38 protein-coding genes (1 of these 38 only partly in view) are annotated in these 43,662 nt (G+C 58.6%); 11 read left to right on the top strand and 27 right to left on the bottom strand.

What is annotated here, in order from left to right; translation table 11 throughout:
- From HWY05_RS21770 to HWY05_RS21755, 4 genes are all read left to right on the top strand, one after another.
- On the top strand, nucleotides 1–382 hold a 382-nt coding region (locus HWY05_RS21770; protein ID WP_279614181.1), incomplete at its 5' end, for a citrate/2-methylcitrate synthase.
- A 272-nt stretch (nucleotides 383–654) separates the two neighbouring features.
- Nucleotides 655–3,252 carry a Fe/S-dependent 2-methylisocitrate dehydratase AcnD gene (gene acnD, locus HWY05_RS21765; RefSeq protein WP_176059561.1) on the top strand — a complete coding sequence of 866 codons (2,598 nt, stop codon included), beginning with the start codon at nucleotides 655–657 and terminating at the stop codon, nucleotides 3,250–3,252.
- Nucleotides 3,253–3,413: 161 nt separating this feature from the next.
- A complete protein-coding gene (gene prpF, locus HWY05_RS21760) occupies nucleotides 3,414–4,604 on the top strand; it encodes a 2-methylaconitate cis-trans isomerase PrpF (protein WP_035555382.1) in 1,191 nt (396 codons plus the stop codon).
- A 15-nt stretch (nucleotides 4,605–4,619) separates the two neighbouring features.
- Nucleotides 4,620–5,639, top strand: a complete 1,020-nt coding sequence (locus HWY05_RS21755) for a questin oxidase family protein (RefSeq protein WP_176059560.1) — start codon at nucleotides 4,620–4,622, stop codon at nucleotides 5,637–5,639.
- 72 nt (nucleotides 5,640–5,711) lie between these two features.
- Here the strand turns inward: HWY05_RS21755 and HWY05_RS21750 are convergent, their stop codons facing one another.
- From HWY05_RS21750 to HWY05_RS21740, 3 genes are all read right to left on the bottom strand, one after another.
- Nucleotides 5,712–7,376, bottom strand: coding sequence for an ATP-binding cassette domain-containing protein (locus HWY05_RS21750; RefSeq protein WP_176059559.1), 1,665 nt, complete (start codon nucleotides 7,374–7,376; stop codon nucleotides 5,712–5,714).
- Nucleotides 7,377–7,668: 292 nt separating this feature from the next.
- The gene (locus HWY05_RS21745) at nucleotides 7,669–8,109 is read right to left on the bottom strand and encodes a tautomerase family protein (RefSeq protein WP_035555388.1); all 441 of its coding nucleotides are present in this window, start codon (nucleotides 8,107–8,109) and stop codon (nucleotides 7,669–7,671) included.
- Between the two features lie 324 nt (nucleotides 8,110–8,433).
- Nucleotides 8,434–9,243: an SDR family oxidoreductase gene (locus HWY05_RS21740; RefSeq protein ID WP_176059558.1), complete on the bottom strand. Its 810-nt coding sequence runs from the start codon at nucleotides 9,241–9,243 to the stop codon at nucleotides 8,434–8,436.
- Between the two features lie 178 nt (nucleotides 9,244–9,421).
- On the opposite strand from HWY05_RS21740, the gene HWY05_RS21735 reads away from it, so the two are divergent.
- Nucleotides 9,422–10,369 carry a GlxA family transcriptional regulator gene (locus HWY05_RS21735; RefSeq protein WP_176059596.1) on the top strand — a complete coding sequence of 316 codons (948 nt, stop codon included), beginning with the start codon at nucleotides 9,422–9,424 and terminating at the stop codon, nucleotides 10,367–10,369.
- A 93-nt stretch (nucleotides 10,370–10,462) separates the two neighbouring features.
- Here the strand turns inward: HWY05_RS21735 and HWY05_RS21730 are convergent, their stop codons facing one another.
- The 4 genes from HWY05_RS21730 to HWY05_RS21715 all read right to left on the bottom strand — a co-directional run bounded on the left by HWY05_RS21730 (nucleotide 10,463) and on the right by HWY05_RS21715 (nucleotide 13,304).
- Nucleotides 10,463–11,083, bottom strand: coding sequence for a trimeric intracellular cation channel family protein (locus HWY05_RS21730; RefSeq protein WP_035555400.1), 621 nt, complete (start codon nucleotides 11,081–11,083; stop codon nucleotides 10,463–10,465).
- A gap of 452 nt (nucleotides 11,084–11,535) precedes the next feature.
- Nucleotides 11,536–11,916, bottom strand: coding sequence for a metalloregulator ArsR/SmtB family transcription factor (locus tag HWY05_RS21725; protein ID WP_176059595.1), 381 nt, complete (start codon nucleotides 11,914–11,916; stop codon nucleotides 11,536–11,538).
- A 216-nt stretch (nucleotides 11,917–12,132) separates the two neighbouring features.
- Nucleotides 12,133–12,420, bottom strand: a complete 288-nt coding sequence (locus HWY05_RS21720) for a DUF1330 domain-containing protein (RefSeq protein WP_176059557.1) — start codon at nucleotides 12,418–12,420, stop codon at nucleotides 12,133–12,135.
- Nucleotides 12,421–12,500: 80 nt separating this feature from the next.
- Nucleotides 12,501–13,304 carry a 3-oxoacyl-ACP reductase family protein gene (locus tag HWY05_RS21715; RefSeq protein WP_244146665.1) on the bottom strand — a complete coding sequence of 268 codons (804 nt, stop codon included), beginning with the start codon at nucleotides 13,302–13,304 and terminating at the stop codon, nucleotides 12,501–12,503.
- 391 nt (nucleotides 13,305–13,695) lie between these two features.
- Here HWY05_RS21715 and HWY05_RS21710 point away from each other — a divergent pair, with 391 nt between their 5' ends.
- Entirely contained in the window at nucleotides 13,696–14,367 is a 672-nt protein-coding gene (locus tag HWY05_RS21710) for a peroxiredoxin-like family protein (RefSeq protein ID WP_176059556.1), read from the top strand.
- Between the two features lie 47 nt (nucleotides 14,368–14,414).
- On the opposite strand, the gene HWY05_RS21705 is transcribed toward HWY05_RS21710, so the two are convergent.
- Complete coding sequence (locus HWY05_RS21705) at nucleotides 14,415–15,347, bottom strand: LysR family transcriptional regulator (RefSeq protein ID WP_176059555.1); 933 nt, start codon at nucleotides 15,345–15,347, stop codon at nucleotides 14,415–14,417.
- A gap of 491 nt (nucleotides 15,348–15,838) precedes the next feature.
- Between HWY05_RS21705 and HWY05_RS21700 the strand changes: the two genes are divergently transcribed.
- Nucleotides 15,839–16,306, top strand: a complete 468-nt coding sequence (locus tag HWY05_RS21700) for a PH domain-containing protein (protein WP_176059554.1) — start codon at nucleotides 15,839–15,841, stop codon at nucleotides 16,304–16,306.
- Between the two features lie 503 nt (nucleotides 16,307–16,809).
- Here the strand turns inward: HWY05_RS21700 and HWY05_RS21695 are convergent.
- The 6 genes from HWY05_RS21695 to HWY05_RS21670 form a co-directional block, all read right to left on the bottom strand.
- A complete protein-coding gene (locus HWY05_RS21695) occupies nucleotides 16,810–17,151 on the bottom strand; it encodes a hypothetical protein (RefSeq protein WP_176059553.1) in 342 nt (113 codons plus the stop codon).
- Between the two features lie 974 nt (nucleotides 17,152–18,125).
- Nucleotides 18,126–22,136, bottom strand: a complete 4,011-nt coding sequence (locus HWY05_RS21690; RefSeq protein WP_176059552.1) for a hypothetical protein — start codon at nucleotides 22,134–22,136, stop codon at nucleotides 18,126–18,128.
- A gap of 880 nt (nucleotides 22,137–23,016) precedes the next feature.
- Nucleotides 23,017–24,228 (bottom strand): HEPN-associated N-terminal domain-containing protein, encoded by a 1,212-nt coding sequence (locus HWY05_RS21685; RefSeq protein WP_176059551.1) that lies wholly within the window; start codon nucleotides 24,226–24,228, stop codon nucleotides 23,017–23,019.
- A 936-nt stretch (nucleotides 24,229–25,164) separates the two neighbouring features.
- Nucleotides 25,165–25,683 carry a hypothetical protein gene (locus tag HWY05_RS21680; RefSeq protein WP_176059550.1) on the bottom strand — a complete coding sequence of 173 codons (519 nt, stop codon included), beginning with the start codon at nucleotides 25,681–25,683 and terminating at the stop codon, nucleotides 25,165–25,167.
- Between the two features lie 60 nt (nucleotides 25,684–25,743).
- Nucleotides 25,744–26,700 (bottom strand): hypothetical protein, encoded by a 957-nt coding sequence (locus tag HWY05_RS21675; protein WP_176059549.1) that lies wholly within the window; start codon nucleotides 26,698–26,700, stop codon nucleotides 25,744–25,746.
- A 259-nt stretch (nucleotides 26,701–26,959) separates the two neighbouring features.
- Entirely contained in the window at nucleotides 26,960–27,874 is a 915-nt protein-coding gene (locus HWY05_RS21670) for a LysR family transcriptional regulator (protein WP_176059548.1), read from the bottom strand.
- Between the two features lie 97 nt (nucleotides 27,875–27,971).
- On the opposite strand from HWY05_RS21670, the gene HWY05_RS21665 reads away from it, so the two are divergent.
- On the top strand, nucleotides 27,972–28,418 hold the full coding sequence (locus HWY05_RS21665; RefSeq protein ID WP_176059547.1) for a cupin domain-containing protein: 447 nt from the start codon (nucleotides 27,972–27,974) through the stop codon (nucleotides 28,416–28,418).
- 675 nt (nucleotides 28,419–29,093) lie between these two features.
- On the opposite strand, the gene HWY05_RS21660 is transcribed toward HWY05_RS21665, so the two are convergent.
- The 4 genes from HWY05_RS21660 to HWY05_RS21640 all read right to left on the bottom strand — a co-directional run bounded on the left by HWY05_RS21660 (nucleotide 29,094) and on the right by HWY05_RS21640 (nucleotide 33,200).
- Nucleotides 29,094–29,675 (bottom strand): hypothetical protein, encoded by a 582-nt coding sequence (locus HWY05_RS21660; RefSeq protein ID WP_176059546.1) that lies wholly within the window; start codon nucleotides 29,673–29,675, stop codon nucleotides 29,094–29,096.
- 166 nt (nucleotides 29,676–29,841) lie between these two features.
- On the bottom strand, nucleotides 29,842–31,266 hold the full coding sequence (locus tag HWY05_RS21655; RefSeq protein WP_231585006.1) for a phosphatidylserine/phosphatidylglycerophosphate/cardiolipin synthase family protein: 1,425 nt from the start codon (nucleotides 31,264–31,266) through the stop codon (nucleotides 29,842–29,844).
- Nucleotides 31,267–31,625: 359 nt separating this feature from the next.
- A complete protein-coding gene (locus tag HWY05_RS38165) occupies nucleotides 31,626–32,600 on the bottom strand; it encodes a bifunctional GNAT family N-acetyltransferase/NUDIX hydrolase (RefSeq protein ID WP_208459100.1) in 975 nt (324 codons plus the stop codon).
- An 87-nt stretch (nucleotides 32,601–32,687) separates the two neighbouring features.
- Nucleotides 32,688–33,200, bottom strand: a complete 513-nt coding sequence (locus HWY05_RS21640; RefSeq protein ID WP_208459099.1) for a GNAT family N-acetyltransferase — start codon at nucleotides 33,198–33,200, stop codon at nucleotides 32,688–32,690.
- A 538-nt stretch (nucleotides 33,201–33,738) separates the two neighbouring features.
- Between HWY05_RS21640 and HWY05_RS21635 the strand changes: the two genes are divergently transcribed.
- Nucleotides 33,739–34,380, top strand: coding sequence for a dihydrofolate reductase family protein (locus tag HWY05_RS21635; protein WP_176059545.1), 642 nt, complete (start codon nucleotides 33,739–33,741; stop codon nucleotides 34,378–34,380).
- A 95-nt stretch (nucleotides 34,381–34,475) separates the two neighbouring features.
- Here HWY05_RS21635 and HWY05_RS21630 read toward each other — a convergent pair whose 3' ends face one another.
- From HWY05_RS21630 to HWY05_RS21595, 7 genes are all read right to left on the bottom strand, one after another.
- Nucleotides 34,476–35,603, bottom strand: coding sequence for an aminotransferase class V-fold PLP-dependent enzyme (locus tag HWY05_RS21630; protein ID WP_176059544.1), 1,128 nt, complete (start codon nucleotides 35,601–35,603; stop codon nucleotides 34,476–34,478).
- A gap of 126 nt (nucleotides 35,604–35,729) precedes the next feature.
- Entirely contained in the window at nucleotides 35,730–36,239 is a 510-nt protein-coding gene (locus tag HWY05_RS21625; RefSeq protein ID WP_176059543.1) for a DUF523 domain-containing protein, read from the bottom strand.
- A 9-nt stretch (nucleotides 36,240–36,248) separates the two neighbouring features.
- Nucleotides 36,249–37,322, bottom strand: coding sequence for a MerR family transcriptional regulator (locus HWY05_RS21620; protein ID WP_176059542.1), 1,074 nt, complete (start codon nucleotides 37,320–37,322; stop codon nucleotides 36,249–36,251).
- A gap of 115 nt (nucleotides 37,323–37,437) precedes the next feature.
- Nucleotides 37,438–38,178, bottom strand: a complete 741-nt coding sequence (locus HWY05_RS21615; protein ID WP_176059541.1) for a CPBP family intramembrane glutamic endopeptidase — start codon at nucleotides 38,176–38,178, stop codon at nucleotides 37,438–37,440.
- A gap of 35 nt (nucleotides 38,179–38,213) precedes the next feature.
- On the bottom strand, nucleotides 38,214–38,870 hold the full coding sequence (locus HWY05_RS21610; protein WP_176059540.1) for a TetR/AcrR family transcriptional regulator: 657 nt from the start codon (nucleotides 38,868–38,870) through the stop codon (nucleotides 38,214–38,216).
- Nucleotides 38,871–38,948: 78 nt separating this feature from the next.
- On the bottom strand, nucleotides 38,949–39,368 hold the full coding sequence (locus HWY05_RS21605) for a hypothetical protein (RefSeq protein WP_176059539.1): 420 nt from the start codon (nucleotides 39,366–39,368) through the stop codon (nucleotides 38,949–38,951).
- A gap of 319 nt (nucleotides 39,369–39,687) precedes the next feature.
- Nucleotides 39,688–40,572 carry a LysR family transcriptional regulator gene (locus HWY05_RS21595; RefSeq protein ID WP_035555422.1) on the bottom strand — a complete coding sequence of 295 codons (885 nt, stop codon included), beginning with the start codon at nucleotides 40,570–40,572 and terminating at the stop codon, nucleotides 39,688–39,690.
- Nucleotides 40,573–40,651: 79 nt separating this feature from the next.
- Here HWY05_RS21595 and HWY05_RS21590 point away from each other — a divergent pair, with 79 nt between their 5' ends.
- Nucleotides 40,652–41,953 (top strand): aspartate aminotransferase family protein, encoded by a 1,302-nt coding sequence (locus tag HWY05_RS21590; protein ID WP_035555424.1) that lies wholly within the window; start codon nucleotides 40,652–40,654, stop codon nucleotides 41,951–41,953.
- A 23-nt stretch (nucleotides 41,954–41,976) separates the two neighbouring features.
- On the opposite strand, the gene HWY05_RS21585 is transcribed toward HWY05_RS21590, so the two are convergent.
- Both HWY05_RS21585 and HWY05_RS21580 read right to left on the bottom strand, forming a co-directional pair.
- Nucleotides 41,977–42,504 (bottom strand): hypothetical protein, encoded by a 528-nt coding sequence (locus HWY05_RS21585; RefSeq protein WP_231585007.1) that lies wholly within the window; start codon nucleotides 42,502–42,504, stop codon nucleotides 41,977–41,979.
- Between the two features lie 165 nt (nucleotides 42,505–42,669).
- Nucleotides 42,670–43,284, bottom strand: coding sequence for a TetR/AcrR family transcriptional regulator (locus HWY05_RS21580; protein ID WP_176059538.1), 615 nt, complete (start codon nucleotides 43,282–43,284; stop codon nucleotides 42,670–42,672).
- A gap of 125 nt (nucleotides 43,285–43,409) precedes the next feature.
- On the opposite strand from HWY05_RS21580, the gene HWY05_RS21575 reads away from it, so the two are divergent.
- Nucleotides 43,410–43,662 carry the 5' portion of a DinB family protein gene (locus HWY05_RS21575; RefSeq protein WP_176059537.1) on the top strand. 233 nt of this gene lie beyond the right edge of the window, so only the first 253 of its 486 coding nucleotides appear in the window; its start codon is at nucleotides 43,410–43,412; its stop codon lies off the right edge, out of view.

Here is a 43,662-nt window from a genome sequence, read left to right as displayed (position 1 = left end):
GGAAAACAAGGAAGTGGTGATCGGTTTCGGCCACCCGGTGTACACGATTTCGGACCCGCGCAACAAGGTCATCAAGGAAATCGCGAAAAAGCTCTCGAAAGAAGCGGGCAACAACAAGCTGTTCAACATCGCCGAGCGTCTGGAATCGGTCATGTGGGAAGCGAAGAAGATGTTCCCGAATCTCGACTGGTTCAGCGCGGTGTCGTATCACATGATGGGCGTGCCGACGGCGATGTTCACGCCGCTGTTCGTGATTGCCCGTACGGCCGGCTGGAGCGCGCACATCATCGAGCAACGGATCGATAACAAGATCATCCGCCCGAGCGCGAATTACACCGGTCCGGACGATCTACCGTTCGTGCCGCTCGCGAAGCGCGTGTAACACCGTTTGTGTTTTCTCCTCCATTGCGTCTCTAGAGCGCGATGCAATGAAGTTAGGCCTTGGCTCGCTGAAACCCCGAGCCAAGGTCGTTTTTTGCAGCGGCATGCCACGGCGCGTTTACCCGGCCAGCAGCAAACCAGCGCGCGACAGCGAGCTAAACTACTCACACTGTCCGACTGATCCGCCGGCCGAGCGCCGCTAACAAAAGGATCAGCGGATCGCGACCGGCACCAGCCGTCGTCCCCGGATCATTACTGTTCGTCCCCTACGCCATGAATACTGCCAACCGCAAACGCCTTCCCGGCACCCAACTGGACTTCTTCGACACGCGCGCCGCGGTCGACGCGATCCAGCCCGGCGCTTACGACACCTTGCCGTACACCTCGCGCGTGCTGGCCGAAAACCTCGTGCGGCGCTGCGATCCGGTGACGCTGGTCGCGTCGCTGAAACAGATTATCGAACGCAAACGCGAGCTGGATTTCCCGTGGTTTCCGGCGCGCGTGGTGTGTCACGACATTCTCGGCCAGACCGCGCTGGTCGACCTCGCCGGCCTGCGCGATGCGATTGCCGCGCAAGGCGGCGATCCCGCGATGGTCAACCCGGTGGTGCCGACGCAACTCGTGGTGGACCATTCGCTGGCCGTCGAATGCGGCGGCTTCGATCCGGACGCGTTCGCCAAGAACCGCGCGATCGAAGATCGTCGTAATGAAGATCGCTTCGATTTCATCAACTGGACCAAGCGCGCGTTCAAGAACGTCGACGTGATTCCGCCGGGCAACGGCATCCTGCACCAGATCAATCTCGAACGGATGAGCCCGGTGGTGCAGGTGAAAGACGGCGTGGCGTTTCCCGATACGCTGGTCGGCACGGATTCCCATACACCGATGGTGGACGCGCTCGGCGTGATCGCGATCGGCGTGGGCGGACTCGAAGCGGAAAGCGTGATGCTGGGCCGCGCTTCGTATATGCGCTTGCCGGATATGGTCGGTGTGGAACTGACGGGCAAGCCGGCTGAAGGCATCACGGCAACCGACGTGGTGCTCTCGTTGACCGAATTCCTGCGCAAGGAAAAAGTGGTCGGCGCGTACCTCGAATTTTATGGCGCGGGTACGGCGAGTTTGACGCTCGGCGACCGCGCGACGATCGCCAACATGGCGCCGGAATTCGGCGCGACCGCGGCGATGTTTTATATCGATGAGCAGACCATCAAGTATCTGAAGCTCACCGGCCGCGATGACGAACTCGTCAAGCTGGTGGAGACGTATGCGAAGGAAACCGGCTTGTGGGCCGATAGCCTGAAGCACGCCGAGTACGAGCGCGTGCTCACGTTCGATCTGTCGACGGTGGTGCGCACGTTGGCGGGGCCGTCGAATCCGCATCGCCGTTTGCCGGTGTCGGAACTGGCGGCGCGCGGCATTAGCGGCAAGGTGGAGAACGAGCCGGGTTTGATGCCGGACGGCGCGGTGATCATCGCCGCGATCACCAGCTGCACGAACACCAATAATCCGCGCAACATGATCGCCGCCGGTCTGCTCGCGCGTAATGCGAACCGGCGTGGCCTGACCCGCAAGCCGTGGGCGAAGACGTCGCTCGCGCCGGGCTCGAAGGCCGTCACGTTGTATCTGGAAGAGGCCGGCTTGCTGCCGGAACTGGAGCAACTCGGCTTCGGCGTGGTCGCGTATGCGTGTACGTCGTGCAACGGGATGTCCGGTGCACTGGATCCGGTGATTCAGAAGGAAGTGGTCGAGCGCGATCTGTATGCGACCGCTGTGCTGTCGGGTAACCGGAATTTCGATGGCCGGATTCATCCGTACGCGAAGCAGGCGTTTCTCGCTTCGCCGCCGTTGGTGGTGGCGTATGCGATTGCGGGCACGATCCGTTTCGATATCGAGAAAGATGTACTCGGTGTCGATGCCGACGGTCACGCGGTCACGCTGAAGGACATCTGGCCGACCGATGCGGAGATCGATGCGATCGTGGCTTCTAGCGTGAAGCCGGAGCAATTCCGCAAGGTGTACGAGCCGATGTTCGCGGTTTCAGTCGACACGGGCGCGCCGGCGAATCCGTTGTACGACTGGCGTGAGATGAGTACTTACATTCGACGTCCGCCGTATTGGGAAGGCGCGCTTGCAGGTGAGCGCACGCTCGCAGGCATGCGTCCGCTGGCCGTGCTGGGCGACAACATCACGACGGATCACCTGTCGCCTTCCAACGCGATTCTGCTGGATAGTGCGTCGGGCGAATACCTCGCGAAAATGGGCCTGCCGGAAGAGGATTTCAATTCGTATGCGACGCATCGCGGCGATCACCTGACCGCGCAGCGCGCCACCTTTGCGAATCCGACGCTGAAGAACGAGATGGTGGTCGAGGACGGCAAGGTGAAGGCCGGTTCGCTGGCACGTATCGAGCCTGATGGCAAGGTTACCCGCATGTGGGAAGCCATCGAAACGTATATGGAGCGCAAGCAGCCGTTGATCGTGATTGCCGGGGCCGATTATGGCCAGGGCTCGTCGCGCGATTGGGCGGCTAAGGGCGTGCGGCTTGCCGGTGCGGAAGCGATCGTGGCGGAAGGCTTCGAACGGATTCACCGGACGAACCTCGTCGGCATGGGCGTGCTGCCGCTGGAGTTCAAACCTGGGGTGAACCGGCTTACGCTGGCTATCGACGGTACTGAAACGTTCGACGTGATCGGTGAACGCAAACCGCGTGCAGATTTGACGCTGGTGATTCATCGCAAGAACGGGGAGCGTGTCGACGTGCCGGTGACATGCCGGCTCGATACCGCGGAAGAGGTTTCCATTTACGAAGCCGGCGGCGTGTTGCAACGCTTCGCGCAGGATTTTCTGGAATCGTCGAAGGCGGCGGCTTAAGGCTGCTTGATCAGCCTTTCTGTTGGATTGGTTGGATTGGTTACGCCGCTGGAACTGCATTGAAGGGGCTTTATCACTTCATGCGGCTCCCGGCGGCGAACGTAACGCAGGGTGCGAGCGGCAGAGTTTATTAGAGCCGCTCGCCATATCAGGACACTTTCATGGCCCACTCACCCCAGATCAAGATTCCGGCTACCTATATGCGTGGCGGCACCAGCAAAGGTGTGTTCTTTCGCCTGCAGGATTTGCCCGAGTCGGCGCAAGTACCCGGCGCCGCGCGCGACGCGTTGCTGATGCGCGTGATCGGCAGCCCCGATCCTTATGGCAAGCAGACCGACGGTATGGGCGGCGCGACGTCGAGCACCAGCAAGACGGTGATCATCGCCAAAAGCAGCAAGCCCGATCACGATGTGGATTACCTGTTCGGGCAGGTATCGATCGATCAGGCTTTTGTCGATTGGAGCGGGAATTGCGGCAACCTTTCCGCTGCGGTCGGGCCGTTCGCGATTAGCGCGGGACTCGTCGATCCGAGCCGGATTCCGCGTGACGGTGTCGCTATCGTGCGGATCTGGCAGGCCAATATCGGCAAGACGATCATCGGCCATGTGCCGATGACGGATGGCGCTGTGCAGGAGACCGGCGATTTCGAACTGGACGGCGTGACCTTTCCGGCGGCCGAGGTTCAGCTTGAATTCATGGACCCGGCGGCGGAAGAAGAGGGCGGCGGCGGGTCGATGTTCCCGACCGGCAATCTGGTGGATGAACTTGACGTGCCGGGCGTTGGTACGTTGAAGGCGACCATGATCAACGCGGGTATTCCAACTATTTTTATCGAGGCGGAAGCGATCGGGTACAAGGGCACGGAGTTGCAGGACGCGATCAATAGCGACGAGAAAGCACTCGCGATGTTCGAGACGATCCGTGCGCATGGCGCGTTGCGGATGGGGCTGATCAAGCAGCTCGACGAGATCGCGACGCGGCAGCATACGCCGAAGGTCGCGTTTGTCGCGAAGCCGGCTGAGTATGTGGCTTCTAGTGGCAAGCGCGTTGCGGCGGCGGAGGTTGATGTACTGGTGCGGGCGATGTCGATGGGCAAGCTGCATCACGCAATGATGGGAACGGCTGCGGTGGCGATCGGCACGGCGGCGGCGATCTCGGGGACGTTGGTGAATCTTGCGGCTGGTGGTGGCGAGCGCGAAGCGGTGCGATTCGGGCACCCGTCGGGGACGTTACGCGTGGGGGCGGAGGCGCGCGAGAGCGGCGGGGAGTGGACCGTGACCAAGGCCATCATGAGTCGTAGTGCGCGGGTGTTGATGGAAGGGTGGGTGCGGGTGCCGCGTGAGGGAGATTGATTAAAGGAGGTCGAGATGCGGAAGGATCCTGTCAGGCTCAAGCTGGAAGAACTTCTGGATGCAAACGCCCGCTTCGATCTGGCGGCCAGAGGCACAACCAACCATTGTCCGATGGCGCTTGTCGCATTGGCCGAAATGGGGGCGTCCGCAGAGAGACTGCAGGCGTTCTTCGATAGGTGGGAGCGAGAGTACGCGTTGAGCGCGTCTCCGGTCGAAACGCTCATTGCGCGCGGAGAATGGTCCCGGCACCTCGGCAATGCCGCTGCGTTCGGTGCTTTGCGTCTATTGTTTCTGGACTGGATCACGGAAGTCGGATCGGCTCCGGTCATCGTGGCTGTGCTGAACGAAGTGCCGTTTGCACCGGCAAGCGAAGCCTTTCACGCGCTCATCAGGCTGACGTATGGCATTGAGGCGGCGCATTCCGGCGAGATCGCTTCGGGCCTGGCGGCGTTGGTTTCTTCGCATCTGCCTGTCGACGTGCAGTTTGATGAAAGGCGTGCCGCGGAAAGTGTCGAGGCCGCGTTTGAACATGTCGTCGACGCAATGGGCGGTAGCGCTGTCGAAGGGAGTTCGATTACGTCACGCCTGCGCGTTGTTGCAAGCGACGTGCGATTCAGGCAAGCCGTCCTTGCACCTCCAGTCTCGGCATGTTTACTCGATGACGTGGCGCAGGCGACGATTGCCGCTTACTGGCGCTCGCGAAATTTCACGATCCTCCACACGGTGACCGCCTCACACGCGGCGCGAATTCTTTTCGCGCAATTGCCGGAGGCGATGGCGGCGCGATTGTTGCCCGGCTTGTGGGTTGCGTTGTGCGCGGCTTATGTGACGGTGGGCAGGCGGGCGAGCGGGGAAGGGGATGTTCCTGATCTCGCCGTGAGCTGGAGCGACGTGCAGCGATTAGCCGTGGCTTCGAACGACGATCACGTGATCAAGCTGGCGTACACGTGTCTTTGTGAGTACCGTCGGCAGCCATCGGCGGTTTATCTTGCGGCGGCGGCGCGGGTGGTGGGGTTGGATTTGGGGCGGCGGTAGAGGCGTCCCCGCTTCGCCTCCCACGCAACGCCCGTCGCTCTCGCCTGTGAGGGTATCTCCGGCGACGACCCTCTACCCTGCGACAGCCTCTTCGCGCAAACGACGAGCTTCGTCGCGCAGGAACTGCTGGTAATCGTCAAGATCGCCGTCAAAGGGCTCGACGCCGCCCTTCGTGACCAGCCAGAACTCATCGCAGACGGCGCGCAGCAGGGCGCGGTCGTGACTGACCAGCATCACAGTGCCTTCGAATTCGTTGAGCGCCATGGCCAGCGCTTCGCGTGTGGCCAGGTCGAGGTGGTTGGTCGGCTCATCGAGCAGCAGCAGATTCGGGCGCTGCCACACGATCATGCACAACACGAGCCGCGCCTTTTCGCCGCCGCTCATCGTGTGAACCGCCTGATGAACCATGTCGCCACTGAAGTTGAAGGTGCCGAGGAACGTGCGAAGCGATTGTTCGGTGCTGCTCTGGCCAGGGGCGCGCATTTGCGGCGGCGTGTCCTTGGCGAGACGGATCATGTGTTCCATCGGCGTATCGAACGGGCGCAACACGTCGAGTTCCTGCTGGGCGAAGTAGCCGATGTTCAGGCCCTTACCTTCGCTGATTTCGCCGGCGATCGGCGCCAGCGAATGCGCCACCGTCTTCACTAGTGTGGACTTGCCCTGGCCGTTGGCACCGAGAATGCCGATGCGCTGCCCGGCCAGCACGGAACGGTTGATGCCCCGCACGATGACCGTGGGCGGCGTGTCCGGCGGCGCGTCGGCCGGCGCGGGGTAGCCGAAGCTCGCGTCCAGCATCGACAACAGCGGGTTCGGGACGTTGAGGGGCTCCTTGAACTCGAAGGTGAACTCCGCATCGGCAAGCACCGGTGCGATCTTCTCCATGCGTTCGAGCGCCTTGACCCGGCTCTGCGCCTGTTTCGCCTTCGAGGCCGTGGCCTTGAAACGGTCGATGAATTTCTGCAGGTGGGCGATCTTGTCCGCCTGCTTGGCCACCGAGGCCTGCTGCAACACGAGTTGCTCAGCGCGCATCTCTTCGAACTTGCTGTAGTTGCCGCCATAACGCACGAGTTTGGCGTTGTCGACGTGCACCGTCACCTGCGTCACCCCGTCGAGGAATTCGCGGTCGTGGCTGATCACGACGAGGGTTCCTTGATAGCGTTTGAGCCAGGCTTCCAGCCAGACCAGTGCGTCGAGATCCAGGTGATTGGTCGGTTCGTCGAGCAGCAGCAGGTCGGACGGGCACATGAGCGCGCGCGCCAGTTGCAGTCGCATGCGCCAGCCGCCGGAGAAACTGTTGACCGGCTGGCTAAGCTGCTCAGCGGTGAAGCCAAGACCCTGGATCAGCGCCTGGGCACGCGCGGGGGCGTCGTGGGCACCGGCGTCGTGCAGCTCCATGTAGGCGTGCGCCATACGCATGCCGTCGTCGCTGGCCTCGGCGGCGGCGACTTCGGCTTGCGCGGCCAGCAGCACGGTGTCACCCTCGACGACGAAGTCGGTCGCGTTCTGGTCGGTTTCCGGCATGTCCTGCGCGACCTGGCCCATCCGGTATGCGGCGGGAATCGAGAATTCACCGCTATCTTCGTGCAACGTGCCGTTAAGCAGGCCGAAGAAGGACGACTTGCCGGCGCCATTGCGGCCGACAAGACCGATCTTTTCGCCGGGGGTGAAGGTGGCGGACGCGTTGTCGAGTACGACGTTAACGCCGCGGCGCAGGGTGAGATTACGGACGGAAATCATAAGGAGCTACTTCGGAGAGGAGTCGCATGATAGCCGACTGGACGGGTGGGGCTGGTTATTGTCTGAGTGGGCTGGCGGTTTGGGGCGGTTGTTGGAGGCAAAGCGAGGCGGGGACTGGCGCAGCGGGGGACGGTTGTGGGTCAGTGAATAGGGCGATGAATGATGGCGCCTGGCCGCACTTTTTGCGCGATGACGATCGGCTGGGCGCTCTTCGCCGAACCCCTTCGGAATCTCCGCCTCCTGGGCCCGCTTGCAGCAACCTGCGAGACGGATAGTCCTGAAGTAAAGACAACTATTTCCCAATACCGAGAAGGAATTCGCGATCGGACTCGGGCATTGAATTGAGCCATTCCGATTCGGCTCCAGGTGCGGGCAACACCTTACCGTACTCAACCATCTGGGACGGCGATAACTCCGAGAGATACACCCAAACGGAGCGCTTTTCGGCCCCCGTCGCGTTTGCGACAAGCGTGACGAGAGCTTCGAGCAAACCTTTCTTCTGATCCGCGCTTCTGCCCGCACGGATCTGTCCCTGGACGAATAACAGATCCGACACGAGCGGTGCTCCGCCGAGGAAGTGATCGCCAGCCGGAATGGCCTGAAAAATCACCTGCGCGAAAAAACCTTGCGCGCCGGTCGCCTCACTGTGTACGCGTGTAATGTCTCGCGCGATCTCCCGCTTCTGCGGATCGGTAAGCCGCCCAGCGGCCGCAATGACGGTATAAGTTGGCATGCTGCTCTCCTGTTGCGATTGCACGTTACGATTAATACGCCTTGCTATCGACAGATTGTGACCCATTCAGCGTTACCGATCCATCGATCGAGACGCGTTGATCCCGCTCTCCGTAGAGCGCCGCTTGCATCATCGACCGATCGAGTTCCCCCTCCCACGCCGATACTACGCCAACCGCTACTGCATTACCCATGACGTTCACCAACGGCGTGACTGTGCCGACACGGCCACCGGCAACGCAAAGGCAGTGGCCATCGCGAGCGCAGCGGCGCGGAACTTAAGGAGGTTCATGATTAATCTCTTTCGCAAGATGGGTTGGCGGACTTACTGGGCGGTCGTGGCGCTCGGCGTGTAGCGCGGCGCGGCCTTGGCGTTCGCGAACCGGGGAGCCAGCGCGCGACGGTCGGCTTCCCACTTCGTCCAGTCGTCACCATCGTGCAGCGTTGGGATGCTCACGAGTTCGCCCTGATCGAGGCCCACGAGCGCGGCATCCACCAGATCGTCGGCTGTCATCGTGCTCGCGGCTTCCTTTTGCTTCGAATAGCCGGCGACGTCCCAGAACTCGGTTGCCGTCGCTGCCGGCAGCACGGTCTGCACACGCACGCCCTTGCCTGCGAGGTCACGCTGAAGCGCATGACCGAAGCTCAGCACGTACGATTTCGAGGCGCTGTACACACCGTTCAACAGCTCGACTGCAATGCCGACCACCGAACTGATGTTGATGATCGTGCCCGAGCCCCTGGCGACGAACGCAGGCGCAACCGCGTAGGTGAGACGCGTCAGCGCCGTGATGTTCAGGTTGATCATCGATTCCATGGCGTCGACGTGGCCGTCGAGAACCGATGCAACCGAGCCGATGCCCGCGTTGTTCACCAGCATCGTGATACGCGGGTCTTCGCGAAGCAGGGTCTCGATTTTCGCGAGCGCAGCCTTGTCGTTGAGATCCGCGGCAATCGTTTCGATCGAGCGACCCGTCTCTTTCGTGAGGCGCTCTGCGAGAGCGTTCAGGCGCTTCTGGTTGCGTGCCACCAGAATAAGGTCGAAGCCGCGCTTGGCGAGTCGGTCGGCGTAGATGGCGCCAATGCCAGCCGACGCACCGGTGATCAGCGCGAAACCGTTTGTAGAGGAAGTCATTTTTAGTCCTTGAGTGAATTGTTGAACCAACAAGGCGTTGGTTCATGGAGCGAATTCTGAACTCGGCCGTCCACGACCTCAATGCCATATATGCAATGATTCCGGACACTCCCACCTCCACATTGATGTCCGTTATGTGCTACCTTCAACGAATCAAGCCATGACTCGCGAGGCATCAATGCATTCCGTCGGACTTGTCGTCTATCCCAACTTCCAGTCGCTCGCGCTTGCAGTGGCGAGCGTCTTCGAATATGCCAATCTGCTGCGCGGCGAAGCAGCTTACGAATTCAGCATCGTGTCCGAGCACGGTGGACCTATCGCTTCGTCCCAGGGTTTTTCGGTTCATAGCGAACCACTTGCCGAAGGGGGCTACGACACCCTCATCGTGGCAGGCGACAACGAATGCCGCCTTCCTTCGGCTGCGCTCGTGGATTACCTTCGAAAAGCGCCGCGCCAATCGCGACGAATTGCGTCGATCTGTACCGGTGCATTTGTTCTGGCTGCTGCAGGTCTGCTGGAAGGAAAGCGCGCAACGACACACTGGTTCCATGCGCGCGACTTCGAGAAGCAGTATCCGAACGTACAACTCGAAGAAGACCGCATCTTCGTCGTGGATGGACAGGTCTGGACGTCGGCCGGCATGAGCGCCGGCGTGGATCTCGCGCTTGCGATCGTCGAAAACGACTTCGGGCTGGACACCTCGCGCATGGTTGCGCGCAAGCTGGTGCTTTATCAGCGTCGCGGTGGCGGTCAGTCGCAGTTTTCGGCGCTGCTGGAGATGGGCGCGCGCTCAGACCGCGTTCAGATGGCACTCGCTTACGCGAGCGAAAACCTGGCGAGCGATTTGTCGGTCGAGCGGCTGGCCGAAGCGGCACGGCTCAGTCCGCGTCAGTTCAGCCGCGTGTTTCGTGAGGAAACGGGTCAATCGCCCGCGAAGGCAGTCGAGCGGCTTCGCGTTGAAGCCGCTCGACTGATGATGGAGACGACTCGTCACCCGATCGAGATCGTTGCGAGAGAGACAGGCTTTGGTGACCGGGAGCGGATGCGTCAAGCGTTCCTGCGTGCATTCGGTCAGCCACCGCAAACCATACAGCGGGCGTCGGGTGTCACACCCCTTGCGCTTTAAGCGTAGTTCGCCTTACTGCCCGCCCGGCGCCCACTCCGGGCTATAACGCGGTTGACGGCGCGCGCGAAATTGGCCGTGCGACGGTTGGTCTGTCTACATCGCAGCCTTCGGCAGTTGCCAGCCGTGTGTGACGGCAAGCATCCGCAGCACGAAGCAGACCGCGCCGCTGAGCAGCGCAGTTGCGACCGGTGGCACCTCGAAGCGTCGCGCGGCGACGAGCGCAACACCGCCGACGAATGCCGCACTCGCATAGATATCGGTGACCAGAACGCTCGGCACGCGCGCGAGCAGCAGGTCGCGGATCACCCCACCGCCCACGCCAGTCACAGTGCCCATGAGCGTCGCGATGAACGGTCCGATTCCGAAGTTGAGCGCCTTCTGGGCGCCCGCCACCGCGAACAGCGCGAGCCCTGCCGCATCGAGCGTTGTGACGAGCAGCGGAGGAAGTTCGCGCGCGGCGCCATGAAAGACGAAGGTCAGCAGTCCCGTCGCGAACGCGAGCACGGGATAACGCCAGTCGCGTACCGCATTCGGCGGCGTCGCGCCAATCAGCAGATCGCGTATCACGCCGCCACCCAGCGCGACTACGAACGACAGCACCATCACGCCGAGCAGATCGAGGCCGCCGTGCATCGCGGCTAACGCACCTTCGAACGCGAATACAGCGGTGCCTGCAAGGTCGGCAGCAAGCACGACCGATTCGATTCTTTTCATAGAAGTCGGGAGCGGATTAAAGAGGAGGACTGGCGGAATGCCGCCCGGTAACTGACCGCGATGATAACCGCGACTGGGCCTTTCATTACCTGCACCCGTTAGCGAACCCGGGCCAAACGAGCAAGCAATGCCATGATGTTCGCATTCGGGGAGCGCACCCACAAAGGCACATGCTCAGAAGAAGTGGCGCCCCAAAGCGCCTCGTCGCGGTCATGCCGTCGATTTGGCAGGCCGACGGCTGTGGGTCGAACTCGGTCCGTCGGCGAGCTCAACGTTCCCACCGACGAGAGACGACATTTCATCTTATTAAATTCGATCCTCCTTCGCGCGCAATAGTTCACCCGACCGATACACCGAAACGTTAGCGTCACGCATCGACGCACTGTCGAACGTCCGAAAGTGGCCGAACCAAGACCGCTGGTGAGTGCCTCAATTCGACCCGTTGCCGCCGTCTAACGGGACGCCGCTTTTGTGACCGCTCCCGCAGGAGAAACGGTTGTCCGCATCGCGGATCTCGTCTCTTCGCAATCTGGGGGAGGAATTCTGGTCGGGCACGTAAGGCAATTCTCAGTTAAAAAGTCGATGACTCCGTGGATGGTATCCAGGGCCGCGGCATAGTAAATGAAGGTCCCCTCTCGGCGGCCCGATACAAGATTCGCTCGCGACATGTCCTTGAGATGGAAAGACAGGCTGGACCGAACGATTCCCAGTCGCACGGAAATTTCGCCTGCGGGCAAACCGCGCGGCCCCACGCCAACGAGGATCCGGAAGATGGCCAATCGCGACCGGTGTGCTATTGCGCTTAAAGCGAGCAATTTGGCGTCTTCGTTCATTTCCATTGGTCGTCATTTGTCGAAGGTCGTTTGCTCGGTCTCAACGTTCGCGGCGAATAAGTAATCAAGGCTATAAACCGGCTCTGGTAACCCAAAGTCAGACCACCTTGCCAGTCGTCAAATTGAAGCTGGAACCGGTAGGGGATGACGCGCGAAATACACCGACGATAAACACAAGTGGGTCTGGATCGCCCGGAAATTCGCGCGTCCGCGGTTCTATACGCCGCCGACGAGGACGGCTCGATAGGTCGCACCCTTGAACCGGTGGTGGGCTGCGGCCTGATACTCCGGGCTGTCATACCAGGCACGCGCAGAATCGGTGTCCGGGAACTCGACAATGACCGTGCCCTCGGGCGCCGGTCCTTCGAGCACCTGCTGCGCTCCATAGGCTGCAAGTACCTTGACCGGATGCCCGGCAAAGGATCCCGCTGCCTTGGCCTGGTAAGCATCGAGTTCTATCTGGTCCTGTGTGCTTTCCCGCAAGAAAACAATATAAGAAGCCATGATCGCTGATCCTGAAAAAAGGGGTGAAGTATCAAACTCGCTGATTGGCTTGCTGGAAGCGAAACTGCTGTTCGGCTTACTCAGGCGATCCACCCACCGTCGACCGTCAGACTTTCACCCGTCGTGTAGCCTGCTTCGGGGCTTGCCAGGTAGGCTACTGCTGCCGCAATTTCTTCGGGCTTACCGAAGCGGCCGACGCTGGCGAGCCTGGTCATCGTTGCGTGGTCCTCCGTTCCAGGCTGGGGAGCCAGTTCGGTGTCGATGGGGCCAGGCTGGACCGCGTTGACGGTCACGCCGTGCTTCCCGAGCTCGCGCGAAAGACCTCGGGTGAAGCCGCGAAGGGCGAACTTCGACGCGATGTAAAGCGTTACGCCGGGCAGCGGCGCTGCTTCACCGAAAGCGGAGCCGACATTAATGATGCGCCCCCAGCCCGTCTTGATCATGCGCTTTGCCGCATCCTTCGCCAGTTCGATCGGCGCACGCACATTCAGATTGAAGTGCGTGTCATACGACGTGTCCGACGACTCGATAAACAGTCCGTATTCGACGGTGCCCGCGTTGTTGACGAGGATGTCGAGTCGACCCTCGAACTTGCCGCCGAAAACGCCATTCAACGAATCGATCAAGGCGGCCACACCCTCGGGGTTCGACAGATTCGCGCCGACTGCCTCGGCTTCGCCACCAGCATCGCGAATCGCCTGGACCACGTCCTTTGCGCGGTCCGGACTCGATGCATAGTGGACGATGACCGATGCGCCGTCCCCTGCCAGACGGGCTGCGATGGCGGCCCCGATGCCACGAGAAGCGCCCGTCACGAGTGCAAGTTTGCCTTTCAGAGCTTGAGTCATGATTACCTTGATAGTGAGTTTGATGAGTCTGCTCACATGCCCAGTCGCAGGGACTCGCGGACCTCTGCATGTGCGCCAATGCACTCATGCATTGGTTGATGCGTATCGTCCGCTCGCGTCGCAATACTCGGTAGTAACCGCTGAGGAATAGCTCCTATTCCTGGCGCGATACGCTTTCCCGAATCGGAACCCCGATTGCGATGTCAGTTATCGCCACGATTTGCAAAAGGGCGCAGGTGCGCCACGCGAAACATGCCTGCCTGGAATAACTGTTATCGACGAGGGATGTCTTCCGTCGCTGATCCTGGCGTTTCATCCTGTGGGTATCGTGAGCAGTCAGGCGTAACGGCAACGCATATGTCCGCTTTGCTGACAAGCGATCCTGACCCAGGTCCCCAAAAGACCTCACCACTCAAGGAGATTCGCGATGGCACTGCAGGACAGACTCGATGCTTTCAAACTTGAATTCAAGGTCGGCAAGCCACCCTGTCACGCGTCGCCGGACATCCACCCGATCATGGCGCGCGCGACCGCCGAACTGATCGCAAGTGGGCAGGCAGCCCGCGCGATAAAGGCAGGCGAGCGCGCTCCGCAGTTCACGCTGAAGGACCAGAGTGAAAGCGAGGTCTCCTCGGTCGACCTGCTGGCGCAAGGCCCCCTTGTCGTGACGTTCTATCGGGGCATATGGTGCCCGTACTGCAACATGGAACTTCAGGCGATCAACGAAGTGCTGCCGCAGATCCGCGCCAATGGGGCGAACGTGGTCGCGATCTCGCCGCAGACGTGGGCTAACAGCCGCAAGACGGTGCGCGAGAACAAGTTGGCGTTCCCGGTGTTGAGCGACGTCAACGGCGAGACCAGCGCAGCATTTGGCCTGCGCTTCCCGCTGCCTGACTACCTCGTCGATCTGTACAGGCGCCTAAGAAACGACCTGCCGGCGTTTAACAACGATCCTGGCTGGACTCTGCCTATGCCTGCGCGCTACGTCATCGGGCACGACGGTATCGTGCTGTACTCGGAAGTCCATCCGGACTATGCGTTTAGATCCGATCCGGGTGACATGTTTGCGGTGCTCGAGAAGGCGATCGCGAAGGTGTAGAGGATAGCTAGCCCATCCGGATTGTGTTGTCTTAGGGGGCAAGCGGCTCAATCGACAAACGTGGATGCTGGGTCGACCTGCGTACTGCCACTGTGCCTGCCAAACAGCTGATCGACGAAAGCGACGAACGCGCGCGCCTTCGACGTCGCCATGCGTCCGGACGGGAAGACCGCCCAGACGTCGATCGGTGGCAGCGTCCATTGGGTGAGGACGGCTTGCACAGTACCGTCGGCGAGCTCGGGGGAGAACATCCACTCCGACGCGACGGCGAGGCCCATGTGTCCAAGTACCGCTGTGCGCACTCCCTCGGCGGCACTCACGGCGACTCGGCCCGAAACGGTCACGGCGACCTCGCTGCCATCACTGCTGCTAAACGACCAGGACTCTCCACCGCCTCGTAGCGAATAGACGACTGCCTGGTGGCGGCTCAGCTCGGCCGGCGTCATCGGAATGCCAGCTTCCGCAAAATAGCGCGGTGTCCCGACCACCAGCCGACGTCCGCGCAGGACGCGCCTGGCGGTCATCGTCGAGTCGTCGAGCGTGCCCATGCGGAGCGCCACGTCGACGCCCTGTTCGAGCAAATCGATAGAGCGGTCGTCGAGAATGATATCGACACTGAGTTTCGGATGCTGGTCGAGGAAGATTTTCAGCGCGGGCAGAACATGCAGCCGCGCGAACGTGACGGCAGCACTGATCCTCAAGCGCCCTGAGAGCCCATCTGACGATTCCCTTACCACCTGTTCAGCCTGATCCGCCTCATCGATCGCGCGTCGCGCATGCTCGTAGAATCGCTGACCCGCATCGGTCGGCGTGAGGCCCCTCGTTGAACGCAGCAGGAGCCGCGCGCCTAGATGTTCTTCCAACTGAGCAATTGACTTGGAGACCGCCGGCTGTCCCAACTTCAAGCGCCGAGCGGCGCCAGAAAACGAACCTGCGTTTACCACGGTTACGAAAGTTTCCATCGCCGTCATGCGGTCCATGCTGCCTTCTCCCGCAACTTTTGTGATCAAAAAGCACAGTCTACCGAGCATCGGCACCTGCCGTCTTACGGGATCATTCTCTGCGACAGACATTGGGGGATACACAGGCTGTGAGGATAGCGACCGCGCGTCGCGCGTATTCATGGCCTGATCCTGGACGACTGCTGAGCGGGGGTAAAGCGCTCATAGAAAGTTACGTTGTCATCGTGCTTCGGGTGTCCGCACCTGGCCGAACTCTAACGGATGACGACCAGCTCAGTTCGCGCCTCAGCGGCCTTTCGCAGCGGCCCGCCAATGGAGAGTTCTCGCTCCGAAAGAGGCCGTGGGGCAGTCTGCAACGACCACTGCGCTACAATTGTGAAAGTGTGCTTGGCGTAACGGCCATGGCATTTCGCTGCTCAGCAGTCAGTTCGCCGAGGCGAAGCCCAGTCAGGCAGCACTGCCTTTTCCGACCGACGACTGGAGCCTTCGGTCAGAAAGGAATATACGCGATGGCTAATCAGGTGATTTTCCGCGGAGCGCCGTCGCAGGTCTGCAACCTTCCCGCGCTCCTGAAGGGGGGCGCTGTCATGGTTATGATTGGCGGTGTGCATCTCTCGACGACGAACTCTTTCCCGTTTCAGTGGAATGTGTTGCTCGCACAAGCCGGCGCGGTTTTGATCGGAGTCGGTTTGCCCTTCGTTAAGACCGCGTTCACCCGAATCGTCATCGATACCACACGAATTACTTGGACGCAGGGCATTTTGCATCGCCGTGCGTCGACTCTCGATCTTTCCCGGATTCAGTGCATCACCTCGATCCATCCATGGTGGCAACGCCTATTCGGCACCGGCACAATCATCCTGACGACCAACGACGCAGTTCATCCCGTGAGGCGTTTGCCGGCCATCAGCAACGCGGAGCAGCTCTGCCAGAGGCTCGACGAGGCGATGCATCAGGAACGCCGTATTCCCGTATAGACGAATGATCCGCACGCACCTGATTACTCTCGGGTGCACAGTATTTGAACGGGCGACATTAGTTCGCAAATGCCAGATCTTTGCTGACAGTTCAGTTCAGTTCAGTTCAGGCCAAGCTCAGCCCGCCGGCCGGCTGAATCCAAGCCCTGATAAAGACACTCAGCCTCCTTCACAAGAGGCATTTGCAGGCCGTTTCGTCTCTTACATACAGCGGAATTGCAACGAAGCGCTGGCGGGTTTGGCGAACCCGGAATCGCTCATTTGCAATGACACGGTTTGGACCTTTTTACCTTGTTTACCGCAGAAGTCGTTTGCCTCGCGGTATATGTCAGCTTTCGGCCCGTCAGCGGGACCGAATCCGACTTGCGCACTTCGCTTGGATACTGTGTATGTATCACCGTCCATCGGCACGACACCCTTGCTCGAACACGCTGTGGTTAAACAAGCGAGAACGAGCCTCGCAGTGCAGGTCTTTTTCATTGTTCTGTTTTCGGGGAGATCAGCTACTTCTGTTGGATTTCGATACGCTGATTCGCTTCGGCCCTGAACTTCGGGCGTTGAAGCTGCGGGTCGTCGGGCCTTAGGCAATAGAAAGTGATTTCAGCTTCGCCGCAACCGCCGTGCAACGCGCATTCGCTTGACTGTTCGTGATCGAGCAGGATTTCCCGGGTCTTCGACTCACAAAAGGCATTCGCCTCCGTCAGGGCTTGACCCTTGGCCGAAGCAGGACCGCCGAACGGAACACGCGTGGAAATCGTGTAAGTGTCAGGACCGACTTTTATCGGTCCCGTGTCAGTGCAACCGGCAAGTGCGAGCACTGCACCGCATAGGACTAGCAGTTTCATTGCGTTCCCTCGCTATTATTATCGGCACCTCGGCTTAGCGGCATTTCGCCGCCCGAAGTTTAGCTCGTACCGGCTGATCGTTCCTTGCACCAGGTTGTGACTGGAAAACGGCGTTGATTGTCGACCGTCTGAGAGCCGATGTCGAATGACCGTTCCTGGCCCGAACCCGGTCCTCTGGTCAGAGTAGGCGATCGTGCGCTCGCACGGTGTGGTCAAACTTCCATAGTCGACCCAAAGGAGCCCGTCGGCGCCCTCGTTAACGGACAACCACGGCGGGGCCATACGAGTTCAGTTGGTCTCGAAATTAGAGGCCGGCTCATGAAATGGATAGACGGACTTCTTATTTTCACCTCTGCTCAGAAGATCTCGCCGCCGCTCGTCCCAAGCCACACACCGCATCTCGAACGAAAGGTTGACGCGTGTATAGACACTCCATACTCCGGAGAAACACGGATCGTCTGGCATAGGCAGATTTCCGGCGTGCGGCTGCGCAAACGATAGCGTTGCCGCAAAAACGCATGCAACGAAAGCATACACATTCTTCATAGAGGCACTTCTACAAGTGTTGGTCGGCCATGATTCTGCATGAACTGTTGACGATTTGGAGCAAGCCGTCCTATACCCGCTTCTGGCCGGACACTGCCTCATGCAAACCGCATGCGCCGCCCGAATCTCGCCACGCAGCGATCGGCAGCACGCGACCCTGAGCTGCCGTTCGATTGGCCGGCTCTTTAAGGGCGGCTTCCGCGGTACACCGGACGGTTGAGCAATCCCTCGGGCCGGCGCATATCGGCCACAATGATCGCCGGGTGACGCGGCCGTAAGCGGCCGAAACAGGGTCTAGATATCCGTCATCGCGATGCCTATGTCATAAAATGGGACGTGGAGATCGCTGTTTGATTCGACTCGGATTTTGGTCGGATTGGAAAAGAATCTTCACCATTCCTCTCCGAGGCTATGTGGCAGTCAGCGGATTATTCGAACCTCTCGTTTTGAGCACGGTGTTCATTAAGCTCGCGAAGCGCTTCGCGCTCAATCACCTGCGTCAAATTGTTCCTCCAACGTGCAACTTGATCTGCATGCTCCGGGCCCAAAACCTCTGCAAACTTATCCAACAGTGGAAGACGTTGCCGGATAACCTCCGCACGGGACCCACTCCAACTTGAGGGCACGATGAGATCGACGATTGACTCGGCGACGTGTATAGGCGACGGTGAATTCTGCAGCAAGGCGAACACGTGTTCCGACCAGCCAGGGCCGTTCTTATCGTCGCTCCGTTCGAACGCTGGCACGAGAGGGGCAACACGGACCCATCGCTCGGGGGCGCCTTCACGGCACCATTTCAGCAGTGCCTCGATCGAAATTCCGGCTAGCGCACTTGAACGACGTCCGCCAGCGAGCGAGTATCGCCGACGAAAATCGGCACCCTCGACATCAGGCTCCTCACCGACAAGCAGGTCAAGCGCTATGCCGGGCTGCGTCTTGCAAAGAGAGGCAAGCGTTTTGGTCAAATCGTAGCGTGACAGGGTGTAGTTATCGAGGCCCGCGCCTATAGAAATCAATACTTGACGGGCAACAGTTTCGGCGTCGGTCCCAAGTAGAAATTTCTCGATTACGCCAGCCAGTTCATGGTCTAGGCGATGATTATTCTTGGCGAACGGTGCATGTGCGATTAGGTTGAGTGCGACATTATTGAGATATCCCGCTATCGGATTGGGGTTATCGTGAATATGCATGTATAGGATGTCGATGGCGACACCCAACCCATCGGGCTTAATACTTAATCGCTGAAGCATCTGCGCTAGGCGTTCTTCCCCAATAGTTTGCGTCGTGCGACCGAGACTCAGGTATTGGAACATCCAAGCCGACACCGCCGGATTGTCCATCGACGCCAGCAAACGCAGACAACCCCGATCATCTAATGGCGCACTGAGTTGAAGCACCGGAACCCATTTGGCAAGCGACACGCAGCCCATGGCTTCATCGAGAATTCGCTCGAATAAGGGGCGATTTTTCTCAGACGTCGCGCTCAAGAACCCTCTAAGCACCTGCACATTTCGCTGATCCTCTGGCGTTAACTCGAATGCCTCTACCAGAGCACCCCAGTAGACCTCTGCTGACTTTGCCTTGGCCGCCAAACCGGCACCGAACATCCATTGCCGGCCCTGCTTGTTGGTAACCACAAACGGTAACAGCGTTCTGAATGCGACTTGGTCGGCGGCAACGAGTTCGCCGAGCTCACGCGCGGCGTGCTCCGCATCTTCGTATCCGTTCGCTCCACTCTCCCCATCATAGAAGCCTACATCCGCGGAGTTGCCGTTGAGTACGACAGCCTTTACGCGTCCTACAAGTGTTTGTGGGCGAGCATGTGCCTCGAGTTCCGACAGGCGAGTCCGAATATCCACGGACAGGTGCTCTCCATCGAATTGGATAGTCTGCCGAATCGCTAGCCACCCGCGTTCCCATCCCGTGCCCAGCAACGGGCCGACAGCCGCTTCGAGTGCGTCTGCCATCCCCGCAAACGTCCATAACGACCGGAAGCTCTGGGCTAGGAGATCGCGCGCACTCTCGGCCAACAAGCCGTCGCCGCGCGCGAACTCCGCGGTCAGCTGAATGAAAGTTTCAAACCACTCCGAAATGGCTTTGCCACGCGGGTCAGCACCGTAATTTCGCACGCGTGCCCCAAATTCAAAACCGTAAAACGAAGAGAAGTGGTCACTCTTTAGCGCAGATGAGAGCGCCTCGAAGCCGATCGCTTGGATCTGCGTGTCATCGGACTCCACCGCTTGTCTGATCCAGCCAGCTCGCTGTTGCGTGGATGCGTGTGTGCCCGACAGATAGACTGTAAACAGCGAGGAGATAACAGCTCGCGTGGGGTCTGTCTTGTTGTCCGCTGGCTCGACGCGGGCGAACGCCACAAGAACATCAAGACAGTCCTCAAAAAACTCTTTTTCATACGCAATAGAACGGATAAGCCTGACCAGACGAGAGCGCGAAATATTTGATAACGCCAGCACCTCTGCCGATCGTGGCCCTTTTATGGCGCGCTTGAGGGACTCAAGAGCGGCAGACGGATCTACCGGTGCAACGTTGGCCAGCACGTCAACTAGCAGGGGCGAAAGACCGGCTAAGTCGCCTAGAAGTTCGCCCGTCGAGAACCACGCGCGAACGATGCCGACAGCTTCCCTTGAGGTGTGCAGGTAGCCAAGCCGTCGTGAAAACGAACGAAGCAAGCGCTCTTGACCAACCACCAGCTTTAGTTTGATTAAGCTGTACGGAATGGCTTCCAACGCTTGTTTGGCCAATGTGTTTGCGATTGCGTGCGGAAGCACGGCGCGCCAACGTCCTCGCCGTTGGGCCAGACCGCGTTTCTGAAGTTCGCTTACACGACGATAGAGTGCCAGAGCTGGCTCCCCAGCTAGCGCCGCCAGTTGGGCAAGTTCGCCTTCCATATCCTCCCCGTCAAAAGAGTAGACAAGCGCGCAGGCTTCTGCGGCAACTTTCAGCTCGTGCTGGATTTCTTTGCCGAGCCAAAAGAGGCGATCAAACAATTCCCGGTCGGTCAAGCCGGCCAGCGAATCGTTGCTGTCCATCGTGGACGCGAGCGCAATTGCCACGCGGGAGTTACCGTCGGCAAACTCGGTAATCGTTCGCACGTTCACTTGAGATATATCGGGGAACTGCTGTTCAATCACCTTTTCGATCAGGTCCGATGACGCGGCCTCCAGCTGGAAAACGTTAGTCTCCAAGGGAAGGTCTTCGCGAATGTCGTACTCAATGGTGAGGAGGCTCACTCGATCCGACACTTTGCAGCGTGCGGTAAGCTGGTTGTGCAACTGAGATCCGCAGTTGTCGACGACTAGAATGGCGCGGCGGCGCGACGCAAGAAGCTCTTCAAGAACCGCTAATGGAGAGGGATCCGGGCTATGTGAGGTATCGGTGTAAACAGCGAGCCCGGGAGACAGCGGATCGGGAACAGCGCTTTCCTCAAACAACGCTTGAGCAAAGCGCGTCTTGCCAACACCCGAAAGCCCCGTCAGCCGGACCGAGCTACCGCCGATGCCGAGCGCCCGTATCACATGGGTTAGGCCCTCGATGAGCGTAAAGCTGCGTTCGCGATCATGCGGGTCACTCAACCGGTGCTTATCATCCGGCAGAAACGGCTGCGCCTTCCCACCGTGGGTATTGGCCCATTGCCCATGGGGCTGCCACCCTTGCAGCGGGCGACCCAATTGGCTCCGGACCCAGGCAACCACTCCTGGATGCCGGTTCGCCCAGTCGGCTAGCCGACGCGCGTCGTAAAAGTCGAATTCCGCGTGTTCATAACCGGCGTCAGAAGCGGCAGCCGCCTCCATCGCGGCGACGCGCTTCTTGTACTCCCCATCAGCGGCGGAATCGGAACTCGCAATGATGTAAGCGCCACGTTCCTGAATCAGTTCGCGGATCGCTGGTCTGAGCAGCCCACCCGGGCACATTTCGCTTCGGACTTCGCTCGCCCCCATTTTAGTGGCCTTGACTTGGAAGCCAACGCTGCTGCGAGAGAAGGGTTTGCCTTGCCTGTCCCGATCAGAAATCTGAACACGGACATCAATGCCGCCATCCGGGGCGCGCTGATCACCGCCCCAGATGACAGATGCTGTCGGCAAACCTGCGTCGGCCAAACGCGCCATACATAGGCGTGCCACCAAGGCCCTGAGGTTGATGTCGGATAGGTCGGCGATATCTCGAGCTGACACCTCGAAAAACTGAATGGCGCCCGGTGCAGTGGGTTTGCCGGGCTTCGGACGTGCGCTTCGGGCTCGGCCCCGAGTCACCTGTAGATCGCCGCTGGCTTCGAGCGCCCGGACGTGCTTCTGCGCGCCACTTCGGGACGCAAAGCCGCACGCGCTCGCGATTTCTTCGAGTGAGGGAGCACATCCGTCCGCCTCGACGCGAGACTGGATAAATTTCAGCACTTCGCTGCGGCGATCACCAGGTCGGCTCATGGGGAAATCCAACTGGCTCGTAAAGAACAAATGTACTCGAAGGAGAGTACATTTGTACACTAACCGTCGAGTTGACAGTTTCTTGCTACCACTGGACAGCTTACGAGCCAAGCTAGCAGGCCACTTCGGTGCACCGGTCGATGCTGGCGTTAACTTTAGTCGCCCTGTTTCACTGCTTCATTGATCGGCTCGTAGGGCAGCAGGAGAGCGCCGTTATCGCGCGCTAGGCGCATTCCACGTGTCCGCGTCAGTCGGTAGTCGCCAACGCGGCAAGCCTCACGAGACCGTGCTCTTCCGCCGAGCGCAGCCACTGAATCGATCGTGGAGCGGTCGCTTCGGCCGGGAGGCGGCCTCCATCACCGCGATTCCAACGGCCGCGTTCGAGATACAACAGACCGCTGAATGTCCGAACCTTGTTTCCAATGAGTATCCCTTCCTGGCCGCGCGCAGCCCGATGCGTTTTGGCTCAGTTCGACCCACTCCAGACCTTCGACCCAACGACAGATAATTGGCAGCATTCAGGGTGGCAGCGGTCATTCACCGCTTCAGATCATCGGTTTGCAATCGGCCCTGTTCTGGGCAAATTGAACCGTCAACTGAGATGCCAATTCCTCTCGTGTCGATATGTGCCCGGCCAACTCCAAGATGGCGGCTCTGACTGAATTCGGGTGTGGCCCACACAATGTTGATCGTGCGGTTGCGGGACAGTGTAAATGACCTCCTGTTGAATCCTCGCGGCGAACATCTGAGGGCCGAACTTGAGTGGACTGCCGCAATAAGGCAATCCAGATCAATCCCTGAACACCAGTCTTTCGCGTCGAGATGTTTGGACTTGTATTGGCGGAAGGGGTCTGGCTTTCCATGATCCCACGCCACACATCTACTTCTGTTTTTTGAGCAGTTTGAATGTCTCGACAGAATCGAGAATCACGACCTTGGCGTCGTCTTCCTCTCCAGCGTCACAAGCCGAATCGGGACCTATAAAAATAACGCAAGCATTGGCACCCTCGTGTCGAGCACTAGGGTACAAAATACCGTCTATTCGTCGGTCCTTCCGATCACGATGAACAAATCGCAGATATTCGGCAACGACTTGCGTTGGAACATATTCGATGTGCTCGCGCCCATCCTTTTCGATAGGTGCGGTGAAGTCACGTAGAAAATTACGGAGGAATATTATGCCATTCCGTTTCGAGCGCGAGTTTTTCTCAAAGACACTTGGTATGGGAGGCAATTTTGTAAAATCGACGAGATGTAAGTCTTTGAGCAACCTGAAATTGCCAAGTGTTGCTTCTTTCGGTTCGTGCACTGATATCACCGTTTCAGCAATTGAGGTCTCTCTATCAAACGCGCCGTAGAAAGCCGTTATACCTGCTGCACTCATTCGATTAGCAAACCTCGCCACTTCTGGAGGGGGCGAGCCAAGTTCGCGAGCTTTTGTGAATTGCTCGCCAGGTGCATGCAGACGCAGACGACATATTGCTGTGCCAGCTATGAGCTTCGTGTACAGGCGACATCTCGAAATGACCGAACCGAGAGCATCAAGAAAATCTGAGGGTGGAATCTCTTCGCTGCCACGCCACTCGGCCCGCGCGTCTTCACGCCGAAAAAAAACGTAGCGCGATTCGTGTTTGACGACTTTTGTGAATTCTCGCCATCCGGACGAGAGTGCCTGATGTGGCTCAAGTTCATAGAAGTTCTTTTGGCACCATTGGCGATCGGCGAGCGACGACTGAACGTCATAAAAAAGACTTTCATTTACGAAACCAATATCAAGCTCTTCACTCAGCAGGTCATAGCTATCTTGGACATCACCAACCCATCCATGCTCCCAAGCAACGCCCTCGTTGTTAGGGTCGCCCCATTCTGTCTCAATGCCGTCCAGAATGCGTTGGACAAAATCATCAAACGGGATAGTCTTTTTCCCTTGAGCTTCAGTGTTGCAGTATGAACATTGACTGCCCGTTTCGCCTTCTTGCTTAATGTAATCGCGCAAGGCGTAGTCCTCGATGCACCTAGTACAAACACGCGTGTTGTTTGAATAGAAACCTTGTTCTTCCTGCTCCATTGCCCATGCTTTTGCGCGCCCCATTCTGCCTCCTATGTCCCCACTATTTTACAGGTGGCAAAGCTTGTTGGGGCAGATGGTGACAACTCAGCGAGCCTTTGCCGTCATCACCATTGCTGAGTTTTGATGTCCACACAGACTGTTAAGACACGTTGGAAATCAACATCGACAGAAATAAAAGTTGATGAAATCCGGCTCGTACCGCCCATGCGTGCGGCGGCTTCGGAATCTTTTGCGGCCGTCCGCATGGCTGGAGTCTTGGATAGCCGTATGACTGCTCATGGCCGAGGCTGTGTGAAAACACGTGTTGAAAGTGGCCTTCTAAAAAATCGACCCTTTAGATGGCGCTGTATCGGCTTGGTAGCAACTCGGGAAGGGTAACGCGACACCCGAAAACCGAGTACTTTTGCGTTTTCACACAGGTGCGACGGGAGACCGGCAAGGAGTAAGTGGTGCAAGTCCACTGCGATGAAGGAATAGCGAACCACATCGGCCCCGAGCCGTGCGCAGGCATCCGCGAGGATGTCGGCGAAGCGTCGGCAGGGGTACGTGCAGGCCAGCCATTGAGCCACGATAGAAAACTGATTCCGGGTGCCGACGCTGTCTGTGTAGCGGAAGGCAAAACGTCTGAGCGCGCAATCGCGAGCGCCCGGATGACCCGGCGTGGTCGTAGAACCTGGCATGTGCGCACGCTCCTTGTTCGGGAACCGGGAGATCTCCAGTCTGGCCTGCCGCAGGATGGACAGGTCCGCATCTGGAAGGCGAGGAGCCGTAGCCGATGATGAACGGACGGGAGAAGTCAGACTCCGCCATAGTAGCGATGAAGCCTGCGAACAAGGCTGGGGAACCAGCTGCGGAGTGGGCGGAGCCAAGGGCGGGGACCAAGGGGAACACGGGTCAGTCACACACGCACCGGGCGCAGAATCGGGCAAGCGTGTTGCTCCGATCTTCCGACAATAGTTATGCTTCTGCTTTCGGATCGTTGCCTGAAACAGACCTCTTTGCAAAGGTATCCTCCGCTCGCTCCAAAGGAGTGCGCCAAAAAAAGAGATAGGTTCGATTTATATACTCGTACTCAAGGTAAGCCCAATATAATCCAAGAAATGCACAAACGGCTGCGCTGAAAGTAGTTGCAGTCAGCGCTATTTCAGATTGAATAGAGATGGCAGCGAAAAATATGATGATCGAAGCTAATATTAAGCCGATATATATTACGAGTTTGGAAATGTGGAATGAAAAAAAGGCAACCAGATTTCTTCCGGTTTCATCATGCTGTATGGCTGCAGCGCTATAACCTAGCATATACGCCTGCTTGGTAACTCTCTGGCGATGTGATTTTATTGGCGTAGGAAGTAACTTTATCACCATGGGCTTTAAAATATGCCCTATTACTACCGCCAGTAGACTTCCGATTGCGCCCAGTAATATTATTCCGGAAATCGAGTCTTTGAGCCAAGCTGTTAAAGCGTGGATTGTCATTTCAGTTTCTTAAAAATTAAGATTATCTTACTGGAAAAGGTTTGAGCGAATTAAAGTGCCTCACGACAGCTTCGACTTCGTCTCAAGGATATAGGCAAGCTCGTGACCGGCTTGCCAGGCTTTCATTTCGTGATGCTTTTCGACAAAGTTAATTGCGATTTTTCCAATCTCAATTGCTGCTGCGGCGGCTAAACCTAACGTTGTCCCACCGAATAATCCTGCCACAAGACCGGCACCGACGGATGTGGGCAATGCCTTCGCATCAAGAAGCATCGAGAGTGATGACACCGTCGTCTTAAAACCGAACTTTCTGCGCACCTGATCGTACTCTTCCAAACGCCTGCATAAGTCATCCTCGATATATGCGAACGAACATTCCGAGTAGTTGTTATGCATAAACAAGCGAAGGCGAGCAAGCTTGCGATGCGATTGAATGTCTTTTCGGACCTCGATAATCTGCCGCCAATCCGCTTGCCGAGCATCGATCAAGCTAAGTCTTGAGAGCGTGATGCTAGGGTCGCACTGACTGTGTAAGCCTTGAAGACTGGCGGGAAGCGAAACGCAGAATCGCTCAAATCCGACACTTAGCGCGTACTCTCGGAACGTTGTCCTGATCGGCAATGCACCTCTCGAAGAAGCATCGGAACAGTATGCGTTTTGCAATTTTCGATATTGATCGAGGACGTCCCAGCCGAGGGAATCACTGGGATCAGGGCACCAAAGGTTGGCGTATGGGCTTACTTTTTTCGCGAATTCACCCCACTTCTCGCCGACGAGGTCAATAACCCGGGTTGCGTGGCTATAAGTGTTCGTATCCCCCTCTACGCCATCAATTAGGTGGGAAAGTGCGGCAGACGGAATCTCCTCTGGAAAGCCGACCAATATGTCTCCAACATCAGGATCGCCTCGCATTCTTCCCATGTTCAATGGCAGAAGACGATCAAAGTAGAGCGCATTCTCTTTGAAATTTTCAAAGCAAAGCACCGTGTTCGATGGCTGGTATTGGTCGATGGACATTTAAGCTTTGGAGGCCAAGGCCTACGTTCTTACAGCGTTGTTTTTGAATTGAGACCTGAAGTGTGGCTTTTTTTGGCGGACTTGAGGGTTGGCCATGGTGGATGCTTGCTCAATTGTTCCGCCCGACGTTTCAATACCAAGGCGATGTAGTTAGTCTGGATCGCCAGATTGTCGCTGATCTATCGCTAACCGACAAACGTCCGTTCATGGCCGCACTGAGTCCTTTCCCGTGCAGGCAGGAATCGGTTCGCCCGCACCATCAGCAGGCACTTCGAGACGCCGCCGTGAGTTGCTCCAGTGCGTCGCCTAGATAGCCCGCGAATGCGCGTACGCGCGCGCTCATGTCGCTTCGCGACGGATAAACGAGGTAAAGGCCGAGCTGGGCAGTGGCGTGCACGGGCGCGTCGATCTCAACCAGCGTGCCAGCGGAGAGCGCGTCCGCGCACAGATGAGCAGGCAGCGTCGCCACGCCAGCGCCACGTATCGCCAGCTGCTTCAGCAAGCCGAAACTGTTGGACTTGACGCTTGTGTAGGCGCCCGCTGTACGATTCGTACCCGTGGCAAAGGCGAGCGAGGAGTGTGGGGCGAAGGAGCCGGGCGCTATCGATTTGCGCTCAGGCGCATCGCCGTCGGGGAAAGGATTTGTCCCCGCGCGCTGCGCGAGCCACGCGGGACTAGCGAACAACGCCATACGGAAACCGGCGATTCGCCGCGCAACTGCGTCGTTGCCGCCCGGTTTGCCGCCGCGTATCGCAAGATCGAACCTGTCGCTGACGAAATCCACGACATCGTTGCTGGCGTGCACCTCGACGCATACGCGCGAGTGCGCGCCGACAAATGCGGTGATGGCATCGGCGAGGACGGTGTCAGGGAAGTCGAGCGGCACGCTTAGGCGGATGGTGCCCGACAACGTCGCGCCTTCGGCGAGACCGCGTTGTTCGGCGTCGCGCAACATAGCAATGGCGCCGCCGACGCTTGCGTACCAAACCTCACCGTCTTCGGTCAGCGCGAGCTGGCGCGTCGAGCGCCGCAGTAGCCGCACGCCGAGCCGCGCCTCCAGTGCGGCCACGCGCGCACTCACGGTCGAGCGGGGCAAGCCCAGTTCGCGTGCGGCGGCGGCGAACGAGCCGCTATCCACCACGGTTACAAAGGCGAGAGAGCCGTTGATATCCATTGTCCATCTCATTGGCAGGAGCCGCCATTCTATCGGTCTTATCGACCGCGATTAGCGGGTGCAGACTGGCGCTTTCTCAACACGCTTTGCAACGCTCATGAAAACCGCCATCTTCACGCCATCGGCTGTGCTCTCTTTCTCCAACATGAAGACTCGCGTGATCGCGGGCACGGCCGACGCCGATCACGCCTGCACCGACGTTCCATACACCGTGATGGAGATGCGTATTGGTGCGGGCGGCGGTGCCCCTGCGCATCGCTCGCTGGACGAGGATAAGACTTTTGTCGTGCACGAAGGCGCGCTCGAATTCCAGATCGGGGACACTGTTCAGAGGGTGTCCTCAGGTGCTGTGGTCACGGTCGCGCCCGGGGACGTCCACGGATTCATCAACCGCGAGACCGCCGACGCACGCATGCTGCTGGTCGCTGCGCCGGCGCGTCACGATGCGTTCTTTCGCGCGATGGCGGCGTTGCCTGTGCCGCACGATGTTGAGGCGGTTCGCCGCATCTGCGAGAGGTATCGGCAGGTGATCGTGGGGATGTGAGCGACGGATATCCGGGCGGAGTTCTTTGTTGATCTGTATCCCGTTACCACGACCGTGCAGTTCAAACGTTCAAACGACCTCTACCACCACGACTGATGGTCGTAGCTAGCTGCAGTCGCAGAGACCCCCGTTCAAGGTGTCGGCGACCCTACGCATTGTCCGGAATTGTCAACGATGCACGAGATGCCGGCGAGTGACCGGTTGAGTCCAAAGGCCGACTTGAGCCCTTCGCCATCGCCGGTAGCGGCCATTCGCCAGCGTGGACGCCCGAACCACGCTTATGCATGGTCGCGGGACGTGGCTATTGAGATAAGCCAATTTATCTCTGTACCGCCGTCGCGCGAGCGGCCGTCACCCTGACGGCGGCGACTAGGCCGGTGAACAACCGCTGCCACTTTCGGCGAAAGGCGCAAATCGGCCGAGGCTGTGTGAAAACGCAAAAGTACTCGGTTTTCGGGTGTCGCGTTACCCTTCCCGAGTTGCTACCAAGCCAATACAGCGCCATCTAAAGGGTCGATTTTTTAGAAGGCCCTTTCCAACACGCGTTTTCACACAGCCTCGGCCGCACTCGGTCCGATGATGATCGACTCAGTTCGCCCCCCACTCGCCATATGTCAGCACGCTCCGGAACAGGCACGAGCCTGCGGCCGTTCAATTCTCAGTCAGGTTAAGACGTTAGTTTGTAGGCGACGGAATTCGCGCTGCAGCGACTTGCAATGAAGCTTGAAACGCGCCTCCTGGGTTCTCGGCTGTGAGCAGCGTAAATACAAATCCTGTTGCCGCATCGGTTGCTGACATTTGATATACGAGTTCATGAAGGGGTCCCGCTGGGCTGGGTAAAATCTTATCTTCGACTACCGTGAGATTAAGTCCGGGACGTTTGCTTCCGTCGATCAGTTTATGAAAATCGGCTTCGACTTCTCCCGGATCAGCAGCTCTTGCCCAAACAGCGCATGCGCGGGTCGTCCCTCTGATCGAGAGCGCAAAACTCCCATATTTCGCCGGTACTGCCCACGCTTTTCCATTTTCGCCGTCTCCAACGAAGACTTGCAAAGGAATTGCGTCGGTGATTTCGTGTAAATGCCATCCATCTGCCCAAGCTTCAACCCCACTCGGCCGTCCCATATTGGGTACGCAAACCTTCATGAAGAGTCCAACTAAAAACCCGGCTGCTGGATCTGCGGCCAATGCGTGGTGGGATGCGAGTGCTGAAGTAACGCCTAGAACCAAGACAAGCTTGCGGATTTGATTTCTCATGGTTTTCCTTTTACGGCGCCGAGTTTGGGCTGAGTTCTGCCGCTTGCTGATTGTCTGCGATCTAGGCAACGATGTCGACCGTCCGCACATGGCCGACTACTGCGCGACACGGCGCGGAACGGCGACCCGAATTGGCCACGTAGCTTAGCGATAGGCCACGCCGCGCTCAGAGGAAGTTCCTGATCAGCATCGTCACCCACCGCCAGGCACCGCCGCAGCCGGCGGCCCGGCAGCGCGCATTGGGATCCGCCAGAAGGCGGCCATTGACGTCGCTCACCGAACTTGAGTTGCGCAGGAAGTACGCCACGCTGTCGTGCAAAGGATCGAGCCCGTCCTCAGGGATATCTATCCACAGACCGTTTTCGGTATTCAAGTGGGCCGACAGCGAATCAAAATTGAAACTGCCGAGATAATATCGATGGCCGTCGATGAGGACCAGCTTGGCGTGCATCATGCGGTTCTCCCGGTCGGAATATTCACGCACCTCGATCCCGGCATTCACCAAACCGGGCAGATCGTCGGCATAGGCGCGTCCGACTGCGGGGAATTCCTGCGTGATGCTCGCCAGCGAGGCGCTCACCAGGATCACGTGGACACCTTCGCGCCGCTTGCGCTCAAGAACCTCGCGCAGTTCCGGCACCAGGATCAGGTAGGGGTTGATGATCAGGATCTCGTGCTGCGCCGTATCGAACGCTTGCAGCATGTCCTGCAACGTGCCTGGCGAGCGCTTGTCGGGCCAGTCGTAGGCATAGCGCAGGCGATCGCAGGCGATCGGCATCCAGGCAGGATCAAAATCCGCCCCGGAAGCGGGCGGAGCGGCGGGATCATTGGGCGTATCGGAGGCCGTTGGTGTATCGGTAACGGCCAGGTCCGTCGCCCGGGTTGCAGCGTCGATCGGAGCCAGCAGCCATTCGCGCCAATAATGGATACGCGCCGGGTCCAGCGTCGCATAACCCTGCGAGATGCGATAAGGCGTTGCGACTTGAAGGAATTTTTCCGGCTCGGGGCGAACCACTTCCGGGCTATCCCAGAACAAGGCGAAATGCTGGTACATGGCGTGCAGGGAGGACGCATCCTGGCCGGGGTCGCCCGACACCATCAGATCGCGCTCGCTGAGCCAGTTGAGGAAGCTCGCATCCCAGATCGAGGTACTGCCAATCACGGCCGTGTCGCCAACCAGGAACAGCTTGTCGTGCATGCGATGCGAAATCTCGATGAGATCTGATCGTGGATGGAAGATTCGCAGTTCGATGCCGGGAGCCACCTCGTGCAGGGCGACGATGAACTCGTCCTCGAACGGGAAGTGCGGCTCGGGGCCGATGCCGTCGATCAACAGCTTGACCGGCACACCTCGGCTTGCGGCCTCGACCAGATGACGCAACAGCAGGCCGCCGGTCTGATCGATTTCGAAGATGTAGGCGAGGATGCGGATCTGCTCGCCAGGCGTGGCACGGTCGACCAGCGCAATCCGCGACTGCATCAACTGACCATCGTCAAGACTGGCGACCAGGTCGACACATTGCGCGTGGGCGTGCTGAGAAGAGGCAAACACGCATGCCAGAATGAGCGCCAGGCTTCTCGTTGTGGTCATGATGTGGCGTTCGATGTGTCTCGGGCCCTACGTCCTTGAAGGCCTGGAAGGTTTCGACGCGGTAGCACGGTCAATTAGCTCGCTGTTACTTCGAGAAGGTGAACAGAACGGCGAGCGCGAGATAGTTACCGTGGACAAGAGCGGCGCAAATCCGGCTGCACTTTAAGCACTCAGTGGACAGGACATCAGCGCAGTTGAAAGAATGGCTTTCCAGAATGTCCGATTGTCGCCGATTTATGAGCACTGTTCCAGCAACCGTTCCTGGCCGAGCCGTGCCCGATGCAGACCGCGATTCGCCGCTGCTTGTCGTCGGTATGCGAACGGCATAGAGCGGACCCATTCCGGCCGTCTGGTTTGCCTCATAGCGGACGTTCAGCGCCGAAAACTCCGGCGTTATCGAGCATCTGAATTAGCTCTTCAGGGTAGACAGTCTCGGTGGTGCTGGACAGTTCGTCCCGGCTCCACCATTGATGATCCACCATCACTTCCTTCTCTTCGGCGGTCCAACTGTCGCGTGAAATGGATTCCGTGTCGGTATCGACGACGAAATACTGCTCGACGGCGAACACGTGCTCGCCGTCCGGCAACTGCAAGAGCAGTTCGCGTCGTCCCACTGGCTGTGATATCCGCGCCTTGTGAATGCCTGTTTCTTCGCGGAGCTCGCGTATCGCCGCGCCTGCAAACGTCTCGCCATGCTCGACACCGCCGCCCGGCGTTGCCCAATAGGCCGTCCCAGCGAGGGCGCCAGATTTGTGGGCGAAACGGAATAACAACACGCGCCGCTTTGGAGTGGTTATTAAAAGCCTGGCCGATGGCCGCTTGCGCAACGGATTCGCCGCTTTCTCGTAGAGTGACCATACATAGCCACCGGTCTCTGGCTCGACGTATTGCCCTACGCGGATGAATCCAAACGACTCGTAATAGGCACACAGCTTTGCGTTGTGGACGGCGCAGTCGAGTCGAATAAAACACCGATCCAAGGCGCTAATCTTGTCACCGCACCAATCAAGCACAAAGCTGCCAAGTCCACGTCCGTTAAAGTCCTTCCGCACAGAAAGACCATGGACATAACCGGCGATCGGTTCTTGAGGCCCCCAATGCTTGTCCTCATCCAGAACGAGCGAAAACGTTGCGACGGGGGTGCCTTCCAGTTCAACTACATACACTTCCTTTTGAGAGACATTGTTTCGTACCCAGTTTTCCGAAAACCCGTCCCCGTCCTTCCCCCATGCATAGTCGCGGTAGGCGACCTTCTTCGCATGCGCATCGTTTCGAATCTGTGTAAGTATGGGTACATCATCTGCCGTTGCCCGGCGGATGCTTTTCAAGGCCATCGCTCATATCTCCGTTGAGGAGTCTCCGTAATGAAAAAACACTAAGGTGAACTGCACTCGAACCTACGACGCGAGATTTTCAACGATTTACATGCTGTCGTCGACCATCCGTTTCTGGCCGGCGAGCGACAGAAGATCGCAAGCCGTTTCGGCAAACTGGCTGCGGTACTTGACGAAACCTCGCTTTCGGTCACCAAGGAAGCCAAACTGCTCGAAGAATCGGTGCGCGTCGACGCGAGCCGCCGAACTAAGAAGCATTATCTTCGAACAGTCTCGCGATCGACAGAATTGCTCGACCTCACGTAGCAGTGCCCGCCCGATTCCATTCCTACGGCATTCCTGATCAACGACGAGATTTTCAACTACGGCGAAAGGCTGTCCGGCGTACATGGCATCCGCACAAAGGCAAACCAATACGGTACCTCGAATACGACCATCAATCTCGCAGACTAGCAAGCGAGTGCGAGCGTCGTCCTCAAGAATCTGGATTTGGCGCGCCGTTGCCTTGACGTTCTCGTCGTCGATCAACTGACGATACAGCGACTGAAGGATGTCAGCATCAGCGCCTCGCGCGGTTCGAATAGTCAGATGGAAATTCACTGCGTTCAGTGGTAGTTGGAGTCGAGCTTGATTTTAGACGAGCCGCGGCATCGTCTGTCGGCGCGTTAGCGCCTCAGAGTGCCCGTTCGTTGACGATCTGAATGCCTATGTCGACCGACCGGTTTTGGCCGAGGCTGTGTGAAGACGCAAAACTACTCGGTTTTTCGGGTCCCGAGGTGTCCGCAAACCGATATGGCGCGATCTGAAGGGTCAATTTTTTAGAACACCGCGTTCAGCATGCGTTTTCACACAGCCTCGGCCGCAAACGCTCATTCGCTCGCCGAGCGCCGCTATCATTTCATCCTCGTTTTGTTGGCGTTGGAGTGAAGCGAGTACAGGCATACGCCTTTTTTCTGGCGCAAAAAAAACAGTGAACACGATCCAGTTTGACCGGAACACGACAGTGCCGATTCGCATCCGGGTTTCCACTAACTCGAATCATTGTCGATTTACCATCACATCGCGCGTCGTGTGAATGAAAGCCAAACTATCATCTGGCTTCGAAGCTCCATCACTTAACGTGCCAACGGAGAAGTGAATGACTAAAGTAAAAGTTGCCGGGTTCAGTGTCTCGCTTGATGGCTTTGGTGCGGGAACCGCTCAAAGCCTAGATCAACCGCTTGGCGTGCGAGGCGAGGAAATCTTTCAATGGTTTTTCCCGACGCGGACTTTTCTGCAGATGCTGGGCAAAGAAGGTGGTGACACCGGCCTCGATGACAAATTCGCGCAACGGGCCATGGAAGGTTTCGGTGCCTTCATCCTCGGTCGAAACATGTTCGGCCCGATTCGTGGGGAATGGCCGGACGATCAATGGAAGGGCTGGTGGGGTGACAATCCGCCGTACCATGCGCCAACCTTCGTACTCACGCATCATCCGCGACCGTCCATTGAGATGCTAGGCGGAACGACATTTCATTTTGTTTCGGGCGGCATTGAAGACGCGCTAGAAAAAGCGCGCGAAGCGGCGGGCGGAAAGGACATCAAGATTGGCGGCGGAGTCGAGACCGTGAGGCAATACGTTCAGGCTGGCTACGTGGATGAGATTCATCTCGCCTTTGTTCCAGTTGCGCTCGGTCAGGGCGAATCGCTCTTTAGCGGCCTGGATCTCCGCGCCTTGGGATATCGCACAGTCGAGCATGTAGCGACGGAGCGAGCCACGCACATTGTTCTCGCGAAGTAGGAAAGTGCGCATAGCCTGTCCGCAAGGTTTCGGGCTCCTCCTGCCCAGCCGCTTGCGATGACAGGCAATACGCACATCCTCAGCAAAAAACCGCTCTAAACAAAACTGTGCAGCGCCTTCGCAAACCTGGCCACCGCACCTTCAACGTCATGCAGTTTGTCCAACCCAAATAACCCGATGCGGAAGGTTTTAAAATCCTCAGGCTCGTCGCATTGAAGCGGAACGCCTGGCGCGATCTGCAAGCCGGCATCGGCGAACTTCTTGCCGGATCGTATTCCGTCATCGTCCGTGTAGCTGACGACCACGCCCGGCGCCTCGAAACCTTCGGCCGCCACGCTTTTGAAACCGTTTTCCGCGAGGAGTGAGCGAACGCGTTTGCCGAGTTCAAGCTGCTCCGCTCGCACTTTTTCGAAGCCGTATGCCTCGGTCTCCTTCATGACGTCACGCAACGTCGCGAGTCCGTCGGTGGGCATCGTGGCGTGGTACGCGAACCCGCCGTTCTCGTAGGCTTCCATGATCTGCAGCCATTTGCGAAGGTCGCAAGCAAAACTGGTGCTGGTTGTTGCGTCGATTCTTTCGCGGGCAAGCGGGCTGAGCATGACCAGCCCGCAGCACGGCGACGCGCTCCATCCCTTTTGCGGGGCGCTGATCAGAACGTCGACGCCGCTCGCTTGCATGTCGACCCAGACCGTGCCGGAAGCAATGCAATCCAGTACAAACATGCCGCCGACGTCATGCACAGCATCGGCCACCGCACGCAAATAGGCGTCCGGCAGCATGATCCCGGATGCGGTTTCGACATGCGGCGCAAACACCAGATCCGGCTTGTTTTCGCGGATCGCAGCGACCACGTCTTCGATCGGGGGCGGCGCGTAAGCAGCCTGTCTCCCTTGTTCGACCGGACGCGCCTTCAGCACGATCGACTCAGACGGAATGCTGCCCATGTCGAAAATCTGCGACCAGCGAAAACTGAACCAGCCATTGCGGATGACCAGGCACTTTCTGTTCGTCGCGAATTGCCGGGCAACAGCTTCCATGCCGAAAGTCCCGCTACCCGGGACAACAATGGCCGACTTCGCGTTGTAGACCTTTTTTAGCGAAGCGGAAATGTCGCGCATGACTCCCTGGAAGAGTTGCGACATGTGATTGATTGATCGGTCGGTGTAAACGACTGAATATTCGAGGAGCCCCTCGCGGTCGACATCGGGAAGTAAGCCTGGCACGTTTGTCTCCGTTTATAGACGAATAGTTGGATCGAAAACTGATTCTAGCTAAACCACCTGTGGCTGAGGCAAAAAGCATTCTGGCAGGGTTGGAGCCGTCCTCGCACTATGCTCCGAACGCGCCTTTCACAAGACCCCCTGTTCCCCATCGTTTCCGGCGATCTCCGCCGCCAACTCATCGATTTGCGACTCCGCGAACACGCGGATGCCGTGCTCTCGCAGCAACGCGACAGTCACTCCGACGCCTGGATGCGTTTCCCCACTGAATGCGCCGTCGTAAATGAAGCTGCTACCACAAGAGGGACTGCCGTCCGCTAGCAACGCATAGCGGCAGTTTTCAGCCTTGGCGCGGTTGAGCGCATGACGGGCGCCTGCGATGAAGAGCGCGGTCACGTCCGCGCCGGTGTTGTCCTCAATCGTCGCATTGCTCGCCAGAACATCCACACCTGTGCGGCGCAGTTGTATTTCCGCCGGTGGGCGCGGAGTCGGGAAGCCGGCTGCCACTTCGGGGCAGACGGTGACGAGGCGACCTTCGTCGCGCCAGCGGGACAACCACGCGTCGTGCCTGAGTTTGGCCTTGCCGTTGTAGCGAACGGGGTGGCCGACGAGGCAGGCGCTGACCAGGATCTTCAACATGAGCGGTGACTATGGGTTCCGTGGGGCGTGGGTTTGAGGTTTGTAGATTGTAGCCTCGCCAGCAGAGGTTTCAGGCCGACGCGCGATCCGCGCCCGCACCTCAGGCGTCGCCAGACAGGTAGCAACCGCTTCACAACCCGGTGCGCCGGGGTACGGTGCCACACGAACCGGCGCACTATGATTCGCGGGACAAAGAATAATCGCCTCATAGGGTCCGACCGCCGCCAAATCCAGAATCGCCGAAGAGCGAGTCATCAGGAAAAGAGATCGCATACTGGCACTCGCACGAAGGCGAAGAAACGTGATCAACGCTTCCTGAGTGAGCCCATCGAGATCCTGTTCGACCATATCGACAACCAGTGCAGCGGGGCCATCTGTTTCCCACCCCACCAGCAGGATTGTCAATGCTTCAGATTCAGTTGCGCCCTCATCGATAAGCCACTCGACGGCCCGATCGACGCGCGACTTTAAAGCCGTATCGGCCTTCAGCAGATCGAGCGCCGCCGCGCCTTTATCCTGCAACCGGTCCAATCCGAGGAATACCGCGTCAGGCAAAGTCTCCGCGAGACGAAGCGCCAGCCTGGTCTTACCGCTGCCCAGAGAACCGATGATGTAGTTAAGCGGACGAATGTCGCGAAGTTCGAAACGTTCTCCGCCCCAAGGCCAAGGCAGCGCAAATGCCACGCTAATCCCCGGTCGGTCGATAAGCTGGGTCAGCTCTCCACCAACCGGCATCTGGCCACGCGCGAGATCAGAGCGAACGCGCCGGATTCTGTCCAGCTTCTGAACAAGATCCTGCAGTTCCTCATTCAATGCGGTTGCATGCGTCGCCAAAGCAATGGCCAGGCTTTGTGGATCGCCATCCAGCACGCGCGCGACCTGGGCAAGACTGAGGCCGAGAGCACGCAGAGCCACAATCTCGCCGGCGCGATCCATCTCCTTCGGACCATACACGCGATATCCGGCCGCCGTTCGGCCCGGAGTGACCAGTCCCTGCTGCTCATATAACCGCAATGCCTTGATCGACACGCCGAGCTGACTGGCCGCTTCTGATGCGTTCAAACACGGGGCGGAAGAGCTCATTCAGTCACCTCTTTCTGTTGACCAGTTGCGGTAAGCATGAGGGCGGCCCCTGGGGCCGGGTCAACGAAATTTTAGAGTACGTGGCTTACGCGGACAGCGAGTTCGCACTCTGTCGTTATGACACGATCCCAAACCCCGCCAGAACATCCCACGCCACGTGCATCAGAATCCCCGCGCGAATATTGCCGCGCCAGGCCGCAAGTGCTCCCAACACAAGCCCATTGAGCACGATGCTGAGAACCGAAACGATGCCTTCATAGCCGTGTCCGATCCCGAACAGAATCGCCTGGGCCAGGATGGCGATGCCTACTCTACCGGTGATGACGGTAAGTTGGCGTTGCAGATATCCGCGAAACACGATTTCCTCGCACACACCGGCGCTTAGCGAGAGGCATACCCACAACGTGACGGCGAGCAGGCCAACCGGCAATGCGGGCAGTACCGGGTTGGCCGGTTGCGCGCCATGTTGCAGCAGGCCGACCAGGCCCGCGTTACAAAAATAGTCGACGCCGAAAGCCAGTGTCGCGTAGACGATGTCTTTTCCGAATTCTTTGAGCGTCAACCGATGGCGACCGAAGAACTCGACAATAGACCGTTGGTACTCGCGCATGCCTTTGTAAACGAAGCGGACCCACATCCATTCCATGCCAATCACGAACGCATAAAACAGGTTCAACTGCTTCGGCGTAGCGGGCGAGTCCGCTGTTGAGTTGTGCATGCCGTTAATGGCGCTGACTACGGTCAGGACCAGGCAGACAGCCATGAAATGAAGCGTGTGTCTTGGTGATGCCAATAGAGCGCGTGGTGCGCCCGCCTGATTCGAAGCTGCCAGATCCGGACTCGCAAGATTCTTCATGGGTCACTCTCTTCGTAGCGTTAAGGTCGGGCAAGTCAGGTTCGCGATTTGCCAGGAGCATTACCGGACATCGAAATGAACACCCCCAGCGCCGCACTGGTTCGGGCCAGGTCGCCGGTGCTCAGAAATTCCAGCATCAAGCCGTCGATCACGGCGACATACAGCGTGGCCGTGGCGCGGCGCTGAGGCGAAGGTGGAAGCGTGCTTTCGACAAAGCTCAACCAGTTCGAACTGTTGTCGTCCATGAAAGGCGCGTAGACGGCAGGGTTCTGCATGGCCAGAACCTGCACTTCGTACAGCAGGCGCACGTAAGGAACGTTGTTCGCATGCGTGGACCACTGCCAGAAAATCTTCATGCCGCCTTGCCCGCCTGATTCGCGCATCAAGGCGGTGAAGGACTGTTGCGCGCGCTGCCGCACCTCGCCCATGACTTCGGCGATGAGCCCGTCTTTGGAACCAAAGTGAAAGATCAACAACCGTGCGCTGGTTCCGATCTGCTCGGCCAGCGGCCGTAACGAAAGATCGGCGATGCCGTGTTCAAGGAAGTAGGCCAGCGCCTGGTCGCGAAGCGTGTCTTTTCTGTTCATGAAACGAACGTTACATGAAACACTCGTTACACTCAAGGGGGAATTCACGAAGTTCACCGGCATCGCTTCGGCGGGCTGGGTGCTGACGCTGAGTTTGTCCGGCACACGTTCGCGCAGCGCACGGTGACCTTTAACGGCAGTGGGACGTGGGTAGCGGCACACTTACCGCGGATGGAATGCTTTTTATTGCGGCGCTTTTCCATCTGGGCTCAACGGCTCGACGTTAGTGGTGCCGTCCGCTGCCACCGTCGCATTGAGCCGGCGCTTGCCCGCGTTGTCCACCAATACGACGCCGGACCCGCCCGCGTTATTGAGGAACAGATAACTCGACGCGCCACCTGGCCGGTCGAACTTCACATGCGCGCCCTTGTCGTCGACGGCAAGCGCGGCCGTCGGCCACGCCGGATTCGGATTGGCAAGCGTGACGGACGGCCTGCCCGCGGCATCGAGTGCGACAGTCGCACCGACCGTGCCGGATTCGCTGAGTAGCACCAAGGTCGGTACACCGTTGCTCGCCGACAGCACGATGCGGGGACGGCCTTGTTGATCGACGATGCGTACTTCCTGAGTGACGACGGGTTCGGGTGGCAACGAAACAGGCATGGTCTCTTCCCTTGATTGATGGTTTGCAGCGGCAGTAACGGTAATGATCAGGCCATCGTCCGCAGCAGGTATTTATGCTGCCCGGACAACACCAGTTCGCCCCGCTGATTGTGAACGGTGCGCGCGGGGACGATCTGCCAGTCGGTCGGGTCAAAGCTGAAAGCCATACGTTTTCTCCTTAAGTATTACGATCAGTGGAGTGAGCGTATCGGCCTGAAGCTTGAAAATCTTTGTAGTTTTCTTAATTGACCTTAACCGGCCAAGGTGCCGGCAAAGCTTTGACGATCAAGGTACTCCGTTGTCTCACGCGATTGCCGGATCAAAGCAACGGCAACGTCACGCGAATATGCTCCGCAAACGCGGTGGTCAAATGCGAAGGCCGATCCCGTTCGAACTTCAGCGTGATGCCGATAGCCGGCAAAGCAGGCAACTGCGGATCGTCGCTGATGACGCAGAGATCCGAAGCAACCGCCGTTTGCGTGATCACCGCGAAAGCCTGCCCTGAGCGCACCAATGCCGTGAGCCCGGCAAGACTGCTACTCGCATAGGCAATACGATAACGCCGCCCCACACGCTGCAGCGCCTCGCATGCCGCCACGTGATCGAGCGTATCCGGATCCGAAAGCGCCAGCGGCAGCGGATCGAAGTGCGCGGAATCCATTCCCGCACAGCCCACCCAAACCAGCGGCTCGCGGCGAATGATGTGCGCATCGGCCGCGTCTTCCGGCAGTGAGATCATCGCCAGATCCAGCGCATGCATGTCCAGTTGTTCGCGCAAGCGCGGGGTAGGGGCGCACATAACCTCCACCAAAGCCTGCGGATGCTGACTGGAAAATTGCCGCAATAAATGCGGCAGAAAGACGGCTGCGTAGTCGTCCGGACACCCGAAGCGGATCGTCCCCGACAAACCTTTTCCAGAAAGATCCGCCATCGCTTCATCGTGCAGCCGCAGAATGCGCTGGGCGTGGACCAGCAACCGTTCACCGGGATTCGTCAGCACCACCCCGCGACCCGTGCGCTGGAACAGCGGCTGATCGACGATTTCTTCAAGGCGTTTCATTTGCTGACTCAGCGCCGACTGGGTTCGCCCGATCCGATTGGCCGCACGACTCAACGCCCGGACTTCGGCAATCACGACAAACGAACGCAGCAGATCGATTTCGAGTGAGAGGCTCAAGATATTAGACTCGCTTCTAGCTTCCATTAGAACTATTCGTTTCTATGAAACCAGAGAGCCATCTAGACTGCAAGCTATTCCCGCTACCCGGTCAAGGAGAAGCACAGTGTCCCGCAACGACGACGCAACGTTCTGGCGCAACGCCAGGCAGCACCTGATCCGCTACGGCGGCACCTTCGAGCCGTTGATTATCGAGCGCGCTCAGGGCAGCTTTGTTTATGACGCGGACGGCCGTGCGATTCTCGACTTCACCTCGGGGCAAATGAGCGCGGTGCTGGGGCACAGTCATCCGGACATCGTGTCGGTCATCAACGAATACGCCGGCAAGCTCGACCATCTGTTCAGCGGCATGCTGTCGCGACCGGTGGTCGACCTCGCAACACGCCTCGCCGACATCACGCCCGACGGACTCGACCGTGCGCTGTTGCTCAGCACCGGCGCGGAGTCGAACGAGGCCGCTATTCGCATGGCGAAGCTGGTCACCGGCAAATATGAAATTGTCGGTTTTGCGCAGTCGTGGCATGGCATGACGGGGAACGCCGCGTCTGCAACCTATAGCGCGGGTCGTAAGGGCGTCGGTCCCGCGGCGGTCGGCTCTTACGCGATTCCCGCGCCGTTTCCGTACCGGCCGCGTTTCGAGCGTCACGGTGAATACGATTACCTGGCGGAACTGGACTACGCGTTCGATCTCATCGACCGTCAATCCAGCGGCAATCTGGCTGCCTTTATTGCAGAGCCGATTCTTAGCTCCGGCGGGATCATCGAATTGCCGGAAGGTTACATGGCCGCGTTGAAGCGCAAATGCGAGGAACGCGGCATGCTGCTGATCCTCGACGAAGCGCAAACCGGAGTGGGGCGTACGGGCACGATGTTCGCCTGTCAGCGCGACGGCGTCACGCCCGACATTCTCACGCTATCGAAAACACTGGGCGCCGGTCTGCCGCTCGCGGCGGTCGTGACCTCCGCGCAGATCGAAGAGCGGGCCCACGAATTGGGTTACCTGTTCTATACGACTCACGTGTCCGATCCACTGCCCGCCGCCGTCGGTTTGCGCGTATTGGATGTGGTCGAGCGCGACGGGCTGGTCGAGCGTGCGAACGTGATGGGGGCGCGACTCAAACGCGGTTTGCTGGATCTGATGGAAAGCTTCGAATGCATCGGCGACATTCGCGGACGCGGCCTGCTGCTGGGCATGGAGATCGTCAAAGACCGTCGCACGAAAGAACCGGCGGATGGACTCGGTGCAAAGATTACCCGCGAGTGCATGAACCTGGGGCTCAGCATGAACATCGTGCAGTTGCCGGGTATGGGCGGTGTGTTCCGAATCGCGCCGCCGTTGACCGTCCGCGAAGAAGAGATCGATCTGGGTCTGGCACTGCTGCGGCAGGCGATTGAGCGCTCTCTCTGACCTGCCGCTTATTTGGCCTGGTTCTAGTTATGCGGCCACAGGTAACAGTATTGCTGACTGTCTTCGAAACTGGGGCCGACGGTGCCGTCGGTCGCGATCTCTTTCAGCCATCCATTCGGATCTTGCGAGGTGGGTGCGTCGCCGCAATTGGTGTGAACCCAATGAATGCCGCCTTGAAAAGGAAGGCCGCATAGTTCGAGTCGGTCGCCAACCGCAATGCTGTTCAACGGCGGCGGCACAACGGCTGCATCCTGCTGATAACCCGATGCGAAGACGTTGTCGATGGCGACGTCGTAATCGGCACCGTCCGCGTCGCCCTTCAGCGTTAAATGCGTATGCGACAGCTCGACGCCTTTGCGGAACATGCCGTGTTTGAAGGTGGGTGCAGACACAACCTGACCGACGAGCAGCGTTCCAGCATTCGCGGCGCATTGCTGTGCGTCGTCGGCAAATGCACTAGTGGATAGCAAAGCAAGCACGAAACATAAACTGGCCGACGACCGGACGCGTTGCCGGATGCTGCGGCCTTCGTGAAAGTTTAAAGACGACATGGCAGAAGCTTCCTCAGTGTTTGGATTTGATCATGCAGCCCGCGCAGCAGAACAATCCATGCGAATGGAATTGCCTTCACGCCGACTCGCTTAATACGCCTATCTTCGTCACCGAAACGCTGCGGCAGTTTATCAGCCTGGTGCGTGCAAATTATGCGCAAGCGTTCATTTTCCGGTGAACAGATAAAGCGTGATCAGTCGGGTCGCTTCTTTCGCTAACGAGTCATTCTGAGTTTGCGCCGGATCGGTCATTACCGCGCGATGAGCGAGTGCTTCCATGGTGGTTTCGATCATCGTCGCGGCCACGGTCATATCGATTTCCGGCGCGATTTCATCGGCATGTCTTCTGAGTGTGGATTCGAGTACTTTTACCGCTGTTTTTCTGACGACTTCTGTACGGTCCGCCACGCCGAGTCGTGGCGCCAGCTCGAGTACACATCGATGACGTTCGGGCGTCACGTGATGTGAGACGAACGCGAAGTCGACGAGCGCGCGAATGCAATCGTCCAGCGTCGTGCAGCGACGTTCGTCGAGCGCGTTTTCGAAAGCGATCAGAAATTCTTCGCAGCAGCGGTCGACCACGGCCACGGCCAGCGCCGCCTTGTTCGGGTAGTACTGATACAAGGTGCCGACGCTAACGCCGGCGCGTTCGGCCACGCGTGCTGTCGTAAAGCTTTCGTAGCCTTCGTCCAGCAAAACCTGAATAGTGCCTTCGATAATTGCGTCGACGGTCGCTTTGGCGCGCGCCTGACGCGGCGATTTCCTTGGTTTTACGTCCATTGGGCGGCCCTATAAGCGTGCTCGGGAAATGCGAATAGTCAATTCCAGTGATTTGTCCGATATTCGATGGACGCAATCACGGGGCGCCGCAGCGGCGCCATTCACTCCCATCACGCTAACACGTCATGAACACCAATTCCTATTCGCAGCTCGTGCGCTATCAGCAATGGGCGAGTCGTGGCCTCTATGAGGTGCTTGACCATCACATCGATCGACTGAACGCCGAGGATGCCGCGAACCTCATGCGCATTCTCGATCACATCTTTGTGGTCGAGCGGATCTTCCAGCATCATCTTCAGGGGCGGCCGCACGGATTCCGTGCGGCGCGTTCGGATGCCATGCCCGACATGCATCGACTCGCTAAGGACGCGATGGAGG

This window comes from Paraburkholderia sp. BCC1876 (assembly GCF_902833695.1).
Taxonomy (GTDB): domain Bacteria; phylum Pseudomonadota; class Gammaproteobacteria; order Burkholderiales; family Burkholderiaceae; genus Paraburkholderia.
This window is presented reverse-complemented; position numbering and strand designations above follow the sequence as displayed.

Coding starts and splice junctions, on each gene's coding strand:
- acnD (WP_176059561.1), top strand. CDS start 655: ATGAATACTGCCAACCGCAAACGCCTTCCCGGCACCCAACTGGACTTC.
- prpF (WP_035555382.1), top strand. CDS start 3,414: ATGGCCCACTCACCCCAGATCAAGATTCCGGCTACCTATATGCGTGGC.
- HWY05_RS21755 (WP_176059560.1), top strand. CDS start 4,620: ATGCGGAAGGATCCTGTCAGGCTCAAGCTGGAAGAACTTCTGGATGCA.
- HWY05_RS21750 (WP_176059559.1), bottom strand. CDS start 7,376: ATGATTTCCGTCCGTAATCTCACCCTGCGCCGCGGCGTTAACGTCGTA.
- HWY05_RS21745 (WP_035555388.1), bottom strand. CDS start 8,109: ATGCCAACTTATACCGTCATTGCGGCCGCTGGGCGGCTTACCGATCCG.
- HWY05_RS21740 (WP_176059558.1), bottom strand. CDS start 9,243: ATGACTTCCTCTACAAACGGTTTCGCGCTGATCACCGGTGCGTCGGCT.
- HWY05_RS21735 (WP_176059596.1), top strand. CDS start 9,422: ATGCATTCCGTCGGACTTGTCGTCTATCCCAACTTCCAGTCGCTCGCG.
- HWY05_RS21730 (WP_035555400.1), bottom strand. CDS start 11,083: ATGAAAAGAATCGAATCGGTCGTGCTTGCTGCCGACCTTGCAGGCACC.
- HWY05_RS21725 (WP_176059595.1), bottom strand. CDS start 11,916: ATGAACGAAGACGCCAAATTGCTCGCTTTAAGCGCAATAGCACACCGG.
- HWY05_RS21720 (WP_176059557.1), bottom strand. CDS start 12,420: ATGGCTTCTTATATTGTTTTCTTGCGGGAAAGCACACAGGACCAGATA.
- HWY05_RS21710 (WP_176059556.1), top strand. CDS start 13,696: ATGGCACTGCAGGACAGACTCGATGCTTTCAAACTTGAATTCAAGGTC.
- HWY05_RS21705 (WP_176059555.1), bottom strand. CDS start 15,347: ATGGACCGCATGACGGCGATGGAAACTTTCGTAACCGTGGTAAACGCA.
- HWY05_RS21700 (WP_176059554.1), top strand. CDS start 15,839: ATGGCTAATCAGGTGATTTTCCGCGGAGCGCCGTCGCAGGTCTGCAAC.
- HWY05_RS21695 (WP_176059553.1), bottom strand. CDS start 17,151: ATGAAACTGCTAGTCCTATGCGGTGCAGTGCTCGCACTTGCCGGTTGC.
- HWY05_RS21690 (WP_176059552.1), bottom strand. CDS start 22,136: ATGAGCCGACCTGGTGATCGCCGCAGCGAAGTGCTGAAATTTATCCAG.
- HWY05_RS21685 (WP_176059551.1), bottom strand. CDS start 24,228: ATGGGGCGCGCAAAAGCATGGGCAATGGAGCAGGAAGAACAAGGTTTC.
- HWY05_RS21680 (WP_176059550.1), bottom strand. CDS start 25,683: ATGACAATCCACGCTTTAACAGCTTGGCTCAAAGACTCGATTTCCGGA.
- HWY05_RS21675 (WP_176059549.1), bottom strand. CDS start 26,700: ATGTCCATCGACCAATACCAGCCATCGAACACGGTGCTTTGCTTTGAA.
- HWY05_RS21670 (WP_176059548.1), bottom strand. CDS start 27,874: ATGGATATCAACGGCTCTCTCGCCTTTGTAACCGTGGTGGATAGCGGC.
- HWY05_RS21665 (WP_176059547.1), top strand. CDS start 27,972: ATGAAAACCGCCATCTTCACGCCATCGGCTGTGCTCTCTTTCTCCAAC.
- HWY05_RS21660 (WP_176059546.1), bottom strand. CDS start 29,675: ATGAGAAATCAAATCCGCAAGCTTGTCTTGGTTCTAGGCGTTACTTCA.
- HWY05_RS21655 (WP_231585006.1), bottom strand. CDS start 31,266: ATGACCACAACGAGAAGCCTGGCGCTCATTCTGGCATGCGTGTTTGCC.
- HWY05_RS38165 (WP_208459100.1), bottom strand. CDS start 32,600: ATGGCCTTGAAAAGCATCCGCCGGGCAACGGCAGATGATGTACCCATA.
- HWY05_RS21635 (WP_176059545.1), top strand. CDS start 33,739: ATGACTAAAGTAAAAGTTGCCGGGTTCAGTGTCTCGCTTGATGGCTTT.
- HWY05_RS21625 (WP_176059543.1), bottom strand. CDS start 36,239: ATGTTGAAGATCCTGGTCAGCGCCTGCCTCGTCGGCCACCCCGTTCGC.
- HWY05_RS21620 (WP_176059542.1), bottom strand. CDS start 37,322: ATGAGCTCTTCCGCCCCGTGTTTGAACGCATCAGAAGCGGCCAGTCAG.
- HWY05_RS21615 (WP_176059541.1), bottom strand. CDS start 38,178: ATGAAGAATCTTGCGAGTCCGGATCTGGCAGCTTCGAATCAGGCGGGC.
- HWY05_RS21605 (WP_176059539.1), bottom strand. CDS start 39,368: ATGCCTGTTTCGTTGCCACCCGAACCCGTCGTCACTCAGGAAGTACGC.
- HWY05_RS21595 (WP_035555422.1), bottom strand. CDS start 40,572: ATGGAAGCTAGAAGCGAGTCTAATATCTTGAGCCTCTCACTCGAAATC.
- HWY05_RS21585 (WP_231585007.1), bottom strand. CDS start 42,504: ATGTCGTCTTTAAACTTTCACGAAGGCCGCAGCATCCGGCAACGCGTC.
- HWY05_RS21580 (WP_176059538.1), bottom strand. CDS start 43,284: ATGGACGTAAAACCAAGGAAATCGCCGCGTCAGGCGCGCGCCAAAGCG.